The sequence below is a fragment of the Sinomonas flava genome (genome assembly GCF_039531875.1).
Taxonomy (GTDB): domain Bacteria; phylum Actinomycetota; class Actinomycetes; order Actinomycetales; family Micrococcaceae; genus Sinomonas; species Sinomonas flava.
Map to the genome: position 1 here is coordinate 617177 of NZ_BAAAQW010000003.1, position 56913 is coordinate 674089.

Consider the following 56913-nt stretch of genomic DNA (forward strand, 5'->3'; position numbering starts at 1 on the left):
CACCGGCCGTCGTCGTACCCGAGAAGCCGAAATCCCGTGGGGATCTGTACCCGAAACGGGTGGGGTGGGTCAGCGGGAGGGGTAGTCCCGCTTGGCCTCGCCGACATAGAGCTGGCGCGGGCGCCCGATCTTGGTCTGCGGGTCCTTGATCATCTCGCGCCACTGGGCGATCCAGCCGGGGAGGCGGCCGATCGCGAAGAGCACCGTGAACATCTTCTCCGGGAAGCCCATCGCCTTGTAGATGAGGCCCGTGTAGAAGTCCACGTTCGGGTAGAGCTTCCGCTGGATGAAGTAGTCGTCCGCGAGAGCCTTCTCCTCGAGGCGCATGGCGATCTCGAGGAGCTCGTCGTTGCCGCCGAGCTTGCCGAGGACCTCGTGGGCCGTCGCCTTGATGATCTTCGCGCGCGGGTCGTAGTTCTTGTAGACCCGGTGGCCGAAGCCCATGAGGCGGACGCCGTCTTCCTTGTTCTTGACCTTCTCCATGAAGTCCTCGGGCTTGATGCCCTCGGCCTGGATGCGGCGGAGCATGTTCAGCACGGCCTCGTTGGCGCCGCCGTGCAGCGGGCCGAAGAGCGCGTTGATGCCCGCGGACACGGACGCGAACATGTTCGCGTTCGCGGAGCCGACGAGGCGGACCGTGGACGTCGAGCAGTTCTGCTCGTGGTCCGCATGCAGCACGAGGAGCGTGTCGAGGGCCTTGACCACGAGCGGGTCGAGCTCATAGGGCTCCGCCGGGAGACCGAAGGAGAGGCGGAGGAAGTTCTCCACGAGGTTCATGGAGTTGTCCGGGTACAGCAGCGCCTGCCCGATCGACTTCTTGTGGGCGTACGCGGCGATGACCGGGAGCTTTGCCATGAGCCGGATGGTGGAGAGCTCCACCTGCTCCTCGTTGAACGGGTCGAGCGAGTCCTGGTAGAACGTCGACAGCGCGGAGACGGCCGAGGACAGGACGGGCATCGGGTGGGCATCGCGCGGGAAGCCGGCGAAGAAGCTCTTGAGCTCCTCGTGCAGGAGGGTGTGCCGGCGGATCCGCTGGTCGAAGGCGTCGAGCTCGGCGGAGGTCGGGAGGTTCCCGTAGATGAGGAGGTAGGAGACCTCGAGGAAGCTCGAGTGCTGCGCCAGCTGCTCGATGGGGTAGCCCCGGTACCGGAGGATCCCCTCATCGCCGTCGATGAAGGTGATCGAGGACGTGGTGGCCGCGGTGTTCATGAACCCGGGGTCGAAGGTGACGGCGCCGGTCTCCTTGAGGAGCTTGGAGACGTCATAGCCGTCATTGCCCTCAACGGCGCGAATGCGGGGCAGCTCGAGATCTCCGCCCTCGTGGCGCAGCAGTGCGCCGTTCATCTCAGTCATGGTTCCCCTTCAAGAGGTAGCTCGCAACGTTCCTAAGCTACTCCCAGATCCCGGCAGGCACTAATCGATACCCGGCCTCCTGTGAGGTGCCGCACACTTGCTGGACTAGCGCGCGGAGAGGCGTTCCACGGCGGCGTCGATGCGCTCGTCGCTTCCCGTGAGGGCCACGCGGACGAAGCCCGAGCCCGCTGCGCCGTAGAACACGCCAGGCCCGACGACGATGCCCAGTTCCGCGAGGCGGCCGACGGTTGTCCAGGTGTCTTCACCGGCGGTGCACCACAGGTACAGGCCCGCCTCGGAGTGGGACAGGGTGAGGCCGAACGCCTCGAGCGCGGGCAGGAGCCGCTCGCGCCGGGCCCGGTAGAGGTCCTTCTGGGCGAGGACGTGCGCGTCGTCGCCGAGCGCCACCCGCATCGCTTCCTGCACCGGGAAGGGCATGATCATGCCCGCGTGCTTGCGGCTGTTGACCAGGTTCGGCATCAGCTCGGGCGCTCCCGCGACGAAGGCCGCGCGGTACCCTGCCAGATTCGACTGCTTGCTGAGCGAGTAGACGCTCAGGAGGCCCATCAGGTCCCCGCCGCTCACGCGGGGATCGAGCACTGACGGGACGGCCTCGCCGCCGCGCTGCGCATCCCAGGCCCCCCACCCGAGCTCGGCGTAGCACTCGTCGGAGGCGACGACGGCGCCCAGGGACCGGGCGCGGTCGACGACGGCACGCAGCTCGTCCGCGCTCCGCACCGCACCCGTCGGGTTGCCCGGGGAGTTGACCCAGACGAGGCGGACGCGTGCGAGCGTGCCGGCATCGAGCTCGTCGAGGCTGTCGGCCGCCACGGCCGTGGCCCCTGCGAGCCGCGCCCCGATGTCGTACGTCGGGTAGGCCACGGACGGCCGGACGACGACGTCGCCCTCGCCGAGGCCGAGCAGGAACGGAAGCCAGGCCACGAGTTCCTTCGAGCCGACCGTCGGCATGACCGCCTGCTCGTCGAGCCCGGTGACACCGCGCCGCCGCGCGAACCATTCGACGACCGCCTCGCGCAGCGCCAGCGTGCCGTGCACGGTCGGGTAGCCCGGCGCGTCCGCCGCGGCGCGCAGCGCCTCCTGGATGACCTCGGGCGTCGGGTCCACCGGTGTCCCGATGGAGAGGTTGACCGCCCCGCCCGGATGCTCGGCCGCCGTGGCCGCGTAGGGCCGCATGGCCTCCCAGGGGTAGTCGGGGAGGTCCAGGCCGAAGCTGGAGGGATGTCGAATCGAGGAGGCCGTTCGTGCCGCGCTGTCGGCGCCCGGCTCGTTCCGCACGGTCAGTGGTCTTGGTTCTGCGGGGGAAGGGCCGCGACGAGCGGATGGTCCTTGCCCGTGTTGCCGAGCTTGGCGGCGCCGCCCGGGGAGCCGAGGTCGTCGAAGAACTCGACGTTGGCCTTGTAGTAGTCACTCCACTCGTCGGGCACGTCGTCCTCGTAGTAGATGGCCTCGACGGGGCACACCGGCTCGCAGGCACCGCAGTCGACGCACTCGTCCGGGTGAATGTACAGGGACCGCTCGCCTTCGTAGATGCAGTCGACAGGACACTCCTCGACGCAGGCCTTGTCCTTCACATCCACGCACGGCTGCGCGATCACGTATGTCACGGTGCACCCTCTCTCTGTTCCGGCCGCACTGCTGGCGTCTTCCTGCGGCATGTCCGCGGCCGGTCGAGCCTATTATCCCCCGGCTCCCGCACGCTACTCCACCGGACACAGGCCGTAGCACTCGGCCGCCCGGGCAGCGAGCGGGCCGCCGGCCGCGCCCGCCCTGCCTACGATGGAGCGTGCCCGACTCCCCCATCGACCTGCTTCGCTCGCTCCCAGCCGGCACGCGCGTCGTCGTCCGCAGCAGGATCGAGGACGGCTTCACGGACGCCCTCGGCGATCTCGTGGACTGCGGCGAGACGACGGCGACGATCCGCACCCGCCGGGGCGACGCCGTCGTGCGCCTGGCCGACGTCGTTGCGGCGAAGCCGGTGCCGCCTCCCCCGCCGCCCCGGGGCCAGCGGGAGAAGCCCTAGCAGGAAGCGTTGTGCCGAAGACCACACTGCGCTACATTTTATCCATCGAATAGAAATATCGAGGTTGCGCCGGAGGTCCACGCCATGTCGTTGCTCAGTGCCCTGGGAAGGCTCGCGCCTTCCGGGCTCCCGCCGATGGTCTTCCAGGAGGCCCGCTTCGACCGGGTGGGCGTGCGCGCGGCCGACGGCGCGCTCCGCCTCGACGTCGGGCTAGCGGCCCTGGATCTCGCGCCCTTCGGGGAGTTCAGGGCGACCGTGCGCTTCACGGCGGTCCTCGAGCGGCACCTGGCCTCGGGCGAGACGGTGCAGCGGAGCGTCCCGTGCATCCAGACGGATTCGTCGGCGTACCAGCGGGACAGGATGGGCCACGCGAGCGCGGCCCTGGCCTTCGCGCCGACGCCCCTGCCCCGGCTGTGGGCGCGGATGGGGACGCAGGACGGATCCGGCGTCACGCTGGTCCGCGCCTTCTGGTCGGACCTCATGATCATGGATCCGGCCCACCGGCTGCTCCAGCGGATCCGCGGCGAGTGGAACCACTCCCCCGCGGTCGCCGGGACACGCACGGCGGCGGCCGGCGGCTTCCGTGCAGGAGCCGCCGACCGCCGTCGGACGGGGTGAGTCAGGAACGCGAGCGGTTGCGCGCGGCCTTGAGTCGCTCGTTGGCGTCGAGGATCACCTTGCGGATGCGGATGTCCTCGGGGGTGATCTCCACGCACTCGTCCTCGCGGGCGAACTCGAGGGATTCCTCGAGCGTGAGCGTCCGCGGCGGGGTGAGCCCCTCGAAGTTGTCCGCGGTGGAGGAGCGCATGTTGGTGAGCTTCTTCTCCTTGGTGATGTTCACCTCCATGTCGTCGGCGCGCGAGTTCTCGCCGACGATCATGCCCTCGTAGACCTCGGCCGTGGGCTGGATGAAGAAGGTGCCGCGCTCCTGGAGGTTGATCATCGCGAACGGGGTCGCGACGCCGGCACGGTCCGCGACGAGCGAACCGTTCGTGCGGTACTCGATGTCCCCGGCCCACGGCTCGTAGCCCTCGGAGATCGAGGAGGCGATGCCCGCGCCGCGGGTGTCCGTGAGGAACTTCGTGCGGAAGCCGATGAGGCCGCGGGAGGGGACGATGAACTCCATGCGGACCCAGCCCGTGCCGTGGTTGGCCATGTTGGTCATGCGCCCCTTGCGGGCCGCGAGGAGCTGCGTGACCGCGCCGAGGTACTCCTCCGGGACGTCGATCGTCATGTGCTCCATGGGCTCGAGGACCTGGCCGTCGACCTTCTTCGTCACGACCTGCGGCTTGCCGACCGTGAGCTCGAAGCCCTCGCGGCGCATCTGCTCGACGAGGATGGCCAGGGCGAGCTCGCCGCGGCCCTGCACCTCCCACGCGTCCGGACGCTCGGTGGGCAGGACGCGGATCGAGACGTTGCCGATCAGCTCCTTGTCGAGGCGGTCCTTGACCTGGCGTGCGGTCACCTTCGCGCCCTTGACGCGGCCGGCCAGCGGGGACGTGTTGATGCCCACCGTCATCGAGATCGCGGGGTCGTCGACCGTGATGAGCGGGAGCGGCTGCGGGTTGTCCGCGTCGGTGAGCGTCTCGCCGATGGTGATCTCCTCGATGCCGGCGACCGCGACGATCTCGCCGGGGCCGGCGGACTCGGCCGGGACCCGGTCGAGGGCGCGGGTGGCAAGCAGCTCGGTGATCTTGACGGTCCTGATGGTCCCGTCGTGGCGGGCCCAGGCGACCTGCTGGCCCTTGCGGAGCGTGCCGTTGTAGATGCGCAGGAGCGCGAGGCGGCCGAGGAACGGCGACGCATCCAGGTTGGTCACGTGCGCCTGGAGAACACCCTCGGGGTCGTACGTGGGCGCCGGGATGTGCTTGAGGATGGTCGCGAAGAGCGGCTCGAGGTTGTCGTTGTCCGGGATCGAGCCGTCGGCGGGCTGCTCGAGGGAGGAGGCGCCGGCGCGGGCAGCAGCGTAGACCACCGGGACGTCGAGGACCTTGTCGAGGTCGAGGTCCGGGACCTCGTCCGCGAGGTCCGAGGCGAGGCCGAGGAGGAGATCCATCGTCTCGTGGACGACCTCCTCGATGCGCGCGTCGGGCCGGTCGGTCTTGTTCACCACGAGGATCACGGGCTTGTGCGCGGCGAGTGCCTTGCGGAGCACGAAGCGCGTCTGGGGCAGCGGGCCCTCCGAGGCGTCCACGAGCAGCACCACGCCGTCGACCATGGACAGGCCCCGCTCGACCTCTCCGCCGAAGTCGGCGTGGCCCGGGGTGTCGATGACGTTGATCGTGATGCCGTCGGGCTCGCCGACCTCGGCCGCGGACGGACCGGCATAGCGCACGGTCGTGTTCTTGGCGAGGATCGTGATGCCCTTCTCACGCTCGAGGTCACCCGAGTCCATCACGCGGTCCTCGACGTCGCCGTGGGCGGCGAAGGAGTTGGTCTGCCGGAGCATGGCGTCGACGAGGGTGGTCTTGCCGTGGTCGACGTGCGCCACGATGGCGACGTTGCGGAGATCGGTGCGAGAGGCGGTGGACACAGTTTCAGTCATGCGTGTGAGGCTCACTTCGGATGTGGGGTCGCGGCGGTCCGCGTCCTCATGCGGCTCGGGGTGGCCCGGCCGGAGGCACAACGGAACAGACCCTCTTAAGGGCCAGCAACTACATTTTACCCCTCCCGGAGCAAACGCCCTTCCGGGCGCCGGGCGGGAGCCCTGGGAAGACCGAGTGGCACCAGACGCCGCGACCCAGCATGATGGGACAACGGGCGTTCGCACCGCACCCGTTGTCACCGCACCGGAGGACCCATGGGACCAGGCAGGCTCCGCGTCGCCACGGCAGCCCTCGCCGTCGCGCTCGCCTCATCCGGCGCGCCCGTCTCCGCCGTCGCCACGCCCGCCTCCGCCGTCGCCCCCCCGTCGTCCGCCGGTGTGCCCTTCGCCACGCCCCCGCTCGTGCTCGCCCCGCGCACGACGTCGGCCCGTCGCCTCACGCCGCCGGCCCTCCTCCCGCTCGGGTCGCTGTACGCCGACCCTGCCACCGGCCGGCGCGAGAGGATCCTCGGGGATCTGGCCCGGACCGCAGTCCTGATCGGCGATTCCCAGTCCGAACCCACGGACAGCTGGGTGCGGCGCGGCCTCGAGAAGGCCGGATACAGCGTCTACTTCGCGGGAAAGGGCGGAACGGGCTTCTCGGTCGGCACGGCCGCGGTGCACGACTACGACGACGCCCTCCGCCTCGGCGACTGGCTCCTGCCCTACGGCGATCCCGGACTCGTGGTGGTCCAGGGCGGCGGCAACGACGCGACCCGCAGGTCCTCCGATGCGGCGATCACGAAGGGTGCCGTCGCGATCCTGGACGAGCTGCGCACCGCCTATCCCCACTCGAAGCGGCTCATGGTCGGAACCCTGTCGAAGTCGGCTGCCGACGGCGGCGGCCGCCGCACCGAGGTCGACGCCCTCCTCGGCCGCATCGCGGCGCGCCTCGAAGTTCCGTTCGTCGGCTGCGGGGACTGGATCTCGCGCTACGGCCTCGCCGACGAGCTCGCCGACGGGGTCCACCTCAAGGCCTCCGGCATGGCCCGGCTGACGCCGATCTTCGCCGACTCGCTGGCTGCACAGGGCCTCGCCTTGGACTGACGCAGGGGCCCGGGCGCGCACAGCGCCCGGGCCCTCGCCTTCCTTGCCGTGGCCGCCGCCTCAGGCGACCTCGGGGGGCAGGAGGAGCTTGCCCCCGGGGATCGCGTCCAGCAGGGCCCTCGTGTACTCCTGCTGCGGCGAGTTGAACACGGAGTCCGTCGTTCCGGTCTCGACCAGCGTGCCCCTCTCCATGACACACACGTTGTCCGCGATCTGCCGGACCACCGCGAGGTCGTGGGTGATGAAGAGGTACGTCAGCCCGAGTCGCTCCTGCAGGTCCGCGAGGAGGTTGAGCACCTGGGCCTGGACGAGAACGTCGAGCGCGGAGACCGCCTCGTCGCAGATGATCACCTCGGGGTCCAGCGCGAGCGCCCTCGCAATCGCCACGCGTTGGCGCTGGCCGCCCGAGAGCTCGTTCGGGTAGCGCTGCATCGCCGACTGCGGCAGGGCTACCTGGTCGAGCAGCTCGCGGACCTTGAGCTCACGGGAAGCCCTGTCCCCGATCTTGTGGGTACGCAGGGGCTCCTCGATCGTCCGGTAGATGTTGTACATCGGATCGAGCGACCCGTACGGGTCCTGGAAGATCGGCTGGACGCGCCGGCGGAACGCGAAGAGCTGCTTCCTGTCCAGAGTCGAGGTGTCGATCCCGTCGAACACGATCCGGCCGGAGGTCGGCTTCAGCAGCTGGAGCACCATCTGGGCAACGGTCGACTTGCCGGATCCCGACTCCCCCACGATCGCCGTCGTGGTGCCGCGCTGCACACGGAAGCTCACGCCGTCGACCGCGGTGAAATCGGTCCCGCGGCCGAGCCCCGTGCGCAGCTTGAACACCTTGGTCAGGTCCTCGACGATCAGCGCGTCATCGGTCGGGACACTCGGGGCGGCCTCTGCCGGGACGGCCTCGGCCTCGACGGCCTCCGCGGCGGCGGCCTCGGCCTTCTCGGCCGCGCGTTCCTTGGCCTCCTCCGAGGCCGTGAGGAGCTCGGTCGGCTCGATCCCGGCCTCCTTGGCCACCTGGATGCGCCGCGACGCGAGCGAGGGGGCCTTGGCCACGAGCCGCTGCGTGTACGGGTGGAGCGGGTTCCGCAGCAGTTCGAGCGACGGCCCGGCCTCGACGACCCTGCCCTGGTACATGACCACGACCTTGTCCGCGCGCTCCGCGGCCAGGCCCAGGTCATGGGTGATGAGGAGCACTGAGGTTCCCCGCTCCGCCGTCATGGTCTCGAGGTGGTCGAGGATCTTGCGCTGGACTGTGACGTCGAGGGCCGAGGTCGGCTCGTCGGCGATCAGAAGCTTCGGGGCGCACGCGAGGCCGATTGCGATGAGGGCCCGCTGGCGCATGCCGCCCGAGAACTCGTGCGGGAACTGCTTCGCACGGCGTTCCGCGTCCGGCAGGCCGGCATCCGCGAGGGCGCGCGCGACGTCGGCGGGACCGTCCGGGCGTCCGTTCGCCTTGAGCGTCTCCCGCACCTGGTAGCCGATCTTCCACACCGGGTTCAGGTTGGACATCGGGTCCTGCGGGACCATGCCGATCGTGTTGCCGCGGAGCTCGATCAGGCGCTTCTCGGGGGCGTGCGCGACATCCTCACCGTCGAGCAGGATCTGCCCCCCGGTGACCCGCCCGTTGGTCGGGAGGAGCCCGATGGCGGCAAGCGCCGTCGTCGACTTGCCGGAGCCGGATTCGCCGACGATCGCGAGCGTCTCGCCCGGCATGATCTTCAGGTGCGCGTCCCGCACGGCCTTGAAGTCGCCGCTGCTTGTCGTGAAGGTGATCTCCAGGTCCCGGATCTCGAGGATCGGTCGGCCGCCGGGCTCACCCGCATCCGTGATCTCCGGGCCCGAGGGCGCTGTGGTCTTCTCGGTCATCGGGTCCTGCTCTTCGGGTCGAGGGCGTCGCGGACGGCGTCGCCGAGCATGATGAAGCTCAGCACGCACAGCGACAGGGCGATGGACGGGTAGATGAGGATCATCGGGTTCGTCCTGATGGACGTCTGGGCGGCGGCGATGTCGTGCCCCCACGACATGACCGATTCGGGCAGGCCGATGCCGAGGAAGGACAGCGTTGCCTCCGTCACGATGAACACCCCGAGCTCGAGCGTCGCGAGGACGATCACGGGCGCCAGCGCGTTGGGCAGGACGTGCCGTAGGAGCGACCCGAACCTCGAGACGCCGAGGGACCGCGCTGCCATGACGAAGTCTGCATTGCGGACCTCGATGACGGCGCCACGCGTGATCCTGGCCATCTGGGGCCAGCCCAGCATCGCGATCACGAGGACGACCGTCCACACGCTCTTGTTCTCACGGAACAGCGGCAGCTGGGTGATGACGAGCGCGCCGAGCACGAGCGGAAGGGCGAAGAAGATGTCGCCGAGGCGGGCGAGGACGGCGTCGAGCCATCCGCCGTAGTAGCCTGCGAGCGCGCCGAACGTCACCCCGACCACCAGCACGCAGAGGACCGCGAGGATGCCCACCGTGAGGGAGGCCTGGGTCCCGTGGATCACCCGGGAGAAGACATCGCAGCCTTGGAAAGTGAAGCCGAACGGGTGGCCGTCCCGCGGGCCGGCCTCCGAATTCTCGAGCAGGCACTCGCTGTTGGGGGGAACCTGCGTGAAGACGCCCGGGAAGAGGGCGATGAAGACGAGGGCGAGGATCATGAGCGCCGAGATGATGAAGAGCGGCCTCCGCCTCAGCTTCCGCCAGGCATCTGCCCACAGGCTCAGGGGCGCCTCCTCGACGCGCAGCGTGTCGGTCGCTCCGAGGGTCTGTTCCTCGAAGGGCGCCACATAGTGGCCTTCCGTGCGTTCAGGCTTCATAGCGGATCCTCGGGTCGAGCCATGCATAGAGGAGGTCGACGAGCAGGTTCGCCAGGACGAACACGAGCACGAGAACGCTCACGATCGCCACGACGGTCGGACCCTCGCCGCGAAGCACGGCCTGGTAGAGCTTGTTGCCGACTCCGGGCACGTTGAAGATGCCCTCGGTCACGATCGCGCCGCCCATGAGGCCGCCGAGGTTGGCGCCCAGATAGGTCACGACCGGAATCATCGAGTTGCGCAGGACGTGCGCGAGGACCACCCGAGTGCGGGAGAGGCCCTTGGCCGTTGCCGTCCGCACGTAGTCCGCGTTCATGTTCTCGATGACGGAGGCACGGGTGAGGCGCAGGACATAGGCGAAGGAAACGAGTCCCAGGACGATCGCCGGAAGGATCAGGTTGCCCCAGTCGGCCTGGGAGCCGACGGTTGGCTTGGCCCAGCCAAGATAGACGCCGAACACGAGCTGGAACACGAAGCCGAGCACGAAGGTCGGGACGGCGATGACGACGAGCGACGCCACGAGAACAGTGGAGTCGAAGATGCCGCCGCGGCGCAGGCCGGCGAAGAGGCCGAACAGCACGCCGAAGACTGCCTGGATGGCCAGTGCCTCGACAGCGAGCATCGCCGTGACGGGGAAGATGCGGGCCAGCGTCGCGGCGATGGGCTGCTGGGTGAAGTCCACGCCCAGGTCCAGGGTGAACAGGTTCTTGAGGAAGATACCGTACTGCACGATGAACGGCTGGTCGAGATGGTACTGGGCCCGCAGCGCGTCGATGACGCCCTGCGGGGGCTGCCGGTCGCCGAACAGCGCGGCGATGGGGTCTCCGGGGAGGGCGAAGACCATGAAATAGACGAGCAGGGTTGTCCCGATGAAGACGGGGATGACTTGGAGGAGTCGGCGGAGGATGTATCGGATCACCGTCTGCCTCCTGCGTCCCAGATCAGAGGGACTTTCATGGGTGTGCCTTCCGTTGTAACAGAGGCCGAGGGCCCGGCACCCGGCCGGGCCCTCGGTCAGAAGGGTGAGGACGCTAGCGCGGCGTCACTTCGCCTGGATGTTGTAGTAGAGGATCTGGCCGTTCCAGCCGGTCTCGGCCTTGATCACGTGGTTGCTCCACACGATCGGCTTGTTCTGATCCCAGAGTGGCAGACCCGGAAGGTCCTTGAACAGGACTTCCTGCGCCTGGTTGAACTTCTTGTTGGCATCGTCCGTGGACTTCGCGGCGAGGCCTTCCTTGAGGAGCTTGTCGAACTCAGGGTTCGAGTACTTCTCGTAGTTGGACGAGGCGTCCGTACCCCAGACCGGGCCGAGGAAGTTGTAGAGCGACGGGTAGTCGCCCTGCCAGCCCGCGCGGGTCAGACCCGGAAGCTGCTGGGACTTGCGGAGGTTGAGCACCTCGGCGAACTTCGCGAACGGCTGGATCTCGGCCTGGATGCCGAGGTTGTTCTTGAAGTTGTTGGCGACGGCGTCGACCCATTCCTTGTTGCCGCCGTCGGTGTTCGAGGCGATCTGGAGGGGCTTGGAGGCGTCGTACGGCTGGATCTTCTCGGCCTGCGCCCAGAGGTCCTTGGCCTTCGTCGGGTCGTACTTGAGCACCTCGTTGCCCGGGATGTCAGGCGTGAACCCGTCGATGACCGGGGGAGCAAAGCCCTTGGCCGGCTGACGAGTGCCGTTGAAGACGACCTTCGCGATCTCGTCGCGGTTGATCGCGTAGGAGAGGGCCTGGCGGCGGAGCTTGCCGGCCTCGCCTTGGAAGTTCTTGTTGTAGCCCGGGATGTCCAGAGTCGAGTCGGCGGCCACAGGCTTGTTGGCGTTCCGGTCCTGGAAGTCATTCGCGAAGGTCTTGAGCGCGTTGGACGGGAGGACGTCCGTGACATCGAGGTTGTCGGCCTGGAGGTCCGTGTAGGCCGGACCCGGATCCGTGTAGAACTTGAACGTGATGCCACCGTTCTTGGCTTCACGCGGGCCCTTGTAGTCGGCGTTCTTCACCAGGGAGATGGACTGGTCATGGACCCAGGATCCAGTTTCCTTGGCCATCTTGTAGGGGCCGTTGCCGATCGGGTTCTCGCCGAACTTCTTGGGGTCCTTGAGGGCTTCCGACGGAAGCGGATAGAACGCCGAGTAGCCGAGGCGGAGGGACCAGTCGGACTCGGGCTGGGCGAGCTTCACCTGGATCGTCTGGTCGTCCTTGGCGGTCAGGCCTGACATCGTCTGCGCCTTCGGAGCTGGAGTGGACGTGGTCTTGCCGTCCGCCCCGGTGCTCTTGGTGGTGGCGCTGACGTCGTTGTAGCCCTCGATGGACTCAAAGAAGAAGCTGTTGTTCTGGAGGTTCGTGCTCAGGGCCGCGAAGTTCCAGGAGTCCACGAAGGTCTTGGCCGTGATCGCCTCACCATTGGTGAACTTCTGGCCCTGCTTGACCTTGATGGTCCAGGTCTGCGAGTCAGTCGTGTCGATGCTCTCGGCAAGGTCGTTGACGGGCTTGCCGTTGGGGTCGTAGGCACGAAGACCCGCGAACAGCATGTCGACGACGCGGCCGCCGTAGACCTCGTTGGTGTTGGCCGGCAGCAGCGGGTTCTGCGGCTCATTGCTGTAGGCGGTGATCACCTTGTTGGGATCGCCGCTCGACTGGGCACTGCCCCCAGAAGTACCCCCGCCGCCGCTGCACGCGCTCAGCGCGAGGGCGACAGCGGCCGTGGCCCCCAAGGCCTTGGACATGCGTGATAGACGCATCCCTCAAACTCCTAACGATCTCGGAAATGGACCCCGGCCTGATGCGAGAGCCCGTGAGCCCGCCACACAGGGTGACGTGATCCGACCCACATTCGTACAGCCTAGCCACATTCGCGAGAAGTGAAAGAATCCTTTGCCAAACCGTGACCTAGGGGATCTGGGGCTCCTCCTGGTCCCGGGGCCGCCCGGCGAGAAGCTCGCGCAGTTCGCGGCGCTCCCGCTGAGCCTCGGGATCGGGCAGCGGCACGGCAGCGAGGAGCCGCTGGGTGTAGGGCTCCCGAGGGTTGCGCAGGACGGATTCGCGCGGGCCCTGCTCGACGATCCGGCCGCCCTGCATCACTGCGATGTGGTCCGCGAGGGCATCGACCACGGCGAGGTCGTGGGACACGAACAGGCACGCGAAGCCGTGCTCGCGCTGCAGTTCCGCGAAGAGGTCCAGGACCTTGGCCTGGACGGACACGTCCAGCGCCGACGTCGGCTCGTCAGCCACCATGAGCTTCGGCTCGAGCGCGAGCGCCCGCGCGATTCCCACGCGCTGCCTCTGGCCGCCGGAGAGCTCATGCGGGTAGCGGTTCCGGTACGAGCGCGGCAGCTCGACCTGGTCTAGGAGCGCCTCGACCCGCGCGTGCAGTGCGCCCTTGGCCGCCCCCGACAGCAGCAGGGGCTCACCGATCGACTCGCCGACCGGCAGCCTCGGGTTGAGCGAGGAGGACGGGTCCTGGAACACCATCCCGACCGAGCGCCGCACCTCGCGCAGACGGCGGGAGTTCCGTCGCAGGCCCGAGATCTCCTGGCCGACGACGGTGAGCGAACCCTCCGTCACGGCCAGCAGTCCCACCGCGGCGCGTCCGACCGTGGTCTTGCCCGACCCGGACTCCCCCACCAGGCCCACCACCTCGCCGGGATGCACCGCGAGGTCGACCCCGTGCACGGCCCGGAAGGCCCGTCCACGTCCCCGGCCCGGGTACTCGACGACGGCACCTCGCAGCTCGAGCACGGGCACCCCCCGGGGGGCCCGCCGGCCCTCGGCGTCGGCGGGAGCCGGGACGGTGTCGCGTTCGCCCGCCGAGAGCCCGCCCGCCTCGGCCTGCTCGAGGCCCACGCCCGCCGCGGCTGCGAGCGCGGCGGTGGGGTCTACGACGTCGTCCGCGCGGCGCCCGCCCTGTCCCAGACGCGGGACCGCCTCCAGCAGCGCCCGGGTGTACGCATGCCGTGGCGAGCGGAAGACCTGGGCGGCCGTGCCGGTCTCGACGATCCGGCCCGCGCGCATCACCGCGACGCGGTCGGCGAGGTCGGCGACCACGCCCATGTCGTGGGTGATGAGGAGGATCGCCGCGCCGAGGCTGTCCTTCAGGCTCCGCAGGAGGCTCAGGATCTCCGCCTGGACGGTGACATCCAGGGCCGTGGTCGGCTCGTCGGCGATGAGCAGCTTCGGGCTGCACGAGAGCGACTGGGCGATCAGGACGCGTTGCAGCTGGCCGCCGGAGAGCTGATGGGGATACGACCGGAACACCCGCTCGGTCTCCCCCAGGCCCACCATTTCGAGCAGGGCCAGGGCCTTCGCGCGGGCCTGGGGCGGCGCCAGTGGCCTGTGGAGCCGGACGGCCTCGACGATCTGGACCCCCACCGTGCTGACGGGATTCAGCGCCGACATGGGCTCCTGGAAGACCATAGCGATATCCCTGCCGCGGGACGCGCGCAGGCGCCTGCGGTCCGGGCCGAAAAGCTCCTCCCCGGCGAGGCGGACGCTGCCCGAGACGCGGCTGTTGGGGGGAAGGAGCCCCAGCAGGGCCATCGAGCTCGCGGACTTGCCGGACCCCGACTCGCCGACGATGGCGAGGACCTCGCCCGCGCACACCTCGAAGTCGAGGCCTTGGGCCGCGGCGACCCAGGCGCGGTCGACGCCGAAGTCCACGCTCAGGCCGCGGACCTCGAGGACGGGCGCCGCCTCGGGGCCCCGCGAGTCTCTCGGGCTGTCCGTCACGGCCGTCCTCCTGTCCTCGGCGGCTTAGGGGTGTGGCGGCGGCGCGCGCCGTCCTGTTTCATGGGGTCATGACCGCGCTCACGCCTGACGTACTGGCGCACACGGGCCGCGTCGAGACCCTCGCCGCCCGCAGCAGCAGGGCTCTGGCCTGGCTGACGTGGGGCCTCGCCGCGACCGGACTCGCACTGACGCTGTCCGCGGCGGGACTGGCCGGGGCACGGTTCGCGGCGCCGTTCCTGCTGCTCGCCGCGGCCGGGTGGGTGCTGTTCTGGCGGCCTGCGGTCGTGGTGAGCGACGCCGGCGTCGAACTCCGCAACCCGCTGCGCAGCATCGGCGTCCCGTGGGATGCCCTTGGCCATGTGGACACGAAGTACGCCCTGACGCTGGTGACCGGGTCCGGCCGCTTCACGGCCTGGGCGGCGCCCGCACCGGGCATCTGGGGCGCCAGGCACGCCAGGCCCGAGCACGTCGACGGGCTTCCCGAGAGCACGTACGGTCCCGCGCGCTCGGTCCGGCCCGGCGACCTCGCCCACACCGACTCGGGACAGGCGGCCTCCGTCGTCCGCAGTCGCTGGGCCGAGGCGCTCGCCTCGGGCGCCGCGCATTCCGGACGCGCGGACACCACCCCGGTCACCCGCCGCGTCGCGTGGGCCGAGACGGCGGTCACGGCGGGGCTCGCCGTCGCGACCCTCCTCACCCCCGGGGCGTGATCCGCCAACGACGGCGCCGGGTGGCCTTCCCGGGCGCGGCGTCACCGCCCGCTCCTAGCACTGGCGCGGAACGGCCGCTGGCGCGGGTCGAAGGCGTCGCGCAGGCCGTCACCGATGACGTTGATGCTCAGGCAGATCAGGACGATGAAGGCGCCCGGCCACCAGAACAGCCACGGTCGCGTGGAGAAGGCGTCCTGGTTCTGGGAGATGAGCAGGCCGAGGGAGGTGTCCGGTGCTTTGACGCCGACCCCGAGGTAGCTGAGCGCCGTCTCGAGCAGGATCGCGGAGCTCATCGTGAGCGTGACGTTCACGATCACGACGCCGATCGCGTTCGGCAGGATGTGCCGGACGATGATGCGCATGCTCGAGGCACCGGACAGTCGGGCGGCGTCGACGAACTCGCGTTCGCACAGCGTCAGGAACTCCCCGCGCACAAGGCGGGCCAGCCCGACCCACAGCACGAAGCCGAGGAAGACGCCGAGCAGGAGCACGCCGTGCTGCCCCGCGACGGCCCCGAACCAGGTGCCCTCGTCGCGGCGCCCGGCGACTGCGGACAGGACGGCGGCGAGCAGGAGGGCCGGGACGATGATCACGACGTCCGTCAGCCGCATGAGGACGGCGTCGGCCCAGCCGCGGAAGTACCCGGCCACGGCCCCGACCACGACGCCGATGGCGCCGGCGATGAGCCCGATGACGAGCATGACCGTGATGGACTGCTGGGCACCGCGCATCGTCATCGCGAAGAGGTCCCGGCCGATCCGATCCTGGCCGAAGGGGTGCTCCCCCAGACGGAACGGGGCGAGCGAGAGGGTGGGTGCGCCGTCGTGAACCAGGGGTGTGATGTCCGTGTGGCCGTACTTCCACCAGCCTGCGAAGGGCCCCCATCCCACCGACGTGAACGCGAGCGCGAGGATCGCGGCAAGGATGGAGACCCCGACGACCGCTCCGCCGTGCCGGAGGAACCGCTTCCTCACGATCTGGCCCTGGCTGAGGCCCTTCGGCCCGACGGGACCCTCACCTGTGGTCCTCGGACGGGCCAGGGCCTCCTGCTCGGCGAGCAGCTCACTCTGCTGGGTTGGCTGGGACACGTCACCTCACCCTGATCCGCGGGTCGAGGGCCGAGTACGCGAGGTCGGCGAGGAGGTTGAACACCATGGCGGTCGCCGCTGTGCAGACGAAGACGGCCATGACGGGGTTCGGGTCGACCCGGGTGACGCCCTCGAGGAACATCACGCCCATTCCGCGCACCGAGAAGACAGTCTCGGTGATGACGGCGCCGCCGATGAGGCCGCCGATGTCGAAGGCCACGACCGTGGTGATCGGAAGGAGTGCGTTGCGCAGCGCGTGGCGCAGGACGACGTCGCGCTCCCCCATCCCCTTGGCGCGGGCGGTGCGGATGTAGTCCATGGTCATGACCTCGAGCATCGACGACCGCGTGAAGCGCGCATAGCCGGCCAGCGAGACGAGGACGAGCGCGATCGTGGGGAGGACCAGATGGGTGAACGAGTCGATGCCGGCCGTCCAGAAGTCGCCGCCGAGGTTGGGCGTCGACGCACCGATGGTCGCGATCGGCCTGCCGCGCACGGTGCTGTCCGCGACATAGGAGGGCCACGCCTGCATGTAGCGGTCGAGGGCGATCATCGCGCCCATCGCCAACGCGGTGGCACCGGCGACCCGCATGTTCTGCCGCCGGTCGTAGCCGCCGGCGAGCCACCCGAGGCCGGTGCCGACGAGCACGGTCACGACCCCGAGGACCAGGATCATGCCCGGCGTAGCGCCGTTCAGCGGCCCCTGGATCGGGAAATACACCGCAAGCCCGACCGCGACGGCCGCGAGCCCGGCCACGAGAGCCCGCCGGTTCCTCGGCCCGGCGGCCAGTGCCGCGGCGGCGAACGCGAACCCGGTGCCGGCTACGAGGAGGACGACGAGGCCCAGTCCGGGGCGGGCGAACCACCGCGTGGCCGAGGCCAGCGCGAGCAGGCCCGCCGTGAGCACGAAAGCGGCGCCGCCCGCAGCGAGCCGATGACTTGGCCGGCCGCCGGCCACGCCGCCCACGCCCAGGGCCGCCAGCACGCCGAGGCCGGCGGACACCTGCCACGGGATCTCGGGATCGGCGAGGAAGTCGTTGAACCCGATCGCGCCGTACTCCTTGAGCAGCACCGCGACCCAGAAGATCGGCAGGGAGAAGAAGAGGAAGGCCATGAATGTGACCCCGTAGTCCAGCACGCCGTGCTGCCGCAGGGCCGTCACAACACCGAGGGCGACGCCGACGAGGATCGCAAGGACCGCCGCGGCCGTGACCAGGGTGAGCGTCTGGACCAGCGCTACGCCGAGCGCCTCGGTGACCGGCTGGCCCGCGACGTTCTTCCCCAGATCGCACCCCCCGGCGACCGGAAGGAGGCAGCGGGCCGCGCCGCCGAGCCACGTGAAGTAGCGCACGGGAGCAGGAGTGCCGAGGTCCAGGAGCTCCGCGCGCGCGTCCATGAGCTGCTTGGCGTTGGGCGCCCCGCTCCCGCGGAACTCCTCGAGCGGGTCGCCCGAGAGCGCGGTCAGGTTGTAGACCACGAACGAGGCGCCGAGGAGGATCAGCGCGGCCGTTGCGAGCCGCCGCACAATGTACGTCAGCATGGCGGCGTGGTGCCCTGTCCGTTCGCTACTTGACCGACCACTCCCAGAAGTTCCACCACACGCCGGTCTTCATCGGGTTGTACACGACGCCGTCGACCTTGTCGCTGTAGGCCTGGACTCCGGGGTTCTGGAACAGCGGCAGTCCGTACGAGGAGTCCCAGACGATCTTGTCGAGCTTGGTCATGATCTCGTTCTGCTTGCCCTTGTCCGTGGTCCCGATCAGCTCATCCATGAGCTTGTCGGCTTCCTCGTTCGAGAACTTGTTGTAGTTCAGGTCGTTGCCCGCCTTGAAGATCGCCGGTACGCCTTGCACGCCCACGCCAGGGTTGGACCAGGCGAAGATGCTCGCGTCGTAGGTGCCCTTGCCCAGCGCCTTGCTCCAGTCAGAACGGCCGAGCCCACCGTCCACGATCTTGAAGCCGGCCTTCTCGGCGGACTCCTTGATGAGCGTGAACATGTCCACGCGGTTCGGGCTGTCCTTGTTGTACATGATGCGGATCTCGGGCTGCTTGCCGGAGAGGAGCTGCTTGGCCTTGTCGATGTCGACATTGTCGTACGCGGAGGAGCCGTTGTCCTTCACCGAGTTCGCGTAGGCCGCCTGGGCGGGGACGAAGAACTGCGAGTCGAGCGGCTTCGCCTCGGGGTCGAGCTTCTTGACGATCTTGTCCACGATGTCCTGGCGCGGGACCGTGAGGAGGAACGCCGTCCGGACGTCCTTGTCGGCAAACGGGCCGGAGAAGTTGAGGTCGAGGTGCTCGTAGGCGAGCTGCTTGTCCTGGAGCACCGTGGCCCCGGGCACGCTCTTGAGCTGGTCGATCGTGTCCGCAGAGGCCTGCGGGGCGATGATGTCCGCCTCCCCGTTCTTCAGGGCCTGGACCTGCGCCGGCGCAGAGCCGATGTAGCGGACCACGATCGAATCGGCGTTCGGCGTCGGGCCCCACGCATAGTCCCTGTTGCGGATGAGCGTCATGGACTGGTCGGGCACGATCTCCTTGACGATGTACGGCCCGTTGGAGAGGAACAGCGAGGTATCCGCGGGGAGCGTCTTCGTGTCGAAGCCGGTGTTGTAGAACTCCGCCGCCTTCTTGAGCGTCTCGTTCGCGGGCTGCGGCTTGGCCGGGTCGCCCTTCTTCATGCCCCTCATGAGATCGGTGAGGGCCTTGGCGTCGGCCAGCCCGGCCTTCTTTGCGATGACGTGCGCGGGCACGTCGATGGCGGGACCACCGAGCGCGATCTCCCAGTCGGCGAACGGCTTGGTGTACTTCAGCGTCAGGGTCCGGTCGTTGTCGGAGATCGTGGGAACCTCCGTGGCGTTCAGCCCGGTCGGGTCCCCGGCGAACGAGAAGTAGCTCGTGCCGGTCTTCGCCGAGGGATCCGCGTCGGAGTAGTAGGCGGAGAAGGCGGCCCACTGGAGGAAGAGGTCATGGGCGGTGACGGGGGTGCCATCCGACCACTTGACGCCGTCGTTCACGGTGTACTTGACGGTCAGCGGGTCGTCGGAGACCTTCTCCATCTTGCCGAACTTCTCGTTCCGCACCACATTGAGCTTGTTGTCGATGTAGTAGAAGCCCGAGTGGGTCGGATAGCTGACCTTGGAGTTGATCTCGGCGTTGCCGGTCGCGGTGTTCGGGTTGAAGGAGTTGAAGGCGTTGACCTCGACGACAGTGATCTTGCCGCCCTGCTTGGCGCTCGCCTGCCCTGTGGACGCTCCCGGGGCGGGGCTGTTCTGGGTCGCGCACGCGCCGAGTGAGAGTACCGCCAGCACGGCAATTCCTACAGCCCTGGAGATACGCCCACGCCGCATTCCGACTCCTTCTTCATTGACACCCACGTGCCACACAGCCTAGACGGGACCGTCATCGCGACCTCCGCGGAGGTTACTCTTCGGCTCCTGTCGTTATGAACCTGCAATCTATCGCGTCGCGCGGGGACGGTCAGCCCTCCTCGAGCACCCAGTCCCGGATGCCTTCCGGGTCCTCCCCGAACTCCCTCGTGTACGCGCGGACGCGGACAAGCTCGTCCTCGTACCGCTGCCGCAGGGCGGCGTGCTTGGCCGCGAGCCCCGGGACCCTGTCGATCACGTCGATGGCGAGGTGGAAGCGGTCGATCCGGTTGAGCATCGCCATGTCGAACGGTGTCGTCGTCGTGCCCTCCTCGATGTAGCCGCGCACGTGCAGGTTCCCGTGGTTGGCCCGGCGGTAGGTGAGCCGATGGATGAGCCACGGATAGCCGTGGTACGCGAACACCACCGGCTTGTCGGTGGTGAAGAGGGCATCGAACTCGCGGTCCGGGAGGCCGTGGGGGTGCTCCCGCTCGTCCTGGAGGCGCATGAGGTCGACGGCGTTCACCACCCGGATCTTGAGTCCGGGCAGGTCCCGGCGCAGCATCTGCGCCGCGGCGACGGCCTCCGCCGTCGGGACGTCTCCGGCGCAGCCCAGCACGACGTCGGGCTCCTCCCCCTCGACCTCGCTCCCGGCGAAGTCCCAGATCCCGATGCCGCGGGCACAGTGAAGCTGCGCCTCCTCGGGCCCCAGCCATTGAAGCGACGCCGCCTTCCCTGCCACGACCACGTTGACGTAGTCACGGCTGCGCAGGCAGTGGTCCATCGTGGACACGAGGGTGTTCGCATCCACGGGAAGGTAGACCCGGATCACGTCCGCCTTCTTGTTGACCACGTGGTCGATGAATCCCGGGTCCTGGTGCGAGAAGCCGTTGTGGTCCTGCTGCCACACGTGGCTCGAGAGCAGGTATGTGAGGGAGGCGACCGGCAGGCGCCAGGGCAGCTCGCGGTGCACCTTGAGCCACTTCGCGTGCTGGTTGAACATCGAGTCCACGATGTGCACGAACGCCTCGTACGAGTTCAGGACCCCGTGCCGTCCCGTGAGGAGATAGCCCTCGAGCCAGCCCTGGCACAGGTGCTCGCTCAGCACCTCCATGACGCGTCCCGTCCGGGCAAGGTGCTCGTCGACGCCCTCGATGCGCTCCTGCCACACCTTGTCCGTCGCCTCGAACACCGCCTGGAGGCGGTTGGACGCCGTCTCGTCCGGGCCGAAGAGCCGGAAGTTCGTCGGATTGGCCCGGATCACCTCGCGCATCCACTCGCCGAGGTTGTGCATCGCCCCAGCACGCACGACGCCGGGCGCCTCCACTGGGATCATGTGCGCCTCGGGGTCGGGGAGCCGCAGGTCGTTGAGCAGACGCCCCCCGTTCGCGAAGGGCGTGGCACTCATGCGGCGGTCACCGCGCGGGGCGAGGCTGCCCAGCTCGGGCGAGCGGGCGCCGTCGTGCGTGAAGAGCTCCTCCGGCCGGTAGGAGCGCAGCCACTGCTCGAGCTGGGCGAGATGCTCGGGGTTCTCGTGGATGCCGCTGAGGGGGACCTGGTGTGCGCGCCAGGTCCCCTCGACCGGCTTGCCGTCCACGACCGCCGGGCCTGTCCAGCCCTTCGGGGAGCGGAACACGATGAGGGGCCACGGCGCAGCAGGCTCGTGGGCAGGCCGCTCCCCCGCCGCGCGTGCCCGCTCCTGGATGGCGCGGATCTCGTCGAGGCTGCCATCGAGCGCGGCGGCGAAGTCGCGGTGTGCGCCGTTGTGGTCCTGCGGGTCGTCGACGGTGACGAACCGCGGCGCCCATCCGAGGCCCTCCAGGTAGGAGCGCAGCTGCGACTCCGGGCGCCGGGCCAAGACCGTGGGGTTGGCGATCTTGTAGCCGTTGAGGTGGAGGATCGGCAGGACGGCGCCGTCGCGGACGGCATCGAGGAAGGCGGTCGACTGCCAGCTGCCGGCCAGGGGGCCGGTCTCGGCCTCGCCGTCTCCCACGACGCAGGCGACGACGAGGTCCGGGTTGTCGAAGGCGGCGCCGAAGGCGTGCGCGAGCGAGTAGCCGAGCTCCCCGCCCTCGCTGATCGAGCCGGGCGTCTCGGGGGCGGCGTGGCTCGGGATGCCGCCAGGATAGGAGAACTGGCGGAAGAGCTCCCGGAGGCTGTCCTCGTCGTCTCCGAAGCGCGTGTAGATCTCCGAGTAGGTGCCCTCAAGGTAGGCATTGGCGACGTTTGCGGGGCCGCCGTGTCCGGGTCCGGTCACGAACAGCATCGCCTGGTCACGGGCGATGATGGCACGGTTGAGGTGGGCGTAGATGAAGTTCAGGCCTGTGGTGGTGCCCCAGTGGCCGAGGAGGCGCTTCTTGACGTCCGCGGACTCGAGGGGCCGCCTGAGCAGCGGGTTGTCACGGAGGTAGATCTGGCCGACGGAGAGGTAGTTCGCCGCCCGCCACCAGCGCTCGAGATCATCCATCCCCTGCTCGGTGAGGTGCGTGGTTGGCTCTGTCGTCGTCACGTGAGGGGTACCGCCCTTCCGCATCGGCTGCCGCGCTGGCACGGCTGGATCCACGCGGCCGGTCGCTGCCCAGCCTAGCCCGGCGAGGTTGCGGGGCCCTTGAGGCGAATGGCCCTGGAGTGACGTCGGGGAGAACAACTCGTGCCCGCCGGTGTCCGTCCAGGCAGAGTTCCACATCCGCGGCCGGACCGCGACGCTCGAGATGGCCCGCCCTGGGCGGGGAGACCGCCTTCCTCGTGGGGGACGCGACGGCCCTCGACTTCCCGGATGCACATTTCGATGTGGGCCTCACCGTGCACGTGGGCATGAATGTCGCCCGGGACAGCGCGACCAGCTTCCTCGCCTCCCCTGACGAAATGGCGGCATTCCTCGAGGGCGCCGGGTCCACTATCGTCGACCCGACCGGCTCCTCGGCCGAAGGCCTCGCATGGTTCGAGGTGATGGCCGCGCGCCTTGCGGAGTCGGGGCGGCCGCCGGTGACGTTCGCGACCTTCCTCGGCAGCGAACTTCGGAGACATGACGCGCAATCGGGTCGCGAACCTCCGCGAGGAGCGGATCCGGACCGTCACCTTCGTCTGCGAGGCGTGACGGCCCTTCTCCCGGCTAGACGTTGAAGCGGAACTCGACCACGTCGCCGTCGGCCATGACGTAGTCCTTGCCCTCGATGCGGACCTTGCCGCGGGACTTGGCCTCGGCCATGGAGCCGGCCTCGACCAGGTCCTCGAAGTGGACCACCTCTGCCTTGATGAAGCCGCGCTGGAAGTCGGTGTGGATGACGCCTGCGGCCTGCGGCGCCGTGTCTCCGCGGTGGATGGTCCAGGCGCGCGTCTCCTTGGGCCCGGCCGTGAGGTAGGTCTGGAGGCCGAGGGTGTGGAAGCCGACACGCGCGAGCTGGTCGAGGCCGGATTCCTCCTGGCCGTTCATCTCGAGCATCTCGCGGGCCTCCTCCTCGGAGAGCTCCACGAGGTCCGACTCGAGCTTGGCGTCGAGGAAGATCGCGTCGGCGGGGGCCACGAGGGCGCGCAGCTCCTCCTGCTTCTCGGGGCTCGTGAGGATGCCCTCGTCGGCGTTGAAGACGTAGATGAAGGGCTTGGCCGTGAGGAGGTTGAGCTCCCTGAGGTGGTCCATGTCGAGCTTGTCGGATGCGATGGACGAGAAGATGGTGTCCCCGCGCTCGAGGACCTTCTTCGCGGCCTCGATCGCGGCGAGCTCCGCGGCGTCGCGCTTCTTGATCTTGACTTCCTTCTCGACGCGCGGAAGGGCCTTCTCGATGGTCTGGAGGTCGGCGAGGATCAGCTCGGTGTTGATGGTCTCCATGTCGGAGCGCGGGTCCACCTTGCCGTCCACGTGCACCACGTCGGGGTCGTCGAAGACCCTGATCACCTGGGCGATGGCCTGCGCCTCGCGGATGTTCGCGAGGAACTGGTTGCCGAGCCCCTCGCCCTCCGAGGCGCCCTTGACGATTCCGGCAATGTCCACGAAGGAGACAGTGGCGGGGAGGATGCGCGCGCTGCCGAAGATCTCGGCGAGCTTGTCCAGACGGGGGTCGGGGAGGCTCACCACGCCGACGTTCGGCTCGATGGTGGCGAACGGGTAGTTCGCCGCAAGGACCTGGTTGCGGGTCAGCGCGTTGAAGAGCGTCGACTTGCCGACGTTGGGGAGACCGACGATTCCTATAGTGAGAGCCACGGTCATCCATCATACCGGCGCGGATCCGGCGAGAAATGTCGCTGGCCCGTGCGAGTGTGGGCGCATGGACGGAACGCAGACTCTCGTGGTGGTTCTTGTGGCGCTGCTCGCTCTCCTCGTGGGGTGGGTGGCTGGCGCGGTGTGGGCGCGGAGGCGCGCAGCGCACGACGGCGGGGACCTCCCCGCGCTGCAGTCCCGCCTCTCGTCGGTGGAGGCCCAGCTCGCCGCCGCGAGCGCCGAACGCGACCTGCTCGCGCGCCAGAACGCCGCCCTGACGTCGCTGGACGAGCAGGAGAACACGGTGCTCCACGCGCTGGCCCCGGTGGCCGAGAAGCTCGGCGCCGTCCAGCGCGCCGTGGCCCTGCTCGAGCGTGACCGCGTCGAGCAGTTCGGTCAGCTCGCGCAGCAGCTGCAGGAGGCGCGGGACTCCGATGCGGCAATCCTGAAGTCGGCCCATGCGCTCACCGCGGCGCTGGCCAACAACGCCTCTCGCGGCACGTGGGGCGAGGTCCAGCTGCGTCGTGTCGTCGAGGCCGCAGGGATGCTCGACCGCGTGGACTTCGCGGAGCAGGTCGCGACGTCCGGGGAGGCGGGTGCTGTCCGTCCCGACCTCGTCGTGTCGCTGCCGGGCGGCAAGCAGATCGTCGTCGATGCCAAGGTCCCGCTGGGTGCGTACCTGCGGGCGCAGGAGCACGCACAGGACGCGAGCCCGGCGGGGATCGCGGCACGCGAGAAGCACCTCGCGGAGCACGCCAAGGCCCTGCGCGCGCACGTGGACGTGCTGGGGAGCAAGAAGTACTGGGAAGCGGTCGGCGCGAGCCCTGAGCTTGTCGTGTGCTTCCTGCCGGCCGAGTCATTCCTCGCAGAGGCACTGCGCGCCGACGCGGGCCTCCTCGACTACGCGTTCACCCGGAACGTCGCGCTGGCCTCTCCGGCCACGCTCATGGCCCTGCTCAAGGGCGTGGCGTTCGGGTGGCGGCAGGAGCTCCTCACGGAGAACGCCCGCGAGCTGTTCGACCTGTCCCAGCAGCTGTACGGGCGGCTGAGCACGATGGGCGGCCATGTCGCGCGGCTCGGCGCATCGCTCAAGGGGTCCGTCGAGCGGTACAACGCGTTCATCGGGGCGCTGGAGTCGCGTGTGCTGCCCACGGCCCGGCGCATCAGCGCCCTGGACCTCAGTGCCCGCGAGACGCTTCCGGAGCTGCCCCCGGTCGAGACGACGCCCCGCGTGCTCAGTGCGAGTGAGCTCCTGGACGAGCAGATGTGGCGGGACAACGGGATCGCGCCACTACCCGGGACGCTGGGAGGTGGCTCGGTCGATCTGGGCGACGACTCCCGAGATGCGCGCGACGGCCAGCACGGGGCCGGCCACCGGCACTCGGCCTGATCGGCCTGATCGGCGCCAGGATCCCGCGGGGTAGACCGACGCTGCCCGCTAGACGCTGCCCGGCGCGCGAGCGGGGACGGGCGGAGACCGCTCGACGCGGCCCTGCGGTGCGGCAGCCTTGCCTGGCCAGATGCCGGAGACCGCCACCTCGGGCCGGCAACGCCGAGGCCAGGTGCCCGTACCGAGGCCAGGTGCCGCGGCGGCGAGAAGGGCTTCGGCCCCAACAATCACGCGTTGAGAAGCCATCTGGCGTTGAGAAGTGCCGTTCTGCGCGAGAAGTGCCCGTTTCGGGCACTTCTCGCGCAGAACGGCACTTCCCGGCAGGGGGACGCCCCTAAGGGTGACCCCACCACGGGCCACACCCCCTACGGATCCTCGGCGCCACACCCGGCGACCTCGACGCCACACGGGGTGACCTCGGCGCCACACTGGGCGACCTCGGCGCCACACGGGGCGACCTCGGCGCCACACGGGGCGACCTCGGCGCCACACGGGGTGACCTCGGCGTCGGGTAGGCCTTAACTCTGGGGGCGCTGGCCCCTGCCGCCAAGGCCCCGGCTCGAGTCGCCGGCTTCCTTGAGCGTGGTGCGAAGCTCCTTGGGCAGGGAGAAGAGGATGTCCTCTTCGGCGGTCACGACCTCCTCGACGGTGCCATAGCCGTAGTCGGCCGCGAGCCGGAGGACGTCCTGGACGAGGACCTCGGGCACCGACGCGCCCGACGTTACGCCGACAGTCGCGACGCCCTCGAACCATGACTCGTCCACCTCGTTCGCGAAGTCCACACGGTACGCGGCCTTGGCACCGTACTCGAGCGCAACCTCGACGAGACGCACGGAGTTCGAGGAGTTCGCGGACCCCACGACGATCACCAGATCGGCCTGCGGCGCGATCTTCTTGATGGCCGCCTGCCGGTTGGACGTCGCGTAGCAGATGTCGTCGCTGGGCGGATCCTGCAGGTTCGGGAAACGCTCCCGGAGCCTCCGGACGGTCTCCATCGTCTCGTCGACGGACAACGTGGTCTGGGAGAGCCAGATGAGCTTGTCGGGGTCGCGGACCTGGATGGTGTCGGCTTCCTCCGGAGAGTTGACGATCTGGGTGTGGTCCGGGGCCTCGCCGTATGTCCCCTCGACCTCCTCGTGGCCCACATGGCCGATGAGCAGGATCTCGTAGTCGCCCTTCGCGAACCGGACGGCCTCGCGGTGCACCTTTGTCACGAGCGGGCACGTTGCATCGATGGTGCGGAGGCCGCGGTCCGCGGCGGACTGGACCACGGCCGGGCTCACTCCGTGGGCCGAGAAGACGACCAGTGCGCCTTCCGGCACCTCGTCGGTCTCCTCGACGAAGACGGCCCCGCGCTCCTCGAGCGTCTCGACGACGTGCCGGTTGTGGACGATCTGCTTGCGCACGTACACGGGGGCGCCGTAATGCTCCAACGCCTTCTCGACCGCGATGACGGCGCGGTCGACCCCGGCGCAGTAGCCACGGGGGGCGGCGAGCAGGACCTTCTTCTCACCCTCGACCCGAGCCACGGCAGCCACGTCCTCGGGCGAGCGGCGGCGCCGCGGGACCGTGGGCATAGAAAGGGCAACGGGGGTTGAGGTCATGCCACTATGCTACCGGCGCCGGTCCGGCTACTGCGGCGCCGGGAGCCTCCGCTGACGTGCTGCCAGCACCAGACCCACGATGAGGAAGACCGCGCCGGCGCCAGCAACGCCGAGGATCCAGGGCCCGAACGCGTCCGCCAGGAGCTGCCCTGCGCGCTGGGCGAACACGCCGGCCACGCTTCCCTGGGAGCCCTGCGAGCTGGCCACTGAGGCCATGAGGAACGTTCCGGCGCCGAGGAGGGCTGCTACCACGACGAGCCCGCCGCCGGCCCAGGCGAGGGCGGTCCCGCGCCGACGCGCGAAGAGCAGGCCGAGCAGGAGCGCGAGCACGGCGCCGGCCGAAAGCGGCAGCGCCAGGGCCGCCGCGTCCTGGGCGAAGGTGAGCGCTGCGCGCTGCTGGGCATTCCCGACGGGCACCGTGATGCTGGGTGCATCCGAGAAGCCGACACCGAGGCCGGCGCCGAGGCGGTCCAGGACGACGTCGGCCAGGGGGCGGAGCTCGAGGGTGAAGGCGGACGTCGACGCGGTGGCGGGACTGAAGTTCAGCCTGTGGCTCTCCCGGAGGGTCGACTCCCACGCGGCAGGGAAGGCTGGGTCGGATGTCAGGCCCTCGAGGGTCTTCTCGGCGAGCTCGGTGGCCGCGGGCCTCAGCGGAGCGGGCACGCCCGAGGCCGAGACCGCGGTCGTCGTCAGCGACTTGCCCAGCGCTGCCTGGAAGTCAGCGTCGCGGCTCAACGGGGCCAGGAGCCGCACGAAGCCGTCCTCGTCCACGACGTTCCGCTCGATCCAGAGCGACGGCACGGCAGCCGCGGTGAGGACGACGGCGAGCAGCACGGAGAGGGCAGAGAGCACGGTACGCATGGACTTCCCGGGGTCGGCAACGCGCCCATCCTATCGGCGGCGGCCGAACGGGTTCCGCATGCGAGGACTGTCGGCGCCGCGTGATACTGGTTGGCTATGGTGGCAGGGATGGAAGAACCGGACCTCTCGACGCTGCCCGCGCGGGCCGCGGACACGACGCCGGAGAACCCGTGGCCCCTGCACGTGCTCTCCCGCAAGCTCAAGGAGCACATCGAGCGTTCGCCGCAGGTGTGGATCGAGGGCCAGGTGATCGAGCTGAACCGCAGGGGTCAGACGGCGTACCTGACGCTCCGTGACGTCGACGCGGAGATCTCGCTCCCCGCGTCCGCATGGGGGACGGTGATGGCGAGGCTCCGCGAACCGATCGAGCGCGGCTCCCGCGTGGTGGCCCTGGTCAAGCCCGAAATGTGGCTCAAGACGGGCCGGCTCACCATGGCCGTGCGCGACATGCGCCCGGTGGGCCTCGGAGACCTGCTGGCGCGCATCGAGCGGCTGCGGCAGGCCCTCGGGTCGGAGGGGCTCTTCGCCGACCACCGCAAGAGGCCCCTCCCGATGCTCCCGCACCGCATCGGACTCATCACGGGCCGGGACTCTGACGCAAAGAAGGACGTGCTGCGAAATGCCGCGCTGCGCTGGCCGGCCGTCCAGTTCGAGATCCGCGAGGTCGCGGTCCAGGGTGCGAGCGCCGTGTCGGAGGTCCTCGGCGCGCTCCGCGAACTCGACGCTCTGGCTGAGGTGGACGTCATCGTGATCGCCCGCGGCGGCGGCTCCCTTGAGGACCTCCTCCCCTTCAGCAACGAATCGCTCGTGCGGGCCGTCGCCGAGGCGGTGACCCCGGTTGTCAGCGCGATCGGGCACGAAGCCGACCGGCCGATCCTGGACGACGTCGCCGACCTGCGCGCCTCGACGCCGACGGACGCGGCCAAGCGCATCGTGCCGGACGTGACCGAAGAGCTCGCTCGGGTGCGGCAATGCAGAGAGCGCTTCGAGCGGCAGGTCAGGCTCCTGGTGGAGCGGGAGTCCGACCGGCTCGCCTCGATCCGCAGCCGCCCGGTGCTCTCGTGCCCGGACACCATGGTCGAGGGCCGGCACGACGAGCTCCAGCGCCTCCGCGGCCGCTCGCTCGCAGCGGTGAGTACCGCCGTCGCACGCGCGTCCGACGGCGTGGCGCACCTTCGTGCCCAGATGCGCGCCCTCTCCCCGCAGCAGACGCTCGACCGCGGGTACGCCGTCGTGCAGCTCGCCGCCGGCGTGGCGGGAACCGAGGCGCACCCCGGAGCAGTGGTCTTCGATCCGGACGAGGCGCCCGCCGGCACCGCCCTGCGGCTCCGGCTTGCCCGGGGCGAACTCGCGGCGCGCTCCGAGGGAACACAGCCCACGGCAGTCCCCCATGCCCCGCGCTCGAACGCCACCCCGTCACCGACCACCCCCAAGGAGGACCCCCGCGATGGCTGAAGCATCCGGACCACAGCAGAACGGCGCGTCGCCGGCGGGCTCGGCCCGCGCAGCGGAGGGGCTCGACAGCCTGTCCTACGAGGAGGCCCGCGAGCAGCTCGTCGCCGTCGTGTCCCGGCTCGAGGCCGGCGGAGTGAGCCTCGAGGAGTCGTTGGCGCTGTGGGAACGCGGCGAGGCGCTCGCCAACCGCTGTGAGGAATGGCTCGAGGGGGCGCGACGCCGCCTCGATGCCGCACGCCGCCCGCAGGAGGAAGGCTGACCGGCCGTCCTGCACGGTGGCCACACGCGCCGTGCGCGGCGGCCTCGCGCTCGGCGAAAGGCACCTATCCCTCCAGCGGCAGGGCCTCCACCCGGTCCCCAGGACCCACGAGGACGAGCGCCCTGCGGGAGCGGATCCCTTCGAGGGCCTTGGCCACCGCCTCGGTGCTCGGCGCCTCGCGCTGCGCAGGGGGCGGCGCCTGTTTGCTGGGGAGCCCGTCGACGCTCCGCCAGATGGTGACGGTCGCCCCGGTCGCCTCGGTGATGGCGCGCGAGAACGGCTCGGGGTCCAGCGCGGTGACCAGGATGGCCTTGCCGATCGAGGGCCTCGCGGCGTGGGCGGGGAGCTCTGCGCGGTCGTGCCGCCACACCGCGTAGTGGTAGCTCGCCGCGAGCGCGGTGGCGACCAGGATGCCGAGCGGAACCCTGATGTCGGCGATCAGGGCCAGTCCGCCGCCCCCGGCGAGCCATGACCGGAAGACCTGGAAGCCGATCACCAGCAAGGTGACGAGGGCAGCGACGGCGCTCACGCCGAAGACGACCACGAGGTAGATGCGCCGTCCGGGCGGCTGGCCCGCCAGCGGTTCGGAGAGCACGTGGGTGGGCTTCCAGACGAACCACCAGACCAGCCCGCCCACGGCCAGTGACGCGATTCCTCCCAGCAGGAGCGTACGGGCGCCGGTGCCGGCCAGCGGTGCCCTCACCAGGGAGAGGAGGGCGTTGATGATCACGCCGACGCCCGACGCGGCACCCACGAGGGCAATGCCGGCGGTGACGAGCCGGGCGGCCTGCTGGGCGGCGATCGAGCGGGCGGCCACGAGCGGGCGGTGGTAGGCCCAGACGAGCCAGCCGATGGTCCCGGCTGCCAGCGCCGCCGGCAGCGGATCCAGCAGGGACAGCACCGGGGCGGCCGCCTCGTCACGGTCGAACAGGAGGCGAAGGACGACGAAGAGCACCGTTCCAGCACCACCCAGGGCCGCGACGCCCGCCGCGAAGATGCCGACGAGGACGAGGACCACGTCGCTGAAGCCTGTACGGAGCCTGCGCCCGCCCTCGACGATCCAGTGCCAGAGCCACACCAAGGCCCCGCCCGCGGCCCAGACCGCCGCTGCCAGGACCCCGCCCCACCACGTCCTGCTCTCGCCCTGTGTGGCGAGCACCGCCATTTGGTCGCCCGAGAGGGACTGGACTGCTGCCCTGATGAGCCGTGTGAGCGCGGTTCCGGCCATGGCCGCACCGAGCGCGAGGCCGTAGCCCGCGCCGACGACGGCGGGCACGTCCGCGAGCAGGAGGGGGCCCTTCACCGTGCTCCGCCACATCCACCGGTGCCACGCCAGCACCCCCGCCCACACCACAGCCGTGGCCAGGAAGCCGTTCCAGCCCTCGGTCCGCCCCTCGACGAGCCCCGCCAGGAGTGCGAGCAGCTGGGTCGATGCGACGACCAGCGCGACGCTGTAGAGGCCTGCGACGTACAGGTCCCACGCGGTTGAGCGCCGCTCCTCGGGGTCCGCGAGGCGCCTCCAGACGAACCACCACAGCAGCGCCGCGAGCGGCACACCGATCACGGTGAAGGCGAGAGATTGCGCGAGTCCCGCTGTGGCCTCCCCGGCGAGGACCTGCCCCGACGGGAGGGTCCGGGTGACCAGGCCGCTGAGTCCGCTCGCGGCGATCACGACGAGGGCGAAGAGGAGCACGTAGAGGATGAGCCGCCGGACGGCAGGAAGGGCGGAGCTCATGGCGCGACGCTCTTGATGAACGGCGGGCAGGCTGCGATCATCGGCGGTGCCGACACGATTTCCCACTGGCCGTTCGTCTTGACGAGCTGGAAGTCGCCGGGCGTCGAGTAGTCGGAGGGGCCGAACGGTCCTCCCTCCGCTGTCTGGACGAGCGCCACCCGTACGGTGGCCGTCGATTCGCGTTCCGTGGTCGAGCGCAGTTCCACGCGCACGTTCTCCAGGTACTGGGGGCTCTGCTGATAGCTGCCGGGATAGGAGGCGCACTGCTTCCGGGCATCGTCCGAGAGCGTGGACAGGGCCGTTGCCGTGTCGCCGGCGAGGTAGGCCTGTGCATACTTCTGCACGACCCCGGCGGGCGTGGACCGGTCGATCGGCTGCGGTGCTCCCCGGGAGAGGATGAGGGCCACCGAGGCCACGACGAGCACTCCGATGAGCGAGAGGACCACCGCGAGAACACGCCCGGGACCCCTCGTCCGCGTGGAACCTCCTGCCGCGCTGCTGTCCGTCATGGCGACAGTCTGCGGCGTCACGGACCCCGCGGACAGGGCACTACGTCCCCGAGGGCGGGCTCAGCTGGCGAGGACGCGTGCCCTCTCCCGCTCCAGGCTGTACGAGGGCTCCGGCCAGTCCGGGGTGATGCTCTTGAACGCGTCAATGAGGAGCTCGAGGACGGCGATGCGCGCGTACCACTTCCGGTCGGCCGGGACGACGTGCCAGGGAGCCCACGGCGTGGAGGTCATGTCGATCGCCTTCTGGTACGCGTCCATGTAGGCATCCCAGTGCTGGCGTTCGTCGACGTCGCCGGGGTTGTACTTCCAGCGCTTGACCGGGTCCTCGAGCCGGGCGAGGAGCCGTCGCTTCTGCTCCTCCTTGGAGATGTGCAGCATGACCTTCACGATGGTCGTCCCGCGCGCGGCGACGGCCTGCTCGAAGTCGCGGATCTCCCGGTACCGTCGATGGATCGTGGCTGCGTCTGCCCACCCGTGGACCCGATGGATGAGGACGTCCTCGTAGTGCGAGCGGTCGAAGACGCCTAGCATCCCGGGTCCCGGCAGCTCGCGCTCGACCCTCCAGAGGAAGTCGTGCTGCTTCTCCTCGTCGGTGGGCGCCTTAAAGGCCTTGAGATGGACTCCCTGGACGTCCACGCCGCCCACGACGTGGCTGACGATCCCGCCCTTGCCCGCGGTGTCCATGGCCTGGAGGATCAGCAGGACCGACGGGGCATCGCCGTCGCGTCCAGCGGCGTACAGCCGCTCCTGGTACTCCGCCAGCACGATGTCCCGCCGGGCGAGGTGGACCTTGCCCTCGGCCTTGTCGCCTGAGAAGCCGGGGGTGGCGGCCGGGTCGACGTCGCCCAGATGGAAGTTCCTGCCGACACGGAGCAGATCGCCGACATCCTTGGCGAAGCCCTTGGATCCCATCACGCCGTCCTTCCCCGCACCGCGCGGCCTTCCTCAGTTGCCCTTGTACCTGCCGAGGAAGTCTGCCATACGGGTGATGGCCTCTTCGATGTCCGCCACGGCCGGTAGCGTCACCATGCGGAAGTGGTCCGGCGCGGTCCAGTTGAACGCGCGGCCGTGGGAGACGAGGATCTTCTGCTCGCGCAGGAGGTCGAGGACGAACTTCTCGTCGTCCCGGATCGGATACACCTCCGGGTCGAGCCGCGGGAACAGGTAGAGGGCGCCTTTGGCCTGCTTCGTGGAGACGCCGGGGATGGCGTTGAGCATCTCGTACGCCTTGTTGCGCTGCTCGAGCAGGCGGCCTCCCGGGAGGATGAGGTCGTTGATGCTCTGGTAGCCGCCGAGCGCGGTCTGGATGGCGTGCTGCGCGGGGACGTTCGCGCACAGGCGCATGTTCGCGAGCAGGTTGATGCCCTCGAGGTAGTCCGCGGCGTCCTTCTTGGGGCCCGAGATCGCCATCCATCCTGCCCGGTAGCCGCACACGCGGTACGCCTTGGACAGGCCCGAGAAGGTCAGGCACAGCACGTCCTCGCCGGTGAAGGCCGCCAGGTTCGTGTGGGTTGCGCCGTCGTAGAGGATCTTCTCGTAGATCTCGTCCGCGAAGATGATGAGCCCGTGCTTCTCGGCGAGCTCGACGATGCGGCGCAGCGTCGCGTCCGAGTACAGGGCACCGGTCGGGTTGTTCGGGTTGATCACGACGATGCCCTTGGTGCGGGGGCTGATCTTCGCTTCGAGGTCCTCGAGGTCGGGCTCCCAGTCCTGCTCCTCGTCGCAGAGGTAGTGGACCGCGCGCCCCCCGGCGAGGGAGACCGACGCCGTCCACAGGGGGTAGTCCGGGGTCGGCACGAGGATCTCGTCGCCCTGCTCGAGGAGGGCCATGAGGGACATCGTGATCAGCTCCGACACCCCGTTGCCGAGGTAGATGTCGTCGACGTGGATGTTCTGGATTCCCCGGGTCTGGTAGTACTGCGAGACCGCCGTGCGTGCCGAGAAGATGCCGCGGGAATCGCTGTAGCCCTGAGCATGCGGCAGGTGGCGGATCATGTCGACGAGGATCGCGTCCGGGGCCTCGAAGCCGAACGGCGCCGGGTTTCCGATGTTCAGCTTGAGGATCCTGTGGCCCTCTGCCTCCATCTGCTGGGCAGCCTCCAGGATCGGCCCCCTGATGTCGTAGAGCACGTTGTGGAGCTTGGTCGACTGCAAGAACTGGGCCATTGTCCAAATATGCCACAGGGTGCGAGCCGCGCCCTGCGACGCTGCTCACACCCTGCTGCCCTGCAGATCCGCGGGTCAGGAGGCGAGGCCCTTGTCCTTCAGCCACGCCTTCGCGGCGTCGGCGGGGCTCTGCTTCTGGGCTCCGCCCACGGCGCGGTTGAGGTTCATGAGGTCCTGCGTCGTGAGCTTCTCGGAGACGGCGTTGAGGGCCTTCTTCGCGGCGTCGGACATCGAGGCGTTCCTGACGAGCGGCACCACCTGCTGCGCGATGAAGTTGTTCTTAGGATCGTCGAGCACCACGAGGTCGTTGTCCGCGATTGCGGGTGTGGTCGTGTAGATGTCTGCGACCTGGACCTGGTCGGACAGGAGTGCCCTGACGGTCAGCGGGCCGCCGCCGTCGCTGAACGGCTCGAGCTTCTTCGGCACGCAGCTGTACTTGTCCTTGAGCCCCGGCAGGCCGTAGGCGCGCTCGGCGAACGTCGCGGGGGCGCCGAGCGTGAGCTCCGAGCAGACCTTGGCCATGTCCTCGATGCTCTTGAGCTGGTACTTGGCGGCCGTGGCGCGGGTGACGACCATCGCGTCCTTGTCCTCGGCCTTGGCGGCGTTGAGGACCGCGAGGCCTTCGGGCAGCTTGCCGGGGAGCGCCTTGGCGATGTCCTCCGCGGTGATCTGGGTCGCGCTCTTGTCCACGTAGAGGAGGAGGTTGCCCGTGTAGTCCGGCACGACGTCGACCGAGCCGTCCTGGACCGCCTTGAAGTAGACCTCGCGGGCGCCGATGTTCGGCTTGGTCGTGGCCTGGACGCCGGCGGCGTTGAGGGCGCCGGCGTAGACCTCGGCGAGGATCTGGCTCTCGGTGAAGTCGGCCGACCCGATCACGAGGGCCTTGCCGGACCCGCCGCTCGCACCGCCGGACTGGGTCGACAGCGGGTTGGAGGAGGCGCCGCAGGCGGAGAGCGTGATCGCCAGCGCGGCGCTCGCCGCGAGCGCCGTGAGGGCGTTGCGGCGGGTGGGAGACTTCATCATCGTGTTCCTTCCTCTTCGGCGGCCACGGGAGGCGCGGCTGCTGCGAGTGTGGCGCGCGACGCCGGGCTGGCGCCGCGCGGGAGGGGTTCGCCCGGGCGGTGCCGGGCGGACAGGGCGCGGTGGAGCGCCCCGAGGGCGAGGTCGACGGCGACCGCGAGCACGGAGACGAGCGCGGATCCGGCGAGCATGCGGGGGTAGTCGGAGAGGGCGAGCCCGTCGAAGATGTACCGGCCGAGTCCGCCGAGGTTGATGTAGGCGACGATCGTGGCGGTCGCGACGACTTGGAGGACGGCGGCGCGCAGGCCGCCGAAGATGACCGGCAGGGCGAGCGGGAGTTCGACCCCGAAGAGGATCTGGTCCTCCCGCATGCCCTGGGCGCGGGCGGCGTCCACGACGGCACGGTCGACCGCGGCGATGCCCGCCGAGGCTCCGGCCAGGAGCGGTGGCACGGCGAGGACGACCAGGGCCCAGATGGGCGGCATGAGCCCGGCCCCCGCGAGCAGCACGAAGAGCACGAGCAGGCCCAGGGACGGGATGGCGCGGAGCGCGCCGGCCCCGGCGACCACCGCGACCCGCCCCCTGCCTGTGTGCCCCACCCAGGCCCCGGCCGGAAGGGCGATGGCAGCCGCGATGCCGACGGCCAGGAGGGTGTAGAGGAGATGCTCCCCCACCCGCGCCGGGATCCCCGTGTCGCCCGCCCAGTGGGAGGGGTCCGCGAGCCAGGCCCACGTGGCCTCGAGCAGGCTCATCCGCGCACCGCCGCTGCCCGGTCCCACGGTGCGAGGAGACGCCCGACGAGGACCAGCACGAGGTCGAGCGCAAGCGCGAGGGCAAGGATGGCGATCAGTCCCACGGCGATCTCCTCGGGGAAGTCCCGCTGGAGGCCCTCCGTGAACAGGATGCCGAGATTCGGCATCCCCACGAGCGCGGCCACGGACACGAGCGAGACGTTGCTCACCGACACGGCGCGCAGTCCCGCGACGAGCACCGGCAGCGACAGGGGCAGGTCGACGCGGAGGTACCGGCTGAGGGCGGTGTGCCCGAGCGCGACGGCGACGTCGCTGAACTGCCCGGCCACGGAGTCCAGGGCGTCGAGGGCCGCGCGCACCAGGAGGGCCACGGCGTAGACGGTGAGGGCGACGATCACGTTGAGGGGGTCCAGGATCCGGGTCCCGAGGACGACCGGCAGGATGATGAACAGTGCAAGCGACGGGACGGTGTACAGCACCGAGCTCGCGGCGAGCACGACGGCGCGTCCCCGCCTCCGCACCGCCACGAACCGCGCGAGCGGGAGGGCGACGACGAGGCCGGCCACGAGCGGCACCACCGCGAGCAGGAGATGCTGCCCCGCCAGGGACAGGATCCGGTCGGCGTTGGCGAACGCCCACTCCATCAGGCCTCCCCCGGACTCTCGCCGGCGAGGGCCGGGGAGGCTGCGCGGGCGGCCGCGAGCACTGCCTCCGGGGCCACCGTCCCCACGAGCCTGCCGGCGGCGTCGACCACCACGCCCCGCCCGGAGGGCGAGGACAGCGCGGCGTCGAGCGCTGTGCGCAGGCTGTCCCCTTCCCTGTGCAGCGAGCCGCCCGTCACGAGCACCCCCGGCCGGGCCGGGTCGGCCCACCCGAGCGGATGCCCGCCGTCGTCCGTCACGACAGCCCACTCGGCAGGCCGCGCGGCCTCGAGACGCGCGGCGGTGACCGACTCGCCGCGCTCGGTCTCGAGCCCGGCGTCGGGGAAGAAGCCGAGGTGCCGGAACCCGCGGTCACGGCCGATGAACGAGGCCACGAAGTCGTCGGCAGGCTCCCGCAGGAGCGCCTCGGGCGTGGCGTACTGGGCGAGCCGGCCGCCCTGGGCGAAGACGGCGATCCGGTCGCCGAGCATGACCGCCTCGTCGATGTCATGGGTCACGAACAGGATGGTCTTCCCGAGTTCGCGCTGCAGCCCGAGGAGCTCGCGCTGGAGGTCGTGGCGCACGAGCGGGTCGACGGCGCTGAACGGCTCGTCCATGAGGAGCACGGGCGGGTCCGCGGCGAGCGCCCGCGCGACGCCGACTCGCTGCTGCTGGCCGCCGGAGAGCTGGGCGGGCCAGCGGGAGGCGGCGTCCGCCGGAAGGCCCACGAGTTCGAGCAGCTCGAGCGCCCGGGCCCGTGACTCCTGGCGGGACACCCCGTTGAGGCGCGGGACGGTGGCGATGTTGTCTGCGACGGTCCGGTGGGGAAGGAGCCCGGCGGACTGCATGACGTACCCGAGCGAGCGCCGCAGCGCCGGCGCCGGCCCGTCCCCGACGTCGCGCCCGTCCAGGAGGACAGTTCCCTCGGTGGGAGTCACCATGCGGTTGACCATGCGCAGCGAGGTCGTCTTGCCGCACCCGGACGGCCCCACGAACACGGTGATCCCGCCCCGGTCCACGCTCAGGTTCAGGCGGTCGACGGCGGTCCGGTCGCCGTACCGCTTGGACACCTCGCGGAACTCGATCATGGGCTCTGGCACGTGCACCTCGATTGTGTGGAACGCGTTCGGGTCATGCTCCGGTCAATGCACCGCGCCCCGCTCCTGGAGCGCGCTGGTGCGAGCCTATCAGCGGCGGCTCACGCCGGGTGGGAGCGGGCTGCGAGCTCGATGGTGCCGAAGATCGGGTCGCGGTCCAGGATCCTCACGTCCTCGATGCCCTCCTGTGCCAGGGCGGCACGGAACCCGTCCTGGAGCCGGCGCACGTGCATGCCGAGGCCGCTGCCCAGGATCACGGGACCGCTGATGCCGAGCTGGCGGGCCACCTGGGCGGCCATGCGGGCGAGGTCATGGGCGGCCTGGTCCACGAGGAACCTCGCGCCGGCATGGCCGGCGTCCGCGGCCTCGGTGACGACCCGCGAGCGCTGGGCCCAGTAGCGCCGGCCCGTCTCCGGATCGTGGAAGTGGGCAATGAGCTGGCTCGCCTCGGACAGCCCCGTGCCTTCGAGGAGGGCCCGTGTGAGCTCGTCCGGGGCGAAGCCGAGGTTCATCCGGTGCAGCGAGTACCGCACCGCTTCCCGGGCCAGCCAGTAGCCGCTCCCCTCGTCGCCGAGCAGGTACCCCCACCCGCCCGCGCGGGCCTCGTCGCCGTCGTCATTGGTGCCCCACGCGGCCGATCCCGTCCCGGCGATGACCGCGACCCCGCTGCGCGTCCGGCCGGCGGCGAGCAGGAGGCGCGAGTCGTGGACGACCGTGACGCGGGCGCGGGGTGCGTGGGGGCGGATGAGCGCGGCGAGGGCTTCCGCGTCCGCATCGGTGTCGATGCCTCCGGAGCCGGCGAAGACGCGGGCGGCGTCGGCGGCGTCGAGCGCCGCAAACAGCTCCGCGAGGTTCGCGGCCGCCGTTTCCCGGCTCACGTTCTGGACGTTGGCGCTGCCGACCTCGCGATCGGCCACGACCTCGCCGTCGACCACCGCGATGCCGCGCGTCTTGGTACCGCCGATGTCGAGCCCGACCATGAGGCCGGCTGGGGCATTCTGGGTGCTCACCCGCCTAGCGTACTGACGTGCCCGCCGCACCGTCCCCGCGCGGGCTGAGGCCCCCGAGGCCTAGGGTGGTGGCCATGAGTGCGATCCTGCCTGAGGACCTGTTCGGATCCGGCGTCGTGGCGGCGCCCATGGCCGGTGGGCCGAGCCGCCCCGAGCTCGCTGCCGCCGTCGGGCGCGCGGGAGGCCTCGGCTTCCTCGGCGGCGGCTACAAGTCCCCCGCCGCCCTCGCCGCGGAGCTGGACGCCATGGACCCCTCCCTGCCCTTCGGCGTGAACCTCTTCGTTCCGGGCGCCGCGCAGATCGACCGCGACGCCGTGCTCGCGTACCGCGAGCGGCTGCTCCCCGAGGCGGCGGCCGTGGGCGCCGAGGTGCCCGAGCCGCGGTGGGAGGACGACGACGCGTACCCGGCCAAGCTCGAGCTCCTCCTCGGGCGGGTCCCCGCCGCGGTGTCGTTCACGTTCGGCACGCCCCGGCTGGACGTGGTCGCTGCCCTGAGGAAGGCCGGGGCGTTCGTGCTCCAGACCGTGACGTCCCCCGAGGAGGCGACCGTGGCCGCGGAGCTGGGAGTCGACGCGCTCGTCGTCCAGCACCCGGACGCCGGCGGCCACTCGGGGGCATTCCTGGACCTGCCCCCGTTCTCCGGCACCCTGCCCGAGCTCGTCGCGGCGGTGCGCGCCGCCGTCGTACTCCCCCTGGTCGCCGCAGGCGGCATCGGCACGCACGACGACGCCGCTGCCGCCCGCGCCGCGGGCGCGTCCGCCGTCCAGCTCGGGACGGCCTTCCTGCGCACGCCGGAGGCCGGCACGAATCCGGTGCTCCGCGCCGCGCTGGCAGACCCGCGGTTCGAGCGGACCGCTCCGACGCGCGCGTTCTCCGGCAAGTGGGCGCGCGGGCTCGAGAACGGCTTCATGCGCAGGTTCCCGGACGCTCCCGAGGCGTACCCGGTCATCCACCACCTCACCGGGCCACTGCGTGCGGCGTCGGTCGCCGCGGGCAGTCCGGAGCGGACGAACCTGTGGGCTGGCGCGGGCTGGCGCGGGGCACGCGAGGAGACCGCCGCCGACGTCGTGGCACGGTTCGCGGTCTGACATTCGGGCCGCTGCAGGTCCCCTCCAGCCGGATGCCGTCCTAGGCTGGGCACATGACTACTGCCCCGCTCGTCCAGCTGGCCTCCGGTCACTCCATCCCGCAGATCGGCCTCGGCACCTGGCCCCTTGACGACGCCCAGGCGGCGGACGTCGTCGCCAAGGCGCTCGACCTCGGATACCGGCACATCGACACTGCCGAGAACTACGGCAATGAGGCCGGCGTGGGCGAGGGGCTGCGCCGCTCCGGGCTGGCGCGCGGGGACGTCTTCATCACGACCAAGTTCAACCGCGAGTGGCACAGCGTCGACGGTGTGCACACCGCCTGGGAGAACGCCGTGCGCCGGCTCGGGGTCGAGTACCTCGACCTGTTCCTCATCCACTGGCCGAACCCCTCCCAGGACACGTACCTAGCGGCTTGGGAGGGCCTGCTCAAGCTGCGGGCCGAGGGGAAGGTCCGCTCGATCGGCGTCTCCAACTTCTTCCCAGCCCATTCCGCGCGGCTCATCGACGCCACCGGCGTGGCACCCGACGTCGACCAGCTCCAGATCAGCCCCTACTGGGTCAAGCACGACATGCGAGCCTTCAACATCGGCCACGGCACGGTCACCGAGTCCTACACGCCGATCGGCAGGGGCAACGACCTGCTCGCTGAGCCTGCGGTCGTCGCGGCCGCCGAGGCCCACGGCGTGACGCCAGGCCAAGCGGTCCTGCGCTGGCACACCCAGCAGGGCCTCGTGGCAATCCCGAAGTCCTCCCACCCCGAGCGGCTGGCCCAGAACCTGGACGTGTTCGGGTTCGACCTCACGGCCGAGGAGATCGCGGCGTTCAATGCGCTCGACGGCACGGGACCCGAGGCCGCGGACCCGGAGTCCTTCGGCCACTGAACCCCGCCGCGCTATCGGCCGAAGGCGTCGGCGAGCAGGCCGGCCTCGAGCGCGAGGACATGCTCGCGGAACATTCGGACCTGCGGCGGCTCCCCCACGACCCGGGGCCACACGAGGCCGATCTCGCGGAAGGCGCCCGTGTCCTCGAGCGCGAGCTCGGCCCAGCCGAGCCCGCTCCCGTGGCGCGTCGACCCGTAGACGGCGCCGTGACCCGCGCTCGACGGCGGCACGAGGGCCACGCCGAGGCCGGCGGACACGAGCCCGAGGAGCGTGCGCGAGTCCTGTCCGGAGAAGGCGATGTCGGGCTTGAAGCCGGCCTCGCGTCCGAGGCGGTCGAGGATGCTGCGCATGCCGAAGCCGCGTTCGAGCGCCACGAACGGCTCCCCGGCGACCTCGGCCATCCTGACCGAGCGCCGCTCGGCGAGCCGGTGTCCCGCGGGGACGGCGAGCCGGACGGGCTGCACGTGGAGGGTCGCGCTGTCGATGTCCCGCGTCGGCTCCGGCCGGGGTGAGACGATCGAGAGGTCCACGCGCCCCTCGGCCAGCGCGTCGAGGCAGTGCTGCCGCGAGCCCTGGACGAGCTCGAAGCGCACATCCGGATGCCGCGCCCGGAATCCGCTGACGAACACCGGCACCGCGGACTCTCCGAACGTCATCTGGAAGCTCAGCCGCACGACGCCGCGGGCCTGCAGCTGCCGTTCGTGGAGGGCGTCGAGTCCGTGCTGCACCTCCTGGAGGGCCGTGCGGACCGCGGGGAGGAGCTGCTCGGCGGCCGGCGTCAGCCGGATGCCTCGGCCGTCCTTCCGCACCAGCTCCACGCCCACGACGGCGGCCGCGCGCGCGAGCGCCCGGCTCACCGTCGGCTGGGGCACGCCGAGCAGCTCAGCGGCTGCGGTGACATGGCGCGTCTGCCCGACGGCGTCGAGGACCGGCAGCAGCGGCAGGAGGCGGGCGAGCTCCCCATGGAGGGGCGCGGGCCGGCGAACGGGCTCCACGGCAGCCTCTCTCCGTTTGGACCGTGCGCAATAACCATGCACGGCTGATATACGTTGCTGCAATCAGTGTATTGGACGCATGCATCCGGCCGTTCCTAGGCTGGAGTGCATGAGTTCAGCGCCCCGCACCGCACCGGCAGCAGCCCGCTGGGACGGCCACCCCAAGGGAAGCCCGGGCTACCGCCGGCTCATCGCCGCCCTCGCCTGCGCCGGAGTCGCGACCTTCGCGCAGCTGTACTCGACCCAGGCCCTCCTCCCCCGGCTCTCCGCCGACCTCGCCGTGGACCCGGCGCGGGCGGCCCTCACGGTCTCGCTCGCCACGATCGGCCTCGCGGTCGCCGTGCTCCCGTGGTCGTTCGTCGCGGACCGGATCGGACGCGTCGCGGCCATGCGCGCGGGGATCCTGGCGGCGACGGTGATGGGCCTTGCCGGCCCGCTCGCCCCGACCTTCGAGGCGCTCCTGACGCTGCGGTTCCTCGAGGGCGCCGCCCTGGGCTCGGTGCCCGCGATCGCCGTCGCGTACCTGAGCGAGGAGGTGAGCCGCGGCCACGCTGCGATGGCCGCCGGAACGTACATCGCCGGCACGACCGTGGGCGGGCTCGCGGGACGCCTCGTCGCCGGCCCGCTCGCCGATGTCCTCGGCTGGCGCCTCGCGGTGCTGGCCGTCTCGGTGCTCGGCGCCGGGGCCGCCGTCGCCTTCGTCGCCCTCGCGCCGAAGTCCCGCGGCTTCTCCCCCGCGCCGCGGGCTCCGGGCGGACTGCGGGGCGCCGCCGGCGCGGTCGCCCGGAGGCTGGGCGCCCAGCTCCGCAGCGGCCGCCTCGTCATGCTCTACACCCAGGCGTTCCTGCTCATGGGGTCGTTCGTGGCCGTGTACAACTACCTCGGGTTCCGCCTCGAGGCCGGGCCGTTCTGGCTCCCCGCGAGCCTTGCGAGCCTCGCCTTCCTCGCCTACCTCTCCGGCACGTTCAGCTCCGGGTACGCGGCCCGGCTGAGCCTGCGCTTCGGGCGGCGGACCGTGGTGGTCGCGAGCACGGCCGCGATGGCGGCGGGCGCCGTCGTCATGCTCGCCGACTGGCTGCCCGTGGTCTTGGCCGGGCTCCTGGTCTTCACGGCGGGCTTCTTCGCCGCGCACGGCATCGCGTCGGGGTGGACCGGGGCGATCGCCGCCTCGGGCAGGGCGCAGGCTGCCTCGCTGTACAACCTGGGCTACTACGGCGGCTCGAGCGTGCTGGGCTGGGCGGGCGGCCTCGTGTTCCACGTCTGGGGCTGGGGCGCGCTCGCGCTCTCGGTCGCGGCGATCGCGCTCACGACGGCGGCCGCGTCCTGGGTTGTGCACCACTCCGAGCGCTGACCTGCCGGGACGGAGGGCGTGACCCCGCTCGCATATCATGGGGGTCGCGCCCCTTCAGGAGGAGACCCCTTGACGACTCCGAGCACTTCCCGACCCCAGACCGCATCGGCCCATGCGCCGGGCGGCGAACCGCTCGACGAGGTGGACCGGCGGATCCTGGCGGCACTGGTCGAGGACGCGCGCATCACGAACAAGCAGCTCGCCGAGCGGGTGGGGATCGCGCCGTCGACCGCGCTGATGCGCACCCGGGCCCTGTCCGAGCGCGGCATCATCACGGGCTTCGAGGCCAAGGTGGACCTGGCCGCCGTGGGCCGCAGCGTGCAGGCGCTCATCTCCGTGCGGCTCCGGGCCCACGACCGCGACCAAATCGACTCCTTCACGTCCCGCGTGCCGCACCTGCCGGGCGTCCTCGCGACCTTCCACACCTCCGGCGCGGTGGACTACCTCCTGCACATCGCGGTGGGCAGCACGGAGGAACTGCGTGACTGGGTCCTCGACAACCTCACGACCGATCCCGTGGTGGGACACACCGAGACCACGCTCGTCTTCGAGCAGATCCCGGGTCGCGGGCCGCTGCCGGAGTAGGCCCGAGGACATAATGGCCCAGTGACGATCATCGACAACGCCGTCTACGTCGACGGTCGGCGGGCGGCCCACCCGGAGAACCTCGAGCAGACCTTCGAGACGCTCGAGGCCATTGGCGGGAGCATGGCGTGGATCGGGCTGTACCGGCCGTCCCAGGAGGAGATGGCGCAGGTCGCCCACGAGTTCAACCTCCACGACCTCGCGGTCGAGGACGCGATCCACGCGCATCAGCGGCCCAAGATGGAGCGCTACGACGAGATGCTCTTCACGGTCCTGAGGCCGGCGCGGTACGTCGACGAGACGGAGACGGTCGAGTTCGGCGAGCTGCACGTCTTCACCGGCCCCAACTACGTCGTCACGATCCGCCACGCCGAGACGGCGGGCGTGGGGCTCGTGCGCAAGCGGCTCGAGGCCGAGCCCGACCTGCTGCGGTGCGGGCCCGAGGCCGTGCTCTACGCGCTCCTGGACCGGGTGGTCGACGACTACAAGCCCGTCGTCGCGGGGCTCGAGAACGACATCGACGAGATCGAGGACCAGCTCTTCGCCAACGATCCGACGGTCTCGCGGCGCATCTACGAGCTTGCCCGCGAGGTCCTCCAGTTCCAGCGGGCGATCCACCCCCTGCGCCCCCTCGTGCAGGGGCTCGAGCGCGGCTTCGACAAGTACGAGGTGGACGTCGAGCTGCGACGCAGGCTCCGGGACGTACACGACCACGTCGAGCAGCTCATCTCCCGCGCCGACGGCTTCCGCGAGATCCTCCAGAACGCCCTCGTGCTCGACGGCACGCTCACCACCAACCGCCAGAACGAGGCCGCCGCCGAACAGAACGAGCAGGTCAAGAGGATCTCCTCGTGGGCGGCGATCTTCTTCGCCCCGAGCCTCGTGGCCGGCATCTACGGGATGAACTTCAAGAACATGCCTGAGCTCGAGTGGCCCGTCGGCTACCCGTGGGCCCTCGGGCTCATGGTGGTGGCGGGCTTCGTACTCTGGCTCATCTTCAGGCGGAAGAAGTGGCTGTGAGCGCCGTCGGCGTCCTCCCGAGGGCCGTCAGGGGCGGCTAGGCTGGCAGTGCGGCGCCCCACCGCGCCGCGTCTGCCCGCGAGCGAGGAGGACCATGCCCGAGTCAGCCGCACCACCCCATGCCATGACGGTGACCGTCACCGGCGCCGCCGGCCAGATCGGCTACGCGCTGCTGTTCCGGATTGCGAGCGGCGCAATGCTCGGTCCCGACACCCGCATCCGGCTGAAGCTCCTGGAGATCCCGGCCGCCGTGCGCGCGGCCGAGGGAACGGCGCTCGAGCTCGCCGACTGCGCGTTCCCGCTGCTCGATTCCGTCGATGTCACGGACAGCGCAGCGGCGGCGTTCGACGGCGCCCACGTGGCGCTCCTGGTCGGTGCCCGGCCCCGCACGGCGGGAATGGAACGGGCAGACCTCCTCGCCGCCAACGGCGGCATCTTCGGCCCGCAGGGGCGCGCCATCAACGACCATGCGGCGGACTCCGTCCGCATCCTCGTCGTGGGCAACCCGGCGAACACGAACGCGCTCATCGCCGCGGCCCATGCGCCCGACGTCCCCAGCGACCGTTTCACCGCGATGACGAGGCTGGACCACAACCGGGCCCTGGCCCAGCTCGCGATCAAGCTCGGCTGCCGCACTGAGGAGATCGAGGGGGTGACTGTCTGGGGGAACCACTCGGCGAGCCAGTACCCGGACCTCACCCACGCCACCGCCGGCGGTCAGCCCGTGCCCTCGCTCGTCGATGAGGAGTGGATCGAGGGCGACTTCATCCCGCGGGTCGCGAAGCGCGGTGCCGAGGTGATCGAGGTGCGGGGGTCATCGTCGGCGGCCTCTGCGGCGAGCGCCGCCATCGACCATGTCCGAGATTGGGTCCTCGGGACGCCGGACCGGTGGACGTCGGCGGGGGTCGTCTCGGACGGATCGTACGGCGTTCCCGAAGGCCTCGTCAGCTCGTTCCCGGTGCGCAGCAGCGGTGGGGCGTGGGAGATCGTCCAGGGCCTCGAGGTGCCGCCGTTCTCGCGGGAGCGGATCGACACATCCGTGGCCGAGCTCGAGGCCGAGCGCGACGCCGTCCGGGAGCTCGGCCTCCTGGGCTGAACGGCGACGCGGGAGCGAACCCGGCGAAGGCACAGGGACAGCGGAAAGGGCCCCAGCCGTACAGGCTGAGGCCCTTTCGGTGCGCCTTCTGCGGGCAGATGTGGAGCCTAGGGTGTGTGATGTCAGGACATCGTTGACGCATGTGGCGGGACATCGTTTACAGGTGACAGTTGACCGGTGTGGCGGGACATCGTTGACGGTCCACGGCATGTCGCGGGACATCGGCGACACGCTGCTCGTCGAGCATGGGCCATGTCGAAGAACAAGGTCATCGTCCTCGCGGTCCGCGAGGGCGGCATGTCCAAGGCCGAGGCCGCCCGCCGCTACGGGGTCACCCGCCAGTGGGTCCACGAGCTCCTCACCCGGTACGCCGAGCAGGGCGAGGCCGGCCTCGAGGCCCGCTCCCGCCGCCCCCGCACCAGCCCTCAGGCGACCTCCGCCCAGGTGCGCGAACGCGTCCTGGCCCTGCGGTCCGAGCTCGCCACGAAGGGGCTGGACGCCGGCGCCGAGACGATCGCCGCCCACCTCGACCGCGAAGGCCTCCCGGTCCCTGCCAGCACCACGGTCCACCGCATCCTGCGCGCCGCAGGCACCGTCGCCCCCGAACCGCGCAAGCGCCCGAAATCCTCGCTGCGCCGCTTCGAAGCTGCCCAGCCCAACGAGACCTGGCAGTCCGACTTCACCCACTGGCACCTGGCCGACGGCAGCGACGTGGAGGTCATCGACTTCCTCGACGACCACTCCCGGGCCCTGCTCCACCTCACCGCCCACCCAAGGGTCACCGGCCCGGCCGTGGTCGAGGCCTTCCTGGACACCGCACAGGAATACGGGTTCCCGGCCTCGACCCTGACCGACAACGGCATGGTCTACACCACCCGCCTCTCCGGCGGGAAAGGCGGCAGGAACGCCTTCGAGACGCTCATCGCCTCACTGGGCATCACCCAGAAGAACGGATCCCCCGGCCACCCCCAGACCCAGGGCAAAATCGAGCGCTTCCACCAGACCCTGAAGAAATGGCTCGGCGGCCAGCCCGACGCCCACACGATCGCGGACCTGAACGAGCAGCTGGCGAAGTTCCGCCACATCTACAACCACGAACGCCCGCACCGGGCCCTGAACCGCCGGACCCCGGCCCAGGCCTACGAGGCGACCCCCAAGGCCGGACCCGCGATCACCGCACAGGGGGAACACTTCCGCGTCCGCACCGACCGCGTCGACGCCGACGGAAAGGCCACCCTCCGCCACGCCGGACGCCTCAGACACCTCGGGATCGGCCGCGCCCACAGGCACAAGCGGATCATCCTGCTCGTCCACGACGCCGAGGTCACCGCCCTCGAGCACGGCACCGGGGAGGTCCTCGCCGAATTCACCATCGACCCCACCAAGGGCTACCAGCCCAAAAAACAGAACACCCCCGGTCCGAAGACCGGGGGTGTCAACGATGTCTCGCCACATCCGTAAAGGATGTCCCGCTACATCACAGATGTGGAGCCTAGGGGATTTGAACCCCTGACCTCTTCGATGCGAACGAAGCGCTCTACCAACTGAGCTAAGACCCCTCGGTGCGGGAACTACGTTACTGGGCAGGGGGCCAAAATCAAAATCGGGCGACGCCACCCCGAGGCCGTGCACGGGGCCCGTCAACCGGGCCAGTTGGCGGTCCCGACGGCTCTCCGCCGAAGCCACTGCTCGAAGGTCACGGTCCCGAACGCGGCCTCGGGCATGAGGTTGCGGCCCTCGGCCAGGGAGCGGCCGATCCGGCCCGGAACGGGCAGCTCGAGGATCCTCGACGTGGATCCTGTCGCAGAGCACCAGGCCTCGGCGAGGGAGCGCAGTGAGCGCACCTCGGGCCCGCATGCGGCGGTCAGGAGGAAGCCGCCGGCCGGAGCCTCGGCGGCGTCCACGAGCGCCCGGGCCACATCCGAGAGGTCGATCGGCTGCACCCGAGCCTGCCGGAGACTGGGAACGAACCCGAAGCGGTCACCGGCCTCGAACACCGAGCCCAGGAGATCGTGGAACTGGCCGCACCGCACCACGGTCGTGGGCAGCGGGTGCTCGGCATAGACACGCTCCTTGGCTGCCTTGGAGCGGTAGTAGCGGAAGGGGAACTGGTCGCAGGCGATGATCGAGATCGACACGGCCCGGTCCACCCCTGATCCTCTTGCGCCGTCGAGCAGCCTCCGGCCCGTGTGGGGATAGTCCCTGACCGCGCGTCCGCGGCGCGCCTCGAGCGCGTCAATGACCACCTCGACGCCGTCGAGGGCCGCCGCAAGGCCTGCACCCGAGGCGGCGTCCGCGCGCACATACTCGACGCCGTCGAGCGCCCTCGCCGGCGGAGGCCGAGTCCTGCTGAGCGACCTCACCTGCCATCCGCGCGCGAGCGCCTCCCGTGCCGCTGCATGCCCTGCGGCACCGGTTCCGCCGGCAACGAGGAGGAGAGCCATGTGTCGAAGCTACCCGCGCACCCGGCCCCTAACCAGTCCGCCCCGCGGCCCGGGTGCAGAACTCAGCCCGGCTCGGGCGCGGGATGGTCAGCAGCGGGACAGTCAGGCGCGGCGTCGGCGCAGCACGTCGTCGAGGTTACCCAGCGCGCCGGCCCGCCCGGTGGGGCGGGGCGCAAGCGCCGGGACGCCGGGCACGGAGCCGGGCTCCGGGGTCTCGGGCTTGGGCTTCAGGACGGGACGGCCCTCGGGCTTCGGATCCTCCTGGGCAGGGAGCGGCTCCGGCTCGGGACGCTCCGCCTTGGCCGCGTCCAGGTACGACGGCTTGGGCACGCCGACAGGCTCCCAGGTCTCCTCCGAGTCGGCACCGCTGGCCTTGGCCGCCGCGTCCGCACTCGCCTGCGAGGCACGGGCCACTTCGAGGGCGACGGCGCGCAGCTCCTCCCGGGTGAGGACCTTCGCAGCGGGCGCGGGGGTGTCCCCCCCGTCGAACACCTCGCTCGGAGCGGGCGGACGCTGGCGCTGGGCCGGTGCGGGTCCGGGCTCCCTCATGGCGGCACGGAACGCGGCGTCGACGCGCCGGCGCCGGTCGCGGACGGCGAGGGAGCGCAGCACGGTCGCTGAGGCCGCCGTGCCCGCAGCGAACACGAGCGGGAGCCAGAGCGGCACGCCGAGGACCAGGAGGCCCAGGCAGACGACCGACGCCAGGAGCATCGCCAGGCCGATGCCGGCGAGGACGACCCGTCCCCACCGGATCCGGAACGGGCGCGGAGCTGGCCTGCTCGCCGCGGCGGAGGCGGGAGTCCCGGCATCGTGGTCCTGGAGCTTAGCGGGCCGCTCCGACCCCGCCGACCGGACAGCGGGGTCAAGGCCCAGGGAGGAAGCTGCGCCGGCCACGCCCCCGTCCCGAGGGCCCCCCGGCGCGGCCTCGGACAGCAGGGCGGCCTCGGCGGCGGCGCGGGGCGGCCTGCGCCTCTTGAGGAGGTAGGGGGCAACCCACAGCAGCCACAGGAGCACGGCCGCGCCGAGCACCATCGAACTGCTGAGGGCGAAATCCATACCTGAAACCGTAGGAGTATCCTCGGGGCCGGTGCCGGATTACCTTCGGTGTGTCGCGAGAACCGCAGTCGGCCGGGGGCGCCCCGGGGCGTGCCGCCGCGATCCGGCGTGACGGGGGGCACGCGCCGTCGTGCGTCGGTCAGCCGCGGGAGGCCAGCCACCGGCCGAGGAGGCCGCCCGGCGGGACTTCCTCGACCGTCAGGGCGAAGGATTCGTGGTCGGCCCAGGCGCCGTTGATGTGGAGGAACCGCGGACGGAGTCCCTCGTAGCGGAACCCCAGCTTCTCCACGACCCGGAGGCTGGCCGCGTTCTCGGGCCGGATGTTGATCTCCATGCGGTGCAGCCCGAGCTCATCGAAGCAGTAGTCCGTGGCGAGCGCCACGGAGGTCGGCGCGATTCCCCGCCCTGCGTGGCCCTTGTCGACCCAGTAGCCCAGCGTCGCGGTGAGCGCCGAGCCCCACACGATCGAGGACACGGTCAGCTGGCCGACGATGGGAGCTCGCCGGGCACGCGGCTCGTCCAGTGTGATGACGAAGGGAAGGGCAGAACCTTCGCGGGCCTGATGGGTCAGGGAGCGGACCATCTCACGGAAGGTCGGCAGGCCCCCCTCAGGCTGCGGATTCGACGCCTCCCACGGCGCGAGCCACTCCTTGTTGCGGCCCCGCAGCGCCATCCACTCCGACCTGTCTGCCTGACGCAGGGGCCTGAGTGCGAGGTCGCCGCTGCGGAGCGTCACGGGCCACAGGCCCGAACCCCACATCGGCCGGTCAGGACGTCGCGGTGGGCTGGTCCGCCCCGTCCGCCACGAATCCCTTGAGCCACGAGCGCAGTTCCGAGCCGAATTCGTCCCGCCCGCACGCCAGGGTCACCACGGCCTTGAGGTAGGAGAGCTTGTCTCCGGTGTCGTAGCGCCGCCCGCGGAACACCACCCCGTACACGCCACCGCCCTCGCCCTCGCGCCGGGCGAGGGTCTGGAGTGCGTCCGTGAGCTGGATCTCCCCGCCGCGCCCGGGCTCCGTGTGGTGGAGCACCTCGAAGACGGCGGGGTGCAGCACGTAGCGGCCGATGATTGCGAGATTGCTCGGAGCGTCCTCCGGCGCGGGCTTCTCGACGAGGCCGTGGACGCGGACGTAGTCCTCGCCCTCGACCTGCTCGACGTCGGCGCACCCGTACGCCGAGACCTGGTCCTGGGGAACCTCCATGAGGGCCACGACGGACCCACCGGTGGCCTGCTGGACGCGGATCATCTCTGCGAGGAGTTCGTCGCGCTCGTCGATGAGGTCGTCGCCGAGCAGCACCGCGAAGGGCTCCTTGCCGACGTGGCGTTCGGCGCACAGCACCGCGTGGCCGAGTCCCTTCGGGTCGCCCTGGCGGACGTAGTGGATGTCGCCGAGGTTGTTCGACTGCTGGATCGCCGCGAGCTTCTTGCTGTCGCCCTTGGCCTCGAGTGTCGCCTCGAGCGAGGGCACACGGTCGAAGTGATCCTCGAGGGCACGCTTGTTGCGCCCCGTGATCATCAGGATGTCCTCGATGCCGACTCCGACAGCCTCCTCGACCACGTACTGGATCGCGGGCTTGTCGACGACAGGCAGCATCTCCTTCGGCATCGCCTTCGTCACCGGCAGGAAGCGGGTGCCGAGGCCGGCCACGGGGATGACGGCTTTCTTCACGGCAGAGCTTGTAGACACGCTGACACTCTATACGACTCTCGATTAGAGTCGGGGCATGCAGGCCGCAGAGGAGAAGTCCGCCCTGCGCTCAGCCATCTGGGCCGAGCGCCGCGCAGCGGATCCGGAACGCCGTGCCGCCGCTGGCGAATCGCTCGCGGCGCACGGGCTCGAATGGGCTCTCGCCCACGTCCCCGAGGGGGGAACGCTGACGGCGTACCTCGGGGTTGGGGCGGAGCCGCCCACCGCGCCGCTCCTGGAGCGGCTCCACAGCGCGGGGCTGCGCGTCTTCCTGCCCGTGTGCCTGCCGGAACGGCAGCTCGCGTGGGTCCAGTGGCAGCCGGGCATCCTGTTCGCACGGAGCCGGTTCGCGCCCGTGCAGGAGCCTGTGGGGCCGGTGCTCACGACCGAGGAACTCGCCGCGGGCGACGGCGCGCGCTTGCCGCTCGCCGCCGTGCTCCTCCCGGCGACCGCTCTCGACGCGGAAGGCCGGCGCCTCGGGCAGGGCGGCGGGTACTACGACCGGTTCCTCGCACGGCTCGAGGGACTCGGCCTGCGTCCGCCGACGGCGGCCGTGGTCTTCGACAGCGAGGTGCTCCCGGCCGGCGCCGTTCCCGTCGAGGCGCTCGACCGCAGGGTCGCCTCTGCGGTGACACCCTCGGCGCTGCGGGCTCTGTGGCCGAAGCCTTCCTGAGCCACTGCGCCCGGAATAGTCCAAGCGCCCCGGCTGTTAGAATTGGCAGTCGAGGCCTACGACTGCCAATGAGCGCGACGACGCCGCAGCGGTGGTCCATGGCCTCCGCCGTGCCCATGAAGGAGTTCTAGTGCCTACGTACGCCTACGCCTGCAAAGACTGCAATCACGCATTCGAGACTGTCCAGTCGTTCAGCGATGCCTCGCTGACCGTCTGCCCCGAGTGCGGCGGCACCCTCCGCAAGAAGTTCAACAGTGTGGGTGTGGTCTTCAAGGGCGGCGGCTTCTACCGCACGGACTCCCGCAGCGGCAGCAGCAGCGTTCCGGCCTCCTCCGGCTCCTCGGAGAAGTCCTCGGGCTCGTCCGACAAGGCACCGGCCGCCGCCGCGAGCTGACGCACTTCTCCTCCACAGGATCCGCGGCCGGCGTGTCGTCCACATACGACGGCGGGCGGTCGCCTCGGGCAGCGCTGCGCTCCTAACGTCGGTGCATGACCCGACCCGCCCCCTCCGGTAGCGGCCGCGCTCCGCACTCACACGCTCCCCGGGCCCACGCGCCTGTCCGCGGCTCGGCCAGGACACGACCCACGCCGTGGGCCGCTGCCGACCGCGGTCCGCTGCGACGCTTCGTCGACCGGCGGCGGCGGACCCTCGCCGCGGCATTCCTGTGCCTTGCGGCCGGCGCCACCGTCTACCAGCTGACCCCTGCCTCCGCCGCGATGGTCCCCGTGGCGGTCGCAGCGCGTGACCTGGCCTCGGGCGCGACCCTCTCCCCCGCTGACCTCACGCTCTCGCGCCTCCCGGCCGATTCCGTGCCCCAGCGCGCCGAGCCGGACCCTTCGCGGCTTTCGGGGCAGCGGATGGCTGGCCCGGTGCGGCGCGGCGAGCCGATCACCGACGCCTCGCTCGTGGGCCCGGGGCTGCTGACGGGAACTCCACCGGGCACCGCGGCAGTGCCCGTTCGCATCGCAGATCCCGCCTCCATAGGCCTCCTGAGCCCCGGCCAGCTCGTCGACCTCGTGCTCAGCCCTGACACCGGTGGGCAGGCCGCCGCGGGGACGACTCTCGCCGCGCGCGTCCCGGTACTGTCCACGGGGGCCGGAGCTCCGGGAAGCGCGGCCGGGGCGTGGCTGGGACAACGGGAGGGGGAGGGCCTCCTGGTCGTCGCGGCCTCGCCCGAGCAGGCCCTCCGCATCGCGGGGGCGTCGACGCGCGGGAAGGTCTTCTTCGTGCTCTTCGAGGCCGGCCCGAGGTGACAGGCCCGGCGGCATCCGGAGATTTCCTCAGGCCCAGCGCGAGTTCACCCCCAGTGTGGGGGCCGCTGTTCCTTGAGCCACCTGTCGCGGTCGCGTTCACGGTACGCAGACCAGTCGGCGCGTCGCCGGCCGGACTCGGCCGGTGTCTCGTCCTCGTCCGCGGAGGTCGGTCCCGTCCCGGGAACACTGACCCGGCGCTGGCCGCGGGGCCTCCGCAGCGGCGCCTCAACCTCGTCGGGGACCTCATCCTCGGACAGCGCACCGTCCTCGGGTACCGCTCCGGAGTCGGCCGAGACGGCCTCGGCGGCTTCGGCGGCTTCGGGCGCTGCGTCGGCGGAGGCGTCGGATTCCTCCGGCCTCCCGGACTCCCCAGGGGCCTCGCGCTCGTCCGGCCTCGGCTCGCTGGCTTCAGCGTCCATGCCGCTGGCCTCCTCTCGCTGGGCCCCGTGCTGGACCCCGTGCAGCGGCGCGGCCTGGTCGGTGTCGTCGGCGGCGTGGCTGCCTCGCGTGTGGGCCTCGGACGGGGTGGGCTCCCCTTCGCGAGCACCAAAGGCGTCGCTGCCGGTGCGCGCTTCGATGGCACTGTCGACGCGCGAGGCGATGTCGGCGGGCGTCCCGAGGAGGAAACCGGCGGAACCGCCCTCGTCGGCGTGGGTCTCGAGGCCGAGGTCCGCCGCGATCATGTCCGCACAGCTGCTCGGGTCCGTGAACACCTCGATCGTCCACAGCGTCATGTGCTTCCAGCCGAGCCGCTCGAACAGTTCCGGCCTCTGCCGGGTGCGCTCGCGCACGCTCATGCGCCGGTAGCGCTCTGTCCCGTCGGACTCCACGGCGACGGGGATGCTCGCCTCGTGGTCGTCGCGGCCCATGGTCAGGAGCGGGTCTATGGCCGCCGCCATGTCGACCGCACCGTCGTAGTGGTGCCAGACCCTGGCCCCGCGGGACGCAAGGCGGTCACCGAGGTCGGTCACGAGGGGGTCCGCACCGAGCGCCTCAGCGCTCGCTGCGGCGCGGGTTGCCCTCGTCCCGAGGTCCGTGGTGCCCGCGATCTCGCGGTCGAGCAACTCGTAGAAGTCCACTGCGCCCTCGCTGAGGCGGGTGACATCCAATTCGGAGGGCTGGAAGCAGCTCAGCACGTGCATGCTGTGCCGCGCACGGCTCATGGCGAGGGCGAAGCGGCGGCGGCCTCCCGGCTCGCTGAGGGGACCGAAGTGGTGCATCGCCCGGCCATGGGGCGTCCGGCCGAACCCGAGCGAGAAGATGACGTGGTCCCGGACAAGCCCCCCGGCACGGTCGACATGCACGACCCGGAACGGCTCGTCTCCCCCGCTGAAGAAGTCCCCCAGATCGGGGTGGTTGGCCATCTGGAGGCGGATTGCCTCCCCGATCCGGGCAGCATGGTGGGCGCTCGCCGTGACCACGCCCAACGAGACTCCCGGGCGGTGGTAAGCGTGCTCGAAGACGAGGTCGACGACCCTGTTTACTTCCGCCGCCACGGACTCGACGCCGCCGTCCTCCCCGCTGGGCAGCCCCGTGCCGTCGGGAAGGTACTCGAGCACGAACGGACGGTCGAGGCCCGTCACGCTCGGCCCATCCGGGAGCGCGCGGAGGGCACCGTTGTAGAAGCGGTGGCTGAGCTGGAGCCCGAGGTCCTCGTCGACGCCGCGGTACACCGTGCGCAGGGCGCCCCGCGGAAGCACGCGCTTGAGCGCTCCGAGGGCGCTCTCGACCGGGGCCGTCGGCGCCTGGCCGGGCTGCTGCTCGACGCCCACGGAGAACGGACGGGGATTGGCCACCTGCGCGTCGCCGAAGGCCACCACCTGGGTAGCCCGCCCCACGGCCGGGAGGGCCGCCCGGAGCGGCATGGAGTCCGCGTCGAGGATCACGACTGCGTCGAAGCGGTGGTCGGCCGGCAGCGCGGCCGAGAGGGCATAGGGGCTGCAGGTCCAGACCGGGACCAGCGGCCGCAGGAGCCGGGGCGACTGGCGCTCGAGTGCGGCAAGGCTGATGCGCCCGTCCTTGAGCAGGGACCTCAGTGCGTCTGCCTCCCGCGGGTGGCGATCGATCGCGTCTGCCCACTCGCGGGCGAGCCTCCACCTGAGCTTGGCGCTGCCGCTGGCGATGTGGGCGCGGTCGGCGCGCCGGAACTCGGACTCGGCCCTGCGGAGCTGCTCGCCGTCGGACATGGCCAGATAGTCGTCGCCGCTGATCATGGCCTCGAGGACCGACTGCCACCACGCCAGCTCGAGCTCGGCGGCGACGACGGATGCCGGTGCCTCACGTTCGGACAGGTCGGCGAGCAGGTCCCCGAGTCCGCGTTCGCGGAGCTGGTCCTCGAGCAGGGTCCGCTCCGGGAGCGACTGGAGGGTCGGCGAGTCCTCGGCCAGGGCGGTGAGCCGGGACTTCAGCTGCTCGACCGGGGCCTCGAGGAGGCGCCCACCGCCCGCCGTGGGGCGGAGCACGGCGCCGAGGCGGTCGAGGCCCTTGGCAGCGGCGACGTACGCCTCCCGGAGCTCCGCGAGGCCGGAGGGCACCGAGGGGTGCCGCTGCGACGTCGCGTACGCGGCCCAGCGCTCCCGTTGGGCCTGCACGAGGATGAGCGAGCTGTGGAGGTCGGCCAGGTGGACGCCCGGACGGACGTACTCCTTCGCCACCCGACGGAGGCGCGAGCGCTGCATCGCGGTCACCTCGATGCCGCGTTCCCTGCGCCAGGCGGAGGGTGCCGTGGCGGCGATCAGGTCGTTGACCGGCCTGTCGAAGATGTCCGGGGTGAACTTGTCCAGACTCTCCCGGACCGCGACCAGGAGCTCGAGCTGCTCGCCCCAGCCGCCGACCGTCGTCTCGAGCCGGATCGACGCATGGTCCGCCACGGCAGCCATGCGCTCTCCCAGAGCGGGAACGTCCTCCGCCAGGCGGCCGGCGAGCTCCCGCGCGTCGTCCGTCTCGCGCCGGGTCAGCAGCCGGGCGCCGTGCCAGGGGCTCTCCGCAGCATCGGGGCTGAAGCTTCCGAGCTCGGCGGCCCTGCGGAGCCTTTCGCTGAGCTCGGCCCGGTCCTTGATGCTGTCCAGCACGCTGCGCTTGAGCCGCACGGTCGTGGCGGGAGCGGGATGGAGGGACGTGAGGGCTGCGAGGGACTGCATGGCCTGGTAGGGCGAGCAGCCCCAGCGCTCGCGCACGTTGTGGAGCGACGCGACGTGGTCGACCAGCTGGTGCCGGCGCTCGCGCAGCACTCGGTGGATGTTCTCGAGCCGCGGCTTCTCCGACTTCTCGTTGCGCACGATCGCGCGGACGATCTGCTGGCGCAGCTGGCCTGCCGTGATCGTTGCCCCGAGCTGCAGCACGAGGGAGCCGAGCCCGAGGGATTCGCACGCGCGGTGCAGCTCGGCGAGGCTCGCGCGCCGTTCGGCCACCACCAGCACGGACCGGCCGGCATCGACCAGGGCCGCGAGGGCGTTCACGGCGGTCTGGGTCTGCCCCGTCCCGGGCGGTGCCTCCACCACGAGCGACTGCCCGTCCCTGACCGCGTCGACGACGAGCTGCTGGTCCTCGTCGGCGTCGAGGACGAGGAACTCGTCCGCCGGGTCCCGCTCGTCCAGTCCCGGGAAGCGGTCCACATCGAGCGGCTCCGGGGCAGGATGGAGCGAGCCATTCGTGGAGGCGAGCGCAGCCAGGACGGGGTGTGCCGAGGTGATCGACGGGTCTTCGAGGGACTCCTCGAGGTCGGCGAACGTCGAGACGAGGAGCCGCGGGTCGACCTGGGCGCCGGCGATGGGATGGAGGAGCGCACGGACGCGCTCGATGACAGGCTGCGGGTCGAGGCGTGCGGTGCTGTAGGCCGAGCGCTCGATCGCCGCCACGTCGACTTCCATCCGGTGCACCGAGCGGAGGTGGCGCACGAGGGCGGGGTTGAGGCGTGCCTGCTCGGTGAGCTTGAGCTCGAAGTCGTCCTGCTCTGGCCGGACGGTGAGCGCGACGGCGGCGAGCAGCACGGGTGCGCTGACCCGGCGGGGGCGCCCGCCGACCGCAGACGTCCAGCTCGCGAGGCCGGCGGCGAGGTGGCCGGCGTCCACTCCGCGCTCGTTGGCGAGTTCGTACGATTTCGCCCGCAGGTTGCGGGCCGCGCGGGCGGCACGGGTGTACTCCTGCCGGTCCCGCAGCAGCGTGGAGAGTCGGGTCCGGCGGCCGGCCAGGAGCTGCGCGAGCCCCGAGGCGTGCGCGTGCGTCAGGTCGATGCTTCCGTCGGCGCCCGGGTAGTAGGAGAGCATCGTGTCCGGGCCGGTGACGCCGGGCAGCGCAGACAGCCACGCCTCGAGGCGGGCATCGGCCTCCGGATTCGTCGTCTCGGACACGTCTGGGCTCTCCTCCGCGCCAG

The 56913-nt window shown here is 70.7% G+C and carries 49 protein-coding genes and 1 tRNA gene (1 of these 50 running past the window's edge); 18 read left to right on the top strand and 32 right to left on the bottom strand.

The features are described 5' to 3' along the window. Positions 1 to 69: 69 nt before the first annotated feature. The 3 genes from ABD298_RS05535 to fdxA form a co-directional block, all read right to left on the bottom strand. On the bottom strand, positions 70 to 1353 hold the full coding sequence (locus ABD298_RS05535; protein WP_208709538.1) for a citrate synthase: 1284 nt from the start codon (positions 1351 to 1353) through the stop codon (positions 70 to 72). Between the two features lie 105 nt (positions 1354 to 1458). Then, entirely contained in the window at positions 1459 to 2601 is a 1143-nt protein-coding gene (dapC, locus tag ABD298_RS05540; protein WP_344299053.1) for a succinyldiaminopimelate transaminase, read from the bottom strand. A 50-nt stretch (positions 2602 to 2651) separates the two neighbouring features. Further along, a complete protein-coding gene (fdxA, locus tag ABD298_RS05545; RefSeq protein ID WP_208709542.1) occupies positions 2652 to 2978 on the bottom strand; it encodes a ferredoxin in 327 nt (108 codons plus the stop codon). A gap of 179 nt (positions 2979 to 3157) precedes the next feature. On the opposite strand from fdxA, the gene ABD298_RS05550 reads away from it, so the two are divergent. Further along, a complete protein-coding gene (locus ABD298_RS05550) occupies positions 3158 to 3394 on the top strand; it encodes a putative acetyltransferase (protein WP_344298653.1) in 237 nt (78 codons plus the stop codon). A gap of 84 nt (positions 3395 to 3478) precedes the next feature. Next, complete coding sequence (locus tag ABD298_RS05555) at positions 3479 to 4012, top strand: hypothetical protein (RefSeq protein WP_344298654.1); 534 nt, start codon at positions 3479 to 3481, stop codon at positions 4010 to 4012. Between the two features lies 1 nt (position 4013). On the opposite strand, the gene typA is transcribed toward ABD298_RS05555, so the two are convergent. After that, positions 4014 to 5939, bottom strand: coding sequence for a translational GTPase TypA (gene typA, locus ABD298_RS05560; RefSeq protein ID WP_344298655.1), 1926 nt, complete (start codon positions 5937 to 5939; stop codon positions 4014 to 4016). A 255-nt stretch (positions 5940 to 6194) separates the two neighbouring features. Between typA and ABD298_RS05565 the strand changes: the two genes are divergently transcribed. Then, a complete protein-coding gene (locus ABD298_RS05565) occupies positions 6195 to 7025 on the top strand; it encodes an SGNH/GDSL hydrolase family protein (protein ID WP_344298656.1) in 831 nt (276 codons plus the stop codon). Positions 7026 to 7085: 60 nt separating this feature from the next. On the opposite strand, the gene ABD298_RS05570 is transcribed toward ABD298_RS05565, so the two are convergent. The 5 genes from ABD298_RS05570 to ABD298_RS05590 all read right to left on the bottom strand — a co-directional run bounded on the left by ABD298_RS05570 (position 7086) and on the right by ABD298_RS05590 (position 14553). Beyond that, positions 7086 to 8891 (bottom strand): dipeptide ABC transporter ATP-binding protein, encoded by a 1806-nt coding sequence (locus ABD298_RS05570; RefSeq protein WP_344298657.1) that lies wholly within the window; start codon positions 8889 to 8891, stop codon positions 7086 to 7088. Beyond that, entirely contained in the window at positions 8888 to 9838 is a 951-nt protein-coding gene (locus ABD298_RS05575) for an ABC transporter permease (protein WP_344298658.1), read from the bottom strand. Before ABD298_RS05575 ends, ABD298_RS05570 begins: the two co-directional genes overlap by 4 nt. After that, the gene (locus ABD298_RS05580) at positions 9828 to 10757 is read right to left on the bottom strand and encodes an ABC transporter permease (protein ID WP_344298659.1); all 930 of its coding nucleotides are present in this window, start codon (positions 10755 to 10757) and stop codon (positions 9828 to 9830) included. Before ABD298_RS05580 ends, ABD298_RS05575 begins: the two co-directional genes overlap by 11 nt. A 123-nt stretch (positions 10758 to 10880) precedes the next feature. Then, on the bottom strand, positions 10881 to 12569 hold the full coding sequence (locus ABD298_RS05585; RefSeq protein WP_344298660.1) for a peptide ABC transporter substrate-binding protein: 1689 nt from the start codon (positions 12567 to 12569) through the stop codon (positions 10881 to 10883). Positions 12570 to 12717: 148 nt separating this feature from the next. Then, a complete protein-coding gene (locus tag ABD298_RS05590) occupies positions 12718 to 14553 on the bottom strand; it encodes an ABC transporter ATP-binding protein (RefSeq protein WP_344298661.1) in 1836 nt (611 codons plus the stop codon). 68 nt (positions 14554 to 14621) lie between these two features. Between ABD298_RS05590 and ABD298_RS05595 the strand changes: the two genes are divergently transcribed. After that, positions 14622 to 15263 (top strand): PH domain-containing protein, encoded by a 642-nt coding sequence (locus ABD298_RS05595; protein WP_344298662.1) that lies wholly within the window; start codon positions 14622 to 14624, stop codon positions 15261 to 15263. Positions 15264 to 15304: 41 nt separating this feature from the next. On the opposite strand, the gene ABD298_RS05600 is transcribed toward ABD298_RS05595, so the two are convergent. The 4 genes from ABD298_RS05600 to ABD298_RS05615 form a co-directional block, all read right to left on the bottom strand. After that, complete coding sequence (locus ABD298_RS05600) at positions 15305 to 16351, bottom strand: ABC transporter permease (RefSeq protein ID WP_425564324.1); 1047 nt, start codon at positions 16349 to 16351, stop codon at positions 15305 to 15307. A gap of 1 nt (position 16352) precedes the next feature. Beyond that, on the bottom strand, positions 16353 to 17891 hold the full coding sequence (locus ABD298_RS05605; RefSeq protein ID WP_344298663.1) for an ABC transporter permease: 1539 nt from the start codon (positions 17889 to 17891) through the stop codon (positions 16353 to 16355). Between the two features lie 25 nt (positions 17892 to 17916). After that, positions 17917 to 19695, bottom strand: a complete 1779-nt coding sequence (locus ABD298_RS05610; protein ID WP_425564325.1) for an ABC transporter family substrate-binding protein — start codon at positions 19693 to 19695, stop codon at positions 17917 to 17919. Positions 19696 to 19825: 130 nt separating this feature from the next. Beyond that, positions 19826 to 22246, bottom strand: a complete 2421-nt coding sequence (locus tag ABD298_RS05615; protein WP_425564346.1) for a phosphoketolase family protein — start codon at positions 22244 to 22246, stop codon at positions 19826 to 19828. 212 nt (positions 22247 to 22458) lie between these two features. Between ABD298_RS05615 and ABD298_RS05620 the strand changes: the two genes are divergently transcribed. Continuing rightward, positions 22459 to 22836 carry a hypothetical protein gene (locus ABD298_RS05620; RefSeq protein WP_344298666.1) on the top strand — a complete coding sequence of 126 codons (378 nt, stop codon included), beginning with the start codon at positions 22459 to 22461 and terminating at the stop codon, positions 22834 to 22836. Here ABD298_RS05620 and ychF read toward each other — a convergent pair. After that, positions 22826 to 23911: a redox-regulated ATPase YchF gene (gene ychF / locus ABD298_RS05625; protein ID WP_344298667.1), complete on the bottom strand. Its 1086-nt coding sequence runs from the start codon at positions 23909 to 23911 to the stop codon at positions 22826 to 22828. The genes ABD298_RS05620 and ychF overlap by 11 nt on opposite strands. A 64-nt stretch (positions 23912 to 23975) precedes the next feature. On the opposite strand from ychF, the gene ABD298_RS05630 reads away from it, so the two are divergent. Further along, positions 23976 to 25298: a DNA recombination protein RmuC gene (locus ABD298_RS05630; protein WP_344298668.1), complete on the top strand. Its 1323-nt coding sequence runs from the start codon at positions 23976 to 23978 to the stop codon at positions 25296 to 25298. A gap of 518 nt (positions 25299 to 25816) precedes the next feature. On the opposite strand, the gene ABD298_RS05635 is transcribed toward ABD298_RS05630, so the two are convergent. Beyond that, positions 25817 to 26902: a 4-hydroxy-3-methylbut-2-enyl diphosphate reductase gene (locus ABD298_RS05635; RefSeq protein WP_344298670.1), complete on the bottom strand. Its 1086-nt coding sequence runs from the start codon at positions 26900 to 26902 to the stop codon at positions 25817 to 25819. Positions 26903 to 26929: 27 nt separating this feature from the next. Continuing rightward, on the bottom strand, positions 26930 to 27763 hold the full coding sequence (locus ABD298_RS05640; RefSeq protein WP_344298671.1) for a hypothetical protein: 834 nt from the start codon (positions 27761 to 27763) through the stop codon (positions 26930 to 26932). A gap of 108 nt (positions 27764 to 27871) precedes the next feature. Here ABD298_RS05640 and xseA point away from each other — a divergent pair, with 108 nt between their 5' ends. Together xseA and ABD298_RS05650 are read left to right on the top strand one after the other, a co-directional pair. Continuing rightward, the gene (gene xseA / locus ABD298_RS05645) at positions 27872 to 29218 is read left to right on the top strand and encodes an exodeoxyribonuclease VII large subunit (RefSeq protein ID WP_344298672.1); all 1347 of its coding nucleotides are present in this window, start codon (positions 27872 to 27874) and stop codon (positions 29216 to 29218) included. Further along, positions 29211 to 29477 carry an exodeoxyribonuclease VII small subunit gene (locus ABD298_RS05650; protein ID WP_344298673.1) on the top strand — a complete coding sequence of 89 codons (267 nt, stop codon included), beginning with the start codon at positions 29211 to 29213 and terminating at the stop codon, positions 29475 to 29477. Before xseA ends, ABD298_RS05650 begins: the two co-directional genes overlap by 8 nt. Before the next feature lie 64 nt (positions 29478 to 29541). On the opposite strand, the gene ABD298_RS05655 is transcribed toward ABD298_RS05650, so the two are convergent. The 9 genes from ABD298_RS05655 to ABD298_RS05695 all read right to left on the bottom strand — a co-directional run bounded on the left by ABD298_RS05655 (position 29542) and on the right by ABD298_RS05695 (position 38377). Next, positions 29542 to 31212, bottom strand: a complete 1671-nt coding sequence (locus tag ABD298_RS05655; protein WP_344298674.1) for a DUF5671 domain-containing protein — start codon at positions 31210 to 31212, stop codon at positions 29542 to 29544. Continuing rightward, complete coding sequence (locus tag ABD298_RS05660; protein WP_344298675.1) at positions 31209 to 31721, bottom strand: LpqB family beta-propeller domain-containing protein; 513 nt, start codon at positions 31719 to 31721, stop codon at positions 31209 to 31211. The genes ABD298_RS05655 and ABD298_RS05660 overlap by 4 nt, the downstream gene beginning before the upstream one ends. Positions 31722 to 31781: 60 nt before the next feature. Beyond that, the gene (locus ABD298_RS05665; RefSeq protein ID WP_425564326.1) at positions 31782 to 32636 is read right to left on the bottom strand and encodes a PPK2 family polyphosphate kinase; all 855 of its coding nucleotides are present in this window, start codon (positions 32634 to 32636) and stop codon (positions 31782 to 31784) included. 30 nt (positions 32637 to 32666) lie between these two features. Then, entirely contained in the window at positions 32667 to 33887 is a 1221-nt protein-coding gene (locus ABD298_RS05670; RefSeq protein WP_208709619.1) for a pyridoxal phosphate-dependent aminotransferase, read from the bottom strand. Between the two features lie 75 nt (positions 33888 to 33962). Further along, positions 33963 to 34907, bottom strand: a complete 945-nt coding sequence (locus tag ABD298_RS05675; protein ID WP_344298677.1) for an ABC transporter substrate-binding protein — start codon at positions 34905 to 34907, stop codon at positions 33963 to 33965. Beyond that, positions 34907 to 35659 carry an ABC transporter permease gene (locus ABD298_RS05680; protein WP_344299055.1) on the bottom strand — a complete coding sequence of 251 codons (753 nt, stop codon included), beginning with the start codon at positions 35657 to 35659 and terminating at the stop codon, positions 34907 to 34909. The genes ABD298_RS05675 and ABD298_RS05680 overlap by 1 nt, the downstream gene beginning before the upstream one ends. Then, positions 35656 to 36303: an ABC transporter permease gene (locus tag ABD298_RS05685; protein WP_344298678.1), complete on the bottom strand. Its 648-nt coding sequence runs from the start codon at positions 36301 to 36303 to the stop codon at positions 35656 to 35658. The genes ABD298_RS05680 and ABD298_RS05685 overlap by 4 nt, the downstream gene beginning before the upstream one ends. After that, positions 36303 to 37400: an ABC transporter ATP-binding protein gene (locus ABD298_RS05690; protein WP_208709626.1), complete on the bottom strand. Its 1098-nt coding sequence runs from the start codon at positions 37398 to 37400 to the stop codon at positions 36303 to 36305. Before ABD298_RS05690 ends, ABD298_RS05685 begins: the two co-directional genes overlap by 1 nt. Positions 37401 to 37498: 98 nt before the next feature. Continuing rightward, complete coding sequence (locus tag ABD298_RS05695; RefSeq protein ID WP_344299056.1) at positions 37499 to 38377, bottom strand: N-acetylglucosamine kinase; 879 nt, start codon at positions 38375 to 38377, stop codon at positions 37499 to 37501. 104 nt (positions 38378 to 38481) lie between these two features. On the opposite strand from ABD298_RS05695, the gene ABD298_RS05700 reads away from it, so the two are divergent. Together ABD298_RS05700 and ABD298_RS05705 are read left to right on the top strand one after the other, a co-directional pair. Continuing rightward, positions 38482 to 39495, top strand: a complete 1014-nt coding sequence (locus tag ABD298_RS05700) for a nitronate monooxygenase (RefSeq protein WP_344298679.1) — start codon at positions 38482 to 38484, stop codon at positions 39493 to 39495. A gap of 53 nt (positions 39496 to 39548) precedes the next feature. Then, positions 39549 to 40379 carry an aldo/keto reductase gene (locus tag ABD298_RS05705; protein ID WP_344298680.1) on the top strand — a complete coding sequence of 277 codons (831 nt, stop codon included), beginning with the start codon at positions 39549 to 39551 and terminating at the stop codon, positions 40377 to 40379. A gap of 11 nt (positions 40380 to 40390) precedes the next feature. Here the strand turns inward: ABD298_RS05705 and ABD298_RS05710 are convergent, their stop codons facing one another. After that, positions 40391 to 41374, bottom strand: coding sequence for a LysR substrate-binding domain-containing protein (locus tag ABD298_RS05710; protein WP_344298681.1), 984 nt, complete (start codon positions 41372 to 41374; stop codon positions 40391 to 40393). Positions 41375 to 41483: 109 nt separating this feature from the next. Here ABD298_RS05710 and ABD298_RS05715 point away from each other — a divergent pair, with 109 nt between their 5' ends. From ABD298_RS05715 to ABD298_RS05735, 5 genes are all read left to right on the top strand, one after another. Then, complete coding sequence (locus ABD298_RS05715; protein WP_344298682.1) at positions 41484 to 42725, top strand: MFS transporter; 1242 nt, start codon at positions 41484 to 41486, stop codon at positions 42723 to 42725. A gap of 69 nt (positions 42726 to 42794) precedes the next feature. Beyond that, positions 42795 to 43310, top strand: a complete 516-nt coding sequence (locus tag ABD298_RS05720) for an Lrp/AsnC family transcriptional regulator (protein WP_344298683.1) — start codon at positions 42795 to 42797, stop codon at positions 43308 to 43310. Between the two features lie 21 nt (positions 43311 to 43331). After that, on the top strand, positions 43332 to 44330 hold the full coding sequence (gene corA, locus ABD298_RS05725) for a magnesium/cobalt transporter CorA (protein ID WP_344298684.1): 999 nt from the start codon (positions 43332 to 43334) through the stop codon (positions 44328 to 44330). Between the two features lie 94 nt (positions 44331 to 44424). Next, entirely contained in the window at positions 44425 to 45426 is a 1002-nt protein-coding gene (locus tag ABD298_RS05730; protein WP_344298685.1) for a malate dehydrogenase, read from the top strand. 252 nt (positions 45427 to 45678) lie between these two features. After that, positions 45679 to 46887 carry an IS481 family transposase gene (locus tag ABD298_RS05735; RefSeq protein ID WP_344298686.1) on the top strand — a complete coding sequence of 403 codons (1209 nt, stop codon included), beginning with the start codon at positions 45679 to 45681 and terminating at the stop codon, positions 46885 to 46887. 25 nt (positions 46888 to 46912) lie between these two features. Here the strand turns inward: ABD298_RS05735 and ABD298_RS05740 are convergent. The 5 genes from ABD298_RS05740 to galU all read right to left on the bottom strand — a co-directional run bounded on the left by ABD298_RS05740 (position 46913) and on the right by galU (position 50614). Then, positions 46913 to 46985: transfer RNA gene (locus ABD298_RS05740), tRNA-Ala, on the bottom strand. A gap of 81 nt (positions 46986 to 47066) precedes the next feature. Continuing rightward, positions 47067 to 47870, bottom strand: coding sequence for an SDR family oxidoreductase (locus ABD298_RS05745; RefSeq protein ID WP_344298687.1), 804 nt, complete (start codon positions 47868 to 47870; stop codon positions 47067 to 47069). Positions 47871 to 47972: 102 nt separating this feature from the next. Next, the gene (locus ABD298_RS05750) at positions 47973 to 48926 is read right to left on the bottom strand and encodes a hypothetical protein (RefSeq protein WP_344298688.1); all 954 of its coding nucleotides are present in this window, start codon (positions 48924 to 48926) and stop codon (positions 47973 to 47975) included. 139 nt (positions 48927 to 49065) lie between these two features. Next, the gene (locus ABD298_RS05755) at positions 49066 to 49686 is read right to left on the bottom strand and encodes a GNAT family N-acetyltransferase (protein ID WP_344298690.1); all 621 of its coding nucleotides are present in this window, start codon (positions 49684 to 49686) and stop codon (positions 49066 to 49068) included. Between the two features lie 7 nt (positions 49687 to 49693). Next, entirely contained in the window at positions 49694 to 50614 is a 921-nt protein-coding gene (gene galU, locus ABD298_RS05760) for a UTP--glucose-1-phosphate uridylyltransferase GalU (RefSeq protein ID WP_344298691.1), read from the bottom strand. A gap of 37 nt (positions 50615 to 50651) precedes the next feature. Here galU and ABD298_RS05765 point away from each other — a divergent pair, with 37 nt between their 5' ends. From ABD298_RS05765 to cpaB, 3 genes are all read left to right on the top strand, one after another. Then, a complete protein-coding gene (locus ABD298_RS05765) occupies positions 50652 to 51287 on the top strand; it encodes a 5-formyltetrahydrofolate cyclo-ligase (RefSeq protein WP_344298692.1) in 636 nt (211 codons plus the stop codon). Positions 51288 to 51417: 130 nt separating this feature from the next. Next, on the top strand, positions 51418 to 51681 hold the full coding sequence (locus ABD298_RS05770) for an FmdB family zinc ribbon protein (RefSeq protein WP_208709649.1): 264 nt from the start codon (positions 51418 to 51420) through the stop codon (positions 51679 to 51681). A gap of 95 nt (positions 51682 to 51776) precedes the next feature. After that, complete coding sequence (gene cpaB / locus ABD298_RS05775) at positions 51777 to 52541, top strand: Flp pilus assembly protein CpaB (RefSeq protein WP_344298693.1); 765 nt, start codon at positions 51777 to 51779, stop codon at positions 52539 to 52541. Between the two features lie 44 nt (positions 52542 to 52585). On the opposite strand, the gene ABD298_RS05780 is transcribed toward cpaB, so the two are convergent. Further along, positions 52586 to 56913, bottom strand: partial view of a DUF4011 domain-containing protein gene (locus ABD298_RS05780; RefSeq protein ID WP_344298694.1) — the 3' portion only. It continues 40 nt past the right edge of the window; only the last 4328 of its 4368 coding nucleotides appear in the window; its start codon lies off the right edge, out of view; its stop codon occupies positions 52586 to 52588.

Coding starts and splice junctions, on each gene's coding strand:
- ABD298_RS05660 (WP_344298675.1), bottom strand. CDS start 31,721: ATGACGGACAGCAGCGCGGCAGGAGGTTCCACGCGGACGAGGGGTCCC.
- ABD298_RS05700 (WP_344298679.1), top strand. CDS start 38,482: ATGAGTGCGATCCTGCCTGAGGACCTGTTCGGATCCGGCGTCGTGGCG.
- xseA (WP_344298672.1), top strand. CDS start 27,872: ATGGAAGAACCGGACCTCTCGACGCTGCCCGCGCGGGCCGCGGACACG.
- cpaB (WP_344298693.1), top strand. CDS start 51,777: ATGACCCGACCCGCCCCCTCCGGTAGCGGCCGCGCTCCGCACTCACAC.
- ABD298_RS05750 (WP_344298688.1), bottom strand. CDS start 48,926: ATGGATTTCGCCCTCAGCAGTTCGATGGTGCTCGGCGCGGCCGTGCTC.
- ABD298_RS05595 (WP_344298662.1), top strand. CDS start 14,622: ATGACCGCGCTCACGCCTGACGTACTGGCGCACACGGGCCGCGTCGAG.
- ABD298_RS05675 (WP_344298677.1), bottom strand. CDS start 34,907: ATGAAGTCTCCCACCCGCCGCAACGCCCTCACGGCGCTCGCGGCGAGC.
- ABD298_RS05685 (WP_344298678.1), bottom strand. CDS start 36,303: ATGGAGTGGGCGTTCGCCAACGCCGACCGGATCCTGTCCCTGGCGGGG.
- ABD298_RS05610 (WP_425564325.1), bottom strand. CDS start 19,695: ATGCGGCGTGGGCGTATCTCCAGGGCTGTAGGAATTGCCGTGCTGGCG.
- ABD298_RS05585 (WP_344298660.1), bottom strand. CDS start 12,569: ATGCGTCTATCACGCATGTCCAAGGCCTTGGGGGCCACGGCCGCTGTC.
- ABD298_RS05640 (WP_344298671.1), bottom strand. CDS start 27,763: ATGCGTACCGTGCTCTCTGCCCTCTCCGTGCTGCTCGCCGTCGTCCTC.
- ABD298_RS05695 (WP_344299056.1), bottom strand. CDS start 38,377: ATGGTCGGGCTCGACATCGGCGGTACCAAGACGCGCGGCATCGCGGTG.
- ABD298_RS05715 (WP_344298682.1), top strand. CDS start 41,484: ATGAGTTCAGCGCCCCGCACCGCACCGGCAGCAGCCCGCTGGGACGGC.
- ABD298_RS05765 (WP_344298692.1), top strand. CDS start 50,652: ATGCAGGCCGCAGAGGAGAAGTCCGCCCTGCGCTCAGCCATCTGGGCC.
- ABD298_RS05555 (WP_344298654.1), top strand. CDS start 3,479: ATGTCGTTGCTCAGTGCCCTGGGAAGGCTCGCGCCTTCCGGGCTCCCG.
- ABD298_RS05650 (WP_344298673.1), top strand. CDS start 29,211: ATGGCTGAAGCATCCGGACCACAGCAGAACGGCGCGTCGCCGGCGGGC.
- ABD298_RS05565 (WP_344298656.1), top strand. CDS start 6,195: ATGGGACCAGGCAGGCTCCGCGTCGCCACGGCAGCCCTCGCCGTCGCG.
- ABD298_RS05615 (WP_425564346.1), bottom strand. CDS start 22,246: ATGCGGAAGGGCGGTACCCCTCACGTGACGACGACAGAGCCAACCACG.
- ABD298_RS05730 (WP_344298685.1), top strand. CDS start 44,425: ATGCCCGAGTCAGCCGCACCACCCCATGCCATGACGGTGACCGTCACC.
- ABD298_RS05535 (WP_208709538.1), bottom strand. CDS start 1,353: ATGACTGAGATGAACGGCGCACTGCTGCGCCACGAGGGCGGAGATCTC.
- ABD298_RS05655 (WP_344298674.1), bottom strand. CDS start 31,212: ATGAGCTCCGCCCTTCCTGCCGTCCGGCGGCTCATCCTCTACGTGCTC.
- typA (WP_344298655.1), bottom strand. CDS start 5,939: ATGACTGAAACTGTGTCCACCGCCTCTCGCACCGATCTCCGCAACGTC.
- ABD298_RS05680 (WP_344299055.1), bottom strand. CDS start 35,659: ATGAGCCTGCTCGAGGCCACGTGGGCCTGGCTCGCGGACCCCTCCCAC.
- ABD298_RS05635 (WP_344298670.1), bottom strand. CDS start 26,902: ATGACCTCAACCCCCGTTGCCCTTTCTATGCCCACGGTCCCGCGGCGC.
- ABD298_RS05755 (WP_344298690.1), bottom strand. CDS start 49,686: ATGTGGGGTTCGGGCCTGTGGCCCGTGACGCTCCGCAGCGGCGACCTC.
- ABD298_RS05745 (WP_344298687.1), bottom strand. CDS start 47,870: ATGGCTCTCCTCCTCGTTGCCGGCGGAACCGGTGCCGCAGGGCATGCA.
- ABD298_RS05670 (WP_208709619.1), bottom strand. CDS start 33,887: ATGGCCCAGTTCTTGCAGTCGACCAAGCTCCACAACGTGCTCTACGAC.
- ABD298_RS05705 (WP_344298680.1), top strand. CDS start 39,549: ATGACTACTGCCCCGCTCGTCCAGCTGGCCTCCGGTCACTCCATCCCG.
- ABD298_RS05735 (WP_344298686.1), top strand. CDS start 45,679: ATGTCGAAGAACAAGGTCATCGTCCTCGCGGTCCGCGAGGGCGGCATG.
- ABD298_RS05630 (WP_344298668.1), top strand. CDS start 23,976: ATGGACGGAACGCAGACTCTCGTGGTGGTTCTTGTGGCGCTGCTCGCT.
- ABD298_RS05605 (WP_344298663.1), bottom strand. CDS start 17,891: ATGCTGACGTACATTGTGCGGCGGCTCGCAACGGCCGCGCTGATCCTC.
- ABD298_RS05570 (WP_344298657.1), bottom strand. CDS start 8,891: ATGACCGAGAAGACCACAGCGCCCTCGGGCCCGGAGATCACGGATGCG.
- ABD298_RS05575 (WP_344298658.1), bottom strand. CDS start 9,838: ATGAAGCCTGAACGCACGGAAGGCCACTATGTGGCGCCCTTCGAGGAA.